The sequence below is a fragment of the Streptomyces sp. NPDC048566 genome (genome assembly GCF_043199735.1).
Lineage (GTDB): Bacteria > Actinomycetota > Actinomycetes > Streptomycetales > Streptomycetaceae > Streptomyces.
This window is the reverse complement of the sequence record NZ_JBICWL010000010.1, coordinates 1-54,255: the sequence shown is the minus strand read 5'-3', so window position 1 is coordinate 54,255 and position 54,255 is coordinate 1. Positions and strand designations below refer to the sequence as shown.

The following is a 54,255-nucleotide window of genomic DNA, read 5'->3' as shown; positions in this document are numbered from 1 at the left end:
CCGCCCTCCGTCCGGTACTGCGCGTACGCCCCCTCGGCGATGCGCAGCCGGTGCCGCGCCAGCCGCAGCGCCTGCGCCGCGGCACGGTCGGGGGCCCGCGTCCCGCCCGGTGAGCCGACCAGCTCGTCCGTGGTCAGCGCGACGAGGGGGCCGACCGCGCGCAGCAACTCGGCGACACCGCGCCGGACTTCGGCGCGGGCTCCGGCGGGCCAGGCGAGGACTCCGCACAGCAGGCCGATCCCGCAGCCCGTCACGACGTCGAGCAGCCGCACCTCGGCGAGCCGCCAGGTGGTCGGGGTGAGCTGGCTGAAGGCGGCCGACACGACCAGGGTGAACAGGCCCTGCGCCCAGGCCGGTCCGGCCACCGGTCCCACCGCGAAGGCCACGAACATGGCAGGCACCAGCACGACCGCGTACACGACGGTCGTGCCGCCCGCGCCGACCAGCAGCGCCCCCGCCGCCAGCGCGCCCAGCAGGGTGCCGACGGCGGCCTTCCGCACGGTCGCCCAGGTGGCGCCCGCGGTCGTGCGCCCGAGGGTCAGGACGGCGAGCAGGACCCAGAAGCCGTGGGCCAGGTCCAGGGTCCCTGCCACCAGTCGGGCCGCTCCGAGGCCCAGGGCCGTCCGGGCGGCGTTCTGGAACAGCACCGAGCGCAGGGTCAGGTTGCCCCGGAGTCGTGCGAGCAGCAGGACGGCGGTGGACGGCCGCGCGTACCAGAACTGCTCGTACGGAAGGCCCGGCGAGGCGCGTCGTCCGGCGAAGGCGATCGCCGCTGCGGTCTGCGCGGTCAGCGCGGAGGCGGAGATGGCGAGGACGTCGGACCGGTGGCGCAGCAGCCGGGGGGAGGGCTCGCGCCGCCCTTCCTCGGTGGCCTGTCCGCGGGTGGCGACGAAGTCGGCCGCCTCCTCTTCGAGGATCTCCGGAGCCGGCACGGCGCGACGGCCCCGCAGGCTCTCCGCCGTGGTGCCGCAGGCGGCGGCGACCGCGCGCAGCAGGGCCGCGCAGTGGGGGTCGTCCCCCCGTCGCGGCACGGGACCGTCGAAGGTGCGGGCCAGATGGTCCAGGACCCGGCGGGTGGCCGATCCGCAGTGGGCCAGGCCGCGGGACGTCCGGTCCGCCCCGGTCGGGCGGGAGGCCGCGGGGAGCTGCGAGAGGCGCAGCGCGCGGCCCTCCGCGCGCAGGCGCCGCGCACGGTCGGGATCGTCTCCGTGACCGCGCGCGGCGGCCAGGGCGGAGGAGGCCGCCAGATCGAGCGCCTGCGCGATCCGGGCGCGGCAGGAGGGGGCGGCGGGCGCCGGCAGGACGAACCGTTCGCACAGGATGAGCAGGAGGCCGCCGGCGAGCAGGCCGCACAGCCGCTGCGGCAGGGTGTCCGGGGCGTACGGAGGGAAGCAGGCGAGCACGTAGAAGAGCAGGAGCCCCGGCACGGTGCTCGCCGGTGCGGGACCGTACGCGGAGCCCAGGGAGACCACGAAGCCGATCACCAGCATTCCGGCCACGGCGGACGCGGTGGTCGCGGCGAGCGCGGTGCCGAGGCAGGCCAGCGCCACCGCGGCCGGCAGGGCGAGCAGGACGGTGCGGGCTCGCCGCCGTCCGCCGCCGGGGACGGGGGAGAGGACGCCGAGGGCGATCGGGGTGAAGAGGGCGTAGACGGCGACCACGGGCCGGTCCAGCGCGTACAGGGCGGGGTAGAAGCCGGCGAGCGAGGCGACGGTGACCCGCGCGGCCTGGCGCGCGGCCCGCACGCGAGCGGGAGGGACGGACCCTTTCGGCATCGACGCTCCTCACCCGGCGCCTCCCCTGGGGCCGTCCCCGCCGTGGCTCCATTGTCGGCCGGGACCGCGGCAGCGGCAGCGCGGCGCCGCGCGGAGGTCGCGTGCCACCGTTCCTCGCCTGCCGCCTGCCGCCTGCCGCCTGCCGCCTGCCGCCTGCCGCCTGCCGCCTGCCGCCTGCCGTCGAGTGAGGCCCGGCGGCCCCGGGCGCGCTGCCGGCCGATCCGTCCACGGACGCACTAGTGCAACCGAAGGGTTGCGCTTGCCTATCCTGTCGTGCAACCCTGGAGTTGCATCTGAAGGTGATATCGAAGGAGTCCCTCATGAGCGAGGACAGGATCGAACGCGAGACCCTGATCGAGGCGTCCCCGGAGCGGGTCTGGTCGCTGGTGGCCCAGCCCGGATTCTGGGTGGCCGACAAGGCGAGCCTGCCGGGCACGGTGGCCGTGGAAGGGGCGTCGCTCGTCCTCAAGAACCCCGAGCACGGCGATTTCCCGGTGCGCGTGGAGAAGGTCGAACCGCCGACGTACCTGGCGTACCGCTGGACCAGCGCCTTCCCCGGGGAGGACCTCCGCGAGGACAACAGCACCCTCGTGGAGTTCACGCTGACGCCCGAGGGCGACGGGACCCGGCTGCGTGTGGTCGAGAGCGGCTTCGCGTCGCTGGCCGGTTCGGAGGAACTGCGCAGCCGGAACGTCGAGGACCACAGCGAGGGCTGGCCCCTGGAACTCGGCGCGCTCAAGGAGCGGGCCGAACAGCCCGCGGCGTGAGCGCGGAGCGACCCGGCGGTGGCGCGGACGTCGACGACGTCCTCGCCGCGCTGGCCGATCCGACGCGTCGTCGACTGCTCGACGTGCTGGCCGGCATGGGGACGGCGACCGCCACCACGCTCGCCGGGCGGCTGCCCGTCTCACGGCAGGCGGTGGTCAAGCACCTCGGCGTCCTGGACGCCGCCGGACTGGTGTCCGGTGTCCGGGTGGGGCGGGAGGTCCGGTACGCGCTGCGTCCCGCGGCGCTGGACGCGACCGCCCGGTGGATGGCCGCGCTCGCCGCGGACTGGGACCGGCGCCTCGCGGACATCAAGCGGGCCGCGGAGGCGCCCGAGGACGGGACGCCGTCCGGACCCGCCTGAGGCCGCGTTCCGGCCGGTCCCGCGTTTCGGCCGGTACCGCTTTCCGGCCGGTCGCGGTGGCGAGGCGGCACCACCCACCGGCCGCTCCCGAAGGGACCGGCGTCCGGCGGGACGTGCGAGACCCGCGGTGCCGGTCCGCCCGCCGCTTCGGTGGCCGGCGCGACACAGGGCGCCGACGCCGCCGACGCCCTGGTTCCGCGGGCGCGCAGGGCGCCCGCGGTCCCGGCGCCGAACGCACGCGGCCGAGGCGTCGGGAAGCGGTGCCGGACACCGCTCGTGCCGTCACCCCGCGCCTGTTCGGGATGCGCTGGGCGGCCCACCGGTTTCGGCTGGGTCACGATGGCGCACGGAGGCGTGGCCCGGACGCGCGCCGGCTCGTTGGGCCGGTCATGACGATGCGGTACCACGAGAGACACGGCGCGCTCGCGGCCCGGCCGCCGGGCGCCGCCTGGCTGGACGACACGGACGGCGGTTGCCGGTGGTGCGGTGAACTGGGCTCCCCGCTCGCCGCCGACGGGGCGGCGGTGGCCGCGGCGGTGCCGACGGAGCCCCGGCCGACCGCGGGCCCGTCCGTGCCCCCGGCGGCGCGAGGTCGCGCCGAGCCGCCGCGCGTGCCGCTCGCTCCGTCGCCCCCCGTGGCGCAGGCGCTGGGGTGGATCGAGCGCACCAGAGTGGTCATGGTGCCGGTGGCCGTCATCACCGTGGTGGCCGCCCTGGCCCTGGTCGCGATGGGCTGATCCCGGACGACCGCCCGCCGCCGCGGGACCGGCGCGCACCCGCCGGCCGACCTCGGCCGCGGGGCCCGAGTGCGCGGGCGGCGAGCCGTGGGCGCGGCTACTTGGAGTCGACGCGGCCCACCGGGTCGGACAGGGTCGCCAGGTCGTCCAGCGCGACCTGCCAGGCGTGGTCCTCCGGGTCGAGTGCGCTGCGGAGATAGGCCGCCGTGAGGTGCGCGACGGCGGCGACGCGTTCGAGGTTCTCGTCCGTGGTCTCGGCGACGTCGTAGCCGGAGACCCCGCCGAGGCCGTGTTCCGCGTCGAACACGGTGAGCAGGGACTTGGGTCCGGGGGACAGGGTGTAGGGGTCGGTGTGCCACGCCGGGCCGGCGACCGTCAGGTGCGTGGAGGCGTCCTTGTCGCCGGCGACCACGAGAGCGGGGGCGCGCATGCCGGAGAAGTCGGTGCTCAGGAAGAACGGGTAGGAGTCCGCGGCGAACGCAGTGAGGGCGTCGCCGCCCCGGCCGGGCGCGGCGAGGAGGACGCCCGCCGTGATCCTCGGGTCGGTGAGATCGACCACGGTGCCGTCCTCCGGGTCCGTGAGCCGGGCGCCGAGCAGCAGGCTCGCCGTGTGGCCCCCCATGGAGTGCCCGGCCACCGCGACCTTCGTCCGGTCCACGCGTCCGCGGAGCGGCGGGACGGCCTCCTCCACCGCGTCGAGCCGGTCCAGGACAAGGCTCATGTCCCGCGCCCGCGAACGCCAGTGCAGCGGCGCTCCGGGCAGGGTCGGGTCCAGGCGCAGCGACCGGGAGCTGAGATGGGTGGGCTGCACGACGACGAAGCCCCGCTCCGCCCAGCGCTGGGCGAGGGGTGCGTAGCCGTTCAGCGAGGAGAGGTGGTGCGAGGCGCCCTGGCCGTGCGAGAGGAGGATGACGGGGAGTCCGGTTCCGGTCAACGGGGCGGACACCCGGAGCTCCAAGTCCACCGCGCGGCCGGGTGCGGGAAGCGTCACCGGGCTCACCGAGAGGACGGCCGGCGACGGTCGGTGGGCGCGGGGCGCGGTGCTGGGGTCGCTCATGGTCCGTGGTTCCTTTCGTGGCCGCCCCCGACGGAGTCGCGGGGGCGGTGGGTGCGGTGCGGGAGGCCGGCGTGCGGCCGTGACAGCGATCCGCGCTCAAGTGGGACGCTGTACCGTTTAATATACGGAACAGCGTCCCGTTTGGTCAACGGCGCGGCACGCGAACCGGGGCCGGTGTCCCTCCGGCGGCCCCGCGGGTCAAGCCCGAGCCGGAACCCGAGCCGGAGGTGCCGGACCCGCGGCACCGGAAGGGAAGGGGCGAGAGGACCCGCGGGGCCGCACGGAGGCCGCGCGGGACGCCTGCCCTCCGCTCCTCGCGCCGCCCCTCCGCTCCTCGCGCCGCCCCTCCGCGCCGCACCCTCGCCGATGTGGCGAGGGCCCGCCGGCCGCGGACGCGAAGGGGTGCCCGGGATCGCCGGTGGCGTCGCCACGACCGTTCGCCGGAAAGGCGATTCACCCTTTCCCGTGCCGGAATCCGTGCCTATCGTGAGGGCATGCGTGACGTACCCGAAGCGCACAGCGGCTGGACGTTCCTGACCAACCACGCCCGTGTGCTCGCCTCGATCGCCGACGACCGCACGACGCGCATCCGCGACATCGCGGCGCGCTGCCGGCTCACCGAGCGGGCGGTGGGGAAGATCATCGCCGACCTCGAACAGGGCGGCTACCTCACACACACCCGGCGCGGACGGTCCAACGAGTACCGGATCGAGGAGGGGACCTCGCTGCGGCACCCCGCGGACCTCGGCCCGACGGTCGGCGAACTCCTCACGCTGATGACCCGGGGACCCGACGGGCACAGCCGTGCGCCGGCCGAGGAGCGGGACGGGCGCGCACATCGACGCTCCGCCCCGCCTCCCGCGGGCGTCTGAACGCGACGGTTCCGCACCCGACTTCACACGTCGGTGGCACGGTCTTGCGATTTCTGGACAAGAGGGAAGCGAACTGGCGCCGGACTCCCGGACCCCTACGGAGGCGACGTTGACGTCCGACACGGACAGGACCCAGTACACGGCACCGCCCGCCGAGACGTCGGCGGACGCGGTGACACGGCTGGAGGGCGAGAACCTCCAGCTCCAGCAGGCGGTGCGCTCCCACGCCGTCGTCGACCAGGCCATCGGGGTCGTCCTCGCCGTCGGGCGGCTGACCCCCGACGAGGGCTGGGACGCCCTGCGGGCCATCTCGCAGAACACCAACGTCAAGCTGCGCCACGTCGCCGAACTCATCGTCGGCTGGGCCCGCACGGGTGAGCTGCCCGCCGAGATCCGAGACGAGCTGGAGCGCCGGCTCGGCCTCGGCGGCACCGGGGGCGAAAGGTAAGGAGCCGGGTAAGAAAACCATCCGGCCCGCCCCCGGTGCTTTGACGAGCGTGCTTCGGGACAGACGCACGGCGTGCTGAAGATACGTCTCGTCGTCCTGCTCGTCCTGCCGACCGCGGCGGCGATCGCCGCCGCGGTCCTCGTCTCGCCCTGGTGCTGGGCGGCGGGCGGCCCGCTGCTGCTGCTCTCCGCGCTGGCCGTCCACGACCTCGTGCAGCGCCGGCACGCGGTGCTGCGGAACTACCCGGTCCTCGGACGTCTCCGCTTCGCACTGGAGGCCCTGCGCCCCGAGCTCCAGCAGTACTTCATCGAGCGGAACTTCGACGGGCGGCCCTTCGACCGCGACACCCGCAGCATCGTCTACGAACGGGCCAAGGGAACCGACGCCGAGGAGCCCTTCGGCACCGAACGCGACCTGTACCGCTCCGGGAGGGAGTACCTCACCCCGTCCATGGCCCCCTGCCCGGTACCCGACGAACCGCCCCGGGTCCGGATCGGCGGACCCCACTGCACGCAGCCGTACGACATGGCGCTCCTCAACGTCTCGGCGATGAGCTTCGGCTCCCTTTCCGCCAACGCCGTGCTCGCGCTCAACACCGGTGCCCGGCTCGGCGGATTCGCGCACGACACCGGAGAGGGCGGCCTGTCCGCGTACCACCTGCGACCCGGCGGGGACCTCGTCTGGGAGATCGGCACCGGCTACTTCGGCTGCCGCACGGACGACGGGGACTTCGACGAGAAGCAGTTCGCCGAGAAGGCGGCCCACGAGCAGGTCAAGTGCGTGTCCCTGAAGATCAGCCAGGGCGCCAAGCCGGGCATCGGCGGTGTCCTGCCCGGCGCCAAGGTGAACGCGGAGATAGCCGAGGTCCGCGGAGTGCCGCAGGGGAAGACGGTGGTCTCGCCGCCGTTCCACCGGGTGTACGACACCCCGCGGGAACTGGTGCGCTTCCTCGCCCGGATGCGCGAACTGGCCGGTGGCAAACCCGTCGGGTTCAAGCTGTGCGTCGGCTCCCGGCGCCAGTTCCTCGCCGTCTGCAAGGCCATGCTCGAAGAGGACGTCACGCCCGACTTCATCATCGTCGACGGGGCCGAGGGCGGAACCGGGGCGGCCCCCCTGGAATTCGCCGACAACGTGGGACTGCCCCTCGACGAGGGGCTGATGGCCGTGCACAACGCCCTCGTCGGCGTCGGCCTGCGCGACCGCGTCACCATCGGGGCGAGCGGCAAGGTCGCCACCGGCAGCGACCTCGTCAAACGCCTGGTGCAGGGCGCCGACTACACCAACGCCGCCCGCGCCATGATGTTCGCGGTGGGCTGTATCCAGGCCCAGCGCTGCCACACCAACACCTGCCCCGTCGGCGTCGCCACCCAGGACGAGCGCCGGGGCCGCGCCGTCGACGTCGGGGACAAGTCCCACCGCGTCCACCGCTACCAGGCGGCGACGGTGCGCAGCGCCCAGCAGATCATGGGGGCGATGGGTGTCGACGCCCCGCGCGACCTGCACCCCCACATGCTGCTCAAGCGGGTCGACCCGCACACCGTCCGCTCCTACGCCGAGCTCTACGAGTGGCTCACTCCCGGACAACTCCTCGCATCGGCACCCGACAGCTGGGCAACCGACTGGCGGGCGGCCCACCCGGACCGCTTCACCCACTGAACGCACCCCCGGCCGACCGGCCGGCCGCATCCGACCGGAGGACATTCCCGTGACACGCACCGTCGCCCAGGTGATCGTCGACGCGCTCGAGGAACTGGGCGTCCGGCACGTCTTCGGGGTCGTCGGAGACGCCCTGAACCCGTTGACCGACGCCATCCGCACCACGGAGGGGGTCGACTGGGTCGGCTGCCGGCACGAGGAGGCCGCGGCGTTCGCCGCGGGCGCCCAGTCGCAGCTCTCCGGCACCCTCGGCGTCTGCATGGGCACCGTCGGGCCGGGCTCGGTCCACCTGCTCAACGGACTCTACGACGCGGCCAAGAGCCGCACGCCCGTCCTCGCCATCTGCGGCCAGGTCCCCCTCGCCGAGATCGGCAGCGACTACTTCCAGGAGGTCGACAACGATCTCCTCTTCCGGGACGTCGCCGTCTACCGGGCCACCGTCACCTCACCCGACCAGATGCCCCGCATGCTCGAATCCGCGGTGCGCGCCGCGTTCAGCCGGGGCGGCGTGGCCGTCCTGACCGTCCCCGGCGACCTCGGCGACCGGGAGGTCGCCGAGGACCGGCCGACCCGCTTCGCCCTCGACCGCGCCGTCACCCGCCCCGACGACCCCGCCCTCGAACGCGCCGCCGACCTGCTCAACAGCGCCTCGAAGGTCACCCTCCTCGTCGGCCGCGGCGCGCGCGAGGCCCGCGCCGAGGTCCTGCGCGCCGCCGAACTGCTCGCCGCCCCCATGGTGCTCACCCTCAAGGCGAAGGAGGGCTTCGAGGACGACAACGCCTACCAGGTCGGCCAGACCGGGCTCATCGGCAACCCCGCCGCCGCCCACGCCCTCGACCACGGCGACGCGCTGCTCATGCTCGGCACCGACTTCCCCTACCGCGACTGGTATCCGAAGGACTGCAAGGTCGTGCAGATCGACGCCCGCGAGGAACACCTGGGGCGGCGCGTCCCAGTGGACGTGGGCCTGGCCGGAGACGTCGGCGCGACCCTGCGCGCCCTGCTGCCGCTGCTCGACGGGTCCGCGGACCGCACCCATCTCGACGACGCCCGCGACCGGTTCACCGGCTGGCAGGAAGGTCAGCGCAAGCTGGCCGAGCCCGGACACGACCGACGCTGGACCGGAAAGCTGCGCGCCGCGCTGGACAACCGCGACCACGAGATCCGCCCCGAGGCGCTCGCCGCGGCCGTCGACACCTTCGCCGACCAGGACGCGGTGTTCACCTCCGACACCGGAATGGCCACCGTCTGGCTCTCCCGCTTCGTCACCATGACCGGCACCCGCCGCCTGATCGGCTCCTACAACCTCGGCTCCATGGCCAACGCCATGCCCCAGGCGCTCGGCGCCCAACTCTGGGCACCCGAACGCCAGATCGTCGCCTTCTGCGGCGACGGCGGACTCGGCATGCTGCTGGGCGACCTCATGACCATCGCGACGTACCGGCTGCCCGTGAAGCTCGTCGTGTTCGACAACCGGCGGCTCGGCATGGTCAAGCTGGAACAGGAACAGGCGGGGCTGCCCGAGTTCGGCACCGAACTCGACAACCCCGACTTCGCGGCGGTGGCCACCGCGCTCGGTCTCACCGGCATCAGGGTCACCGACCCGGCCGACCTGCACGACGGCGTGCGCCGGGCGTTCGCCACCCCCGGACCGGTCGTGCTGGACGTGCTGACCAATCCCGAGGAGGTGGCGGTGCCGGGCAAGCCGACGGTGTCCCAGGGCTGGGGCTTCGCGATCGCCAAGGTCAAGGAGGTCCTGGCGAGCCGGGAGGGCTGAGCGCGCCGGACGTCAGGCGGCGGCGAGCGGCACGCGCAGCGCGCTGCGCCGCTCCCGCCAGGCGGCCAGCAGGTGGGCGGCCAGCCGGTCCTCCAGATGACCGGTGGCCCGCACGCCGAAGGCCACGTCCGGTTCGAGGTCGGGCTCGTCCTCCAGGAGCCCGCCGACCACCTCGTGCCGCACGACCTGTGCGTGCGCGGCGTCCGCCGCGGCGTGCTCGTCGAAGAACCGCCGGGCCGCCCTGCCGGCGCCCATCCGCCGCAGCGCGGCGGCCAGCCGCCGCGACCTGGGCGAGGACGTGGTCTCCACGGCGGCGAAGTGCCCCACCAGCGCACCCCGCAGCGCCCGGTGCAGGCCCAGCAGCGACATCAGGTTCACGGTCGCGAGCGCCTGCGCCGGAGCCGCGTCCAGATAGTGGCCGTACTCGGTGCGCAGACCGAGATCCGCCATGAGGTCGGCGAACAGCCGGGCGTGGACGGCCTCTTCCCGTCCGGCGCCGAACTCGTCGTACTCCACCGCGACCATGGCCGCCTTGGCCCGGCCGTGCAGCCGGGGGACGACCCACACGTGCGGATCGGCCTCCTTGAGGTGGTACAGCGAGCGCAGGGCGGCGTACTCCCGGAACTGCCACAGCTCGCCGTCGCGTTGGAGGTAGTGGCTGACGCCGGTGCCGTCACGGGCCGGCGGCTCCTCCCGGAGGGCGTCGAGCGCGGCGCCGGCGTCGTGGTCGTCGGGCACGTCGATGCGCAGCGCGTGGAGGAAGCGCAGCTCCAGCGACCGGCGCAGGGCCAGCAGCCCCGGGTCCCACTCCCGCTCGTCGTTCACCTCGGCGAAGCCCCGGTAGTGGAGTTCGTACAGCGTGTACAGGGTGAGCTGCAGGTCGTCGCCGTAGGGGTCGGCCTCCTCCAGGCCGTCGGGGGCCGGCAGTGGTGTCCCGTAGCGCAGCGTGGACAGCAGCGGGCGGGACAGCGCGCCGCGCTCGGAGGGCAGCGGGGAACCGCTCATGACGCGCCCCGGTGCCCGCGACGGCGGCGGCCGGTGGCGCACCACGGGCGGATGCGGCGGCGGACGCGGGCCGCGGGCCGGAAGCGGTGCGAGGCGCGGACCGTGCCGTCCTCGCCGACGCCCTCGACGGGTCCTACGACGAGAACCGGCCCGGCGCGGCCCACGGTGACGCGGCGCGGTCGCTCAGGACGGCCGGGCACGGATGGCCACCAGCTCTTCCAGGTCGTCCTCGGAGGCCGGGAACCCCGGGCGGCGGAGCCGGACAGGTCGGCGCTCGGACCGGACGGGGCGTCCGGCGACGCGGGCCTCGGACCCGGCCCGCGTCGCCGCGGTGCCGCGGAGCGCCGAGTGGACCGCCGGGAGCATGCCCCCGATGCGCGGGGCAAGCCCTGCGGTGCCGGTGCACGGCTCGGGTACGCCGGTCGAAACTCTCGCGTCCTCCCGTGCCGGGGCGCGCGGCAGCAGGCGGGTCTCCTCGTGGGGGGCGTATCCGCCGGGAGGCGTCGGGAGGGGGCTGTAGCGGGGTGTTCCCATGACGGCCTCCGGATCGCATGTCGGAGCAAAAGGGGCGAAAAGTATTCCCTGGGGTGGGTGCCCCGCCGGCGCGGACCTGACACGTGCCGCGGTGGCCCGCTTCGCCGGTGCCCGGGGCCGCGGCTGGGCGGGTGCGCCGACCTGGGGCGTCGCGCCGTCCCGCGCCTGTGCGGAATTCCTGTGTGGCGCCGGTACCGCACGCCACACAGGAGTAGCCGACAGGAGGGTGAAGCCGGCTGCACCCATTTTATCGGGGTATGACGGACATGGCTGTTCCGGCAATCCGAGGCACCGCCCGCCGGAGCCCGACATCGTCCGCCGCCAGAGGGGTACTCGGGCCCGACGCCACCGTCACGTCCCGTCCGCGAAGGAGGCGAGAGGGCTGTCGAGACACCGGGTACCGCGACCAGCCACCGCGTCCCGGCGCGCCGGGACGCGCCGGGCGGGCGACGCTGGAAGAGCGGTCCCGGCCGCCCCGAGTCGCGCCGCGACTGCGCCGAACGGGTGGCCGCACACCGGGCGCGCCCGAGTGCGCCCGGCCGGGTGACGGTCCCACCCGGAGCGGGCCGCCCCGAGCCGCACCCCCGAGCCGAAAGGAGAGTGGCCGCCATGGTCACCGTGTCCCTCACCGGAGCCTCCAAAGAAGACGCCGCCGCGGTCTTCGACGTCCTGCGGACGGCATTTCCCGTCGACCGTCCCGACGACGCGCTCCGGGACCAGGCGGGCGGCCACCCGCCCGTGTGGACGGCCGAGTTCGAGCCCACCGACGAGCGCGTCCCCACCGGCCCCACCCCGCTGAGCGGCTCCGTGGCCGCCACGCTGCAAGGCGGTTACGTCGCCGTCGACCGGCTCCGCGAAGCCCTCGGCGGCTCCTTCACCGTGCAGGAGCGCGGCTCGGCCTCCGGCGACCAGGAGAAGGAAGTCGACCTCGAACTGCGGACGAAGGCGTAGCAAGGCGGATACGGCGTACTCGGGTCCGGCGGCCGGGTGCGGGAACCCGAGGCAGAGGCCGCCCCCCGCCGCTCGTACGAAGCCCTGAGCCCCGAGGAGGAGACCGGCATGGTGCAGATCGGCTACACGATGATGACGGAACAGGCGGGGCCGCGTGACCTCGTCGCCCACGTGGTGGGCGCCGAACGCGCCGGGTTCGACTTCTCCGTCACCTCGGACCACTACTTCCCCTGGCTGGAGTCGCAGGGGCACGCCCCGTACGTCTGGAGCGTCCTTGGCGCCGCGGCGCAGGCCACCGAGCGCATCCCGCTGATGACGTACGTGACGTGCCCCACCACCCGCTACCACCCGGCGGTCGTCGCGCAGAAGGCCGCCACCCTGCAACTGCTCTCACAGGGCCGCTTCCGGCTCGGACTGGGATCCGGCGAGAACCTCAACGAGCACGTGGTGGGCGGCGGCTGGCCCTCCGCCCGGGTCCGGCTGGCGAAGCTGGAGGAGGCGGTGCAGATCATCCGCAGGCTCTTCGACGGGGAGAGCGTCCACCATCACGGGCCTCACTTCGACGTCGAGAACGCCCGGCTGTGGGATCTGCCCGATCAGCCTCCGCCGATCGGCGTGGCGGTCTCCGGCGACCGGTCCTGCGCACTCGCCGGGCGGCTGGCCGACGTACTGATCGCCACGGAGCCCAGGCCGGAACTGGTGTCCGCCTTCGAGGCTCACGGAGGCCGGGGCAAGCCCAGGATCGGCCAGCTGCCCGTCTGCTTCGACACCGACCGCGACGCGGCCGTCGCCCGCGCCCACGACCAGTTCCGCTGGTTCGGCAGCGGCTGGCCCGTGAACTCCGAACTGCCCGGGACCACGGCCTTCGCCGCAGGCACCCGGTTCGTCCGGCCCGAGGACGTGGCCGCGTCGATCCCGTGCGGCGACGACGTCGACGCGTTCGTGGACGCCGTCCGGCCCTTCGTCGACGCGGGGTTCACCGAGGTCGCGCTCGTGCAGATCGGCGGGGATCACCAGGTGCCCTATCTGGAGTGGGCCGAGCGGAAGCTGCTGCCGGCCCTGAGGGCCCTGTGAACCGGCGACGCGCACGGCCCGACGGGGTGTGCGCTGGAGGAAGGGGACAGGCCGTCACCGGACGAGGGGAACCGCGATGACCACGCAACGCGCCGCCATCTTCGACGTCGACGGAACGCTGGTCGACACCAACCATCTGCACGTCGTCACCTGGTGGGAGGCATTCCGCCAGGGCGGCCACCGGGTACCCATGGCCGAGATCCACCGGGCGGTCGGACTCGGCGGGGGAGACCTGATCGAGCGCCTGCTCGGGGAGGACCGCGACAAGGGACAGGACGAACAGTTCGTCGCCGCCCACCACGCCCTGTACGCGACGTACCACGACCGGCTGCCGGCCATCGACTCGGCCCGGGACCTGCTGCGCGAACTGGCCGCCCGGGACTGGCGGATCGTCCTCGCCACCTCCGCGAGCGGGGCGGAACTCGCCGCCCTGCGCCGCGCGATCGACGCCGACGACGTCATCCTCGGCGCGGCGAGCGCCGACGACGTGTCCGAGGGCAAGCCGGCGCCCGGGCCCGTCGAGCGGGCCAGGGAACTCGCGGGGGTCGCCGCGGACAACGCGGTGTTCGTCGGCGACACCGTGTGGGACATGCGCGCCGCCGCACGGGACGGCACGACGCCCCTCGCCGTCCTGTCCGGCGGGATTCCCCGCGCCGATCTGGAGGAAGCCGGGGCGCGCGCCGTGTACCGGGACCTCGCCGACCTCCTGGACCGCCTCGACACCAGTGTCTTCGCCGATCGCGCGTGACGGGGGAGTGGTGTTCCGTGGCCGATGCGTGAAGCGTTGCGAACCGGACTCCTGAAGTGCCCGGATCGGGGTACCCGCTCTCCGACCGGGAGCCGGGACCATCCGCGGGTGTACCGGCCGGGCCGAGGACAACGGGCAAGGAGGCGATCGCCGTGGTGAGTGCGCGGCCGCAGGTCCAGGAAACCGACGAACAGCCACGAGAGGCCGGATCGCAGCAGGTCGGTGACCTGGTGCAGCAGGCGTCGTCGCAACTGACCGAGTTGGTCCGGGGCGAACTGCGCCTGGCCCAGGCGGAGATGCAGGAGAAGGGCAGGCGCTACGGCAGGAGCGGCGGGTTGTTCGGCGGGGCCGGCGTGGTCGGCTTCCTCGCTCTGCAGGCCCTCGTGGCGACGGCCGTCGCCGCACTCGCGGTGCCGCTCCCGGTGTGGGCCGCGGCGCTGATCGTGACCGCGGTCCTCGGTGCCGTCGCCGCGGTGCTCGCCCTGAGCGGCAGGAAGCAGGTCCACCGGGCGGCACCGCCCAAACCCGAGCAGGCGATCGAGAACGTCAAGGCCGACGTGGCCGAGATCAGGAGGAGTGCCCACCGATGAGCAAGCCGTCCGACGGCGAACAGACCGCCGCCACCCCCGAGGAACTGCGCGAGCAGGTCGAGCAGACCCGCGTCGAACTCGGGGACACCGTGCAGGCGCTCGCCGACAAGGCCGACGTCAAGGCCCGCGCCAAGGAGAAGGGCGCGCAGGCCAAGGAGAAGGGCCAGGAGGTGGCCGGACAGGCTACGGCCAAGGCGGCCGAACTGAAGGAGAAGGCGGTGCTGGCCGCCCACTCCGTCCAGGACAAGGTTCCGGACCCCGTCAAGGACAAGGCCGCCCAGACCGCCGTCCAGGTCCGCGGCACCGCGGAGAAGGCGGGTCGTGTCTGGGACGAGAAGGCACCCGAGCCGGTGCGCCGGCAGGCCGCCGAGGGCGCGCGCGTGGCACGGGACAACCGCAAGCTCCTGCTGGCGGCGGCCGGAGCGTGCGCGGTCGTCTGGCTGGCGGTCCGGCGCAGGAAGGGGTGACCGGGGCGCCTCACCGTGCCCGGAACGGGATGCACGAGGCGCGCCGGAGGGAAAGACGGGGAGACGAGGGCCGGAGGGCACCGCCACGGCGGCGCCCTCCGGCCCTCGTCGTGCGCGGCAACCGCCGGTTGCGGGCGTTCGACCCGAGCGGCGTACGTGCGCGACGTCGTGTGCCGTGCGCTGCGCCGGACGGCCTCCCGGCCCCGCACCGTGAGGGGCTCACCTTCCAACGCGCGGGTGCGCTCGGGGCCGGTCGGGGTATCCGAAGATCCACGCGCGTCGGGGCGGGGCTCGGCGCGCACGCGGGTCACCGGCCCGCACGCTGGCCACGGGCGAGAGGACGACGATGGAGAGCCGGACGCGGGACGACAGGCAGGGCGACGGGCGCGACGAGTCCGCCCACGAGCGCGCCGACCGGATGTGGGGCGACCTGCTCCAGGAGATCCGGGTCGCGCAGACCGGCGTGCAGATCCTCTTCGGCTTCCTGCTGACCGTGGTGTTCCAGCCGACGTACCGGCAGTTGTCGGATCAGGACCAGACGCTCTACATGGTCACGATCGTCCTCGGGGCCACGGCGACGGGCTCCCTCATCGGACCCGTGGCGTTCCACCGGATCGTCTCCGGGCGCCGCATCAAGCCGCAGGCCGTCCGGTGGGCCGCGCGGCTGACCCTGCTCGGCCTCACCCTGCTGCTCCTGACGATGGTCTCCTCCCTCCTGCTGGTTCTGCGCACGGCCACCCATGACGACGGCTTTGTGCCGTGGATCGTCGCGGGCGTGGCCGCGCTCTACCTCGTGTGGTGGCTGGTGATTCCGGTGGTGCTCCTGCTGAGGAGCGACGCCGACGCCGACGCCGGGGCCGGGGCCGACGGGGACAAGTGACCGCACCCCTCGCGCGAGGGGCTCGGTGCCGCGCGACGCGGATCGGACACCCGCGTACACCTCGGGCCGGGCGAGCGGCGACCGGGCGGGGCGGCGGGGAGCCGCCCCGCCCGGCGGCATCCGGTGGCGGTGGCCGGGGCGAGCGGTCGCGTGCGGGAGGTGTCCCGGTGTCAGCGGTTGCGGATGGCGCTGGTGGTGAAGAAGCCGGTCGCCGCGGCGGCGACGAGGGCACAGACGGACAGGAGCAGGGTTCGGCGCACGGAACGTCCTCTCGGGGTGACACATGGACAGGTACGCTGCACAACGCCGTACCCGCCGTCGAGGATCGCCGCGGGGCCGTACGCCACCCGCATGGACGCCATCACGGGACCCGGCCGGCCCCGGCCGCGCCCGGCCGCGGCTGTAGTGTCCGGTCATGTCCCAGCAGGAGATAGACGCGCTGACCGCCGAGTTCTTCGGGGCCTTCGACAACCGGGGAGGCGCCGGGGCCGATGTCGCCCGGATCCGCCGGCTGGTCGTCCCGGGCGGGCTGATCGTGAAGACGGGGCCCCAGTACACGGCCTACACCGTGGACGAGTTCGTCGTCCCCCGTGAACGGCTCCTCTCCGAGGGCCGGTTGGTCGGTTTCCACGAGTGGGAGACGTCCGAGCGGACCGACATCGCCGGTGACGTCGCCGCGCGGTTCGGCACGTACCGGAAGGCCGGCACGCTCGACGGCGAGCCCTTCGAGGGCGGCGGCACCAAGGCGATCCAGTTCGTCCGCACACCTCAAGGCTGGCGGATCTCCGCGTTCGCCTGGTACGACGCGCCCTGATCCGCGGGGCACGGCCGGCGGGCTCGGGCGGTGCGGGCCGGCCGCCCCGTGCTCGACGGCCGGCCGGCCCGGTCCCGGTGAACCGCCCCGCCGGGTGGCCGGGTTCAGCGGACGCGGGCGACCGCCGCGTAGATGCCGCTTCCCTCGGGCGCCGCCGACGCGTCCGGGCCGACCCACTCCGTCGCCGTCACCAGACCCGGCGCGACGAGGTCCAAGCCGTCGAAGAACCGCTCCACCTCCGCGCGGGTGCGGAAGCCGAGCTTGATGCCTCCCTTGGCGTACTCGGCCGTGACCTGCGCGGACAGCTCCGGGTAGATGTCGGAGGCGGCGTGCGACAGCACCAGGTAGCTGCCCGAGGGCAGAGTGGCGACCAGGTTGCGCACGATGCCGTGCGCGTCCTGCTCGTCGGGGATGAAGTGCATCAGCGCGATCAGGGACATCGCGACGGGGCGGGTGAAGTCCAGGATGTGTCGGGCGTGCTCCACGATCTGCTGCGGCTGCCGCACATCGGCCTGGATGTAGTCGGTGGCCCCCTCGCGGCTGCTGACCAGCAGGGCCTCGGCGTGCCGCAGCACGATCGGGTCGTTGTCGGTGTAGACGACCTTGGCCGTCGGCACCACGCCCTGCACGATCTGGTGGAGGTTCGGCTCGGTGGGGATGCCGGTCCCGATGTCCAGGAACTGGTCGACGCCCTGACGGGCGAGCCAGCCGGACGCCCGGTGCATGAACTGCCGGTTCTGCCGGGCGGCGTCCTTGGCCTCCGGCGGCAGCTTCTCGCCGACCGCCTCGTCCACGGGGTAGTTGTCCTTGCCGCCCAGCAGCCAGTCGTAGACCCGCGCCGGATGCGCCTTGCTGGTGTCGATCGGCGGGAACGGCTGCGGATCGATCGTCATGGAAGCTCCCATCGCGCCGGTGAGCGGGCTGGCCGAGTGTTCGATCATCCTACTCGGGCCTGTCATGTATGCCGTGCGCAGGCGGAGTTGGGCCGCGGGCCGGGCCGTACTGCGTATCGATCGGACGGTCGGGTCGGTGCCGCGGCGGTCCGGGCGGCGGAGCGCGGCTGCCGCTATTCCGGTTCCGCTCCCGGCTCCGTGCGCCGTCCGCGCGGCACGCCCCTTCGGCCGCTCCGGACGCACGACGACAGCGCCGGAGGGACGGGCGCCTTGAGCCGGCGCGGCCCGGCGTGGCCGGTTTTGAATGACGCTTTACATGTCGACTGCAACCAGGGGCAGGCGCACAGGGTCCAAGACAGCAGTGAGGCAGGCAAGCGAACAAGCCGGGGTGGACGTGAAGCGACGCAGCGGAATAGCGACGGCACTGGTCACGGTGGTGGTGCTGGCGGGCACCAGCGCCTGCGGGGGAGGGGCCGCGAAGGCGGGCTCCGGCGACGGGAAGAGCGGCGGCTCCGGGAAACCCTCTGCCAGTGCGAAGCCGTCGCCACCGAAGCCCTCGGGACCGCCGATGCTGCTGGACACGATCATGCCGCAGAGCGGAAGCACGGTCGGTGTCGCGATGCCGATCTCGGTGGTCTTCACGAACCCGGTGGCCCAGAAGGCCCGGGCGGACATCGAGAAGCACATGAAGGTGACGGCGTCCCAGCCGACGGAGGGCGCCTGGCACTGGTTCGGCGACCGGCGCGCCGACTGGCGGCCCAAGGAGTACTGGGCGTCCGGCACCAAGGTGAAGATCGACGCCGATCTCAAGGACGTCGGCAACGGCAACGGCCGCTACGGCGTGCACTCCTACGTGCACGAGTTCACCGTCGGCGACGACGTCCGGGCCGACGTCTCCGCGACCGGCCACACGATGAAGGTCACCAGGAACGGCCACACCGTGCGGACCCTGTCGATCAACGCGGGCAGCACCCAGTACCCCACGTGGAACGGCACGATGGCGGTCATCGACAAGCAGAAGAAGGTCCACATGACCTCGTGCAGCGTCGGCATCAGCTGCACGAAGGGAAGCCCGGACTACTACGACCTGACGCTGCCCTGGGACGTCCACCTCACCCAGTCGGGCACCTACGTCCACTACTCCACGGGCGACCCGAACCCCGGCAGCGGCAGTGCCCGCGGCTCGCACGGCTGCGTCCACCTGTCGATGTCCGACGCCAAGTGGTTCTACGGCCAGGTCAAGCAGGGCGACCCGGTGACCGTCACCGGGTCGCCGCGGGCGAAGGCGCCGGCCGACAACGGCTACGCCTCCTTCAACCTCGGCTGGGACCAGTGGCTGGCGGGCAGCGCGAGCGGAGCCGTCACCGCCGGGTGACGCGCGGCCGGCGGCCCGTCGCCCCGGGCCGTCAGAACAGCATGGCCAGAGCGCCGGGGAGCACGCGGGCGGTGACGGGGAGGACCGCGTCCACCTCCCCGTCGGCGCCGTAGGGCACGGGCCGGTCCGCCTCGACGCGGATCTCCCGGCCCCGCAGGATCACCACTTCGGGCCGGTCCACGTGGGCACCGGTCTTCAGCTCGTTCATCAGGGTGAAGAACAGCCGCCGCGGCGCCTCCCGGATCATGACGACGTCCAGCAGGCCGTCGTCCACCCGTGCCGCCGGCGCGATGATCCGCCCCGAGCCGTAGAACGCGGAGTTCGCCGCCACCACGGTGTATCCGCGGTGCGCGTGCTCCACGCCGTCGACGGTGACCCGGTACGACGCGGGGCGCCACCCCGTCACCGCCCGCAGGCCGCCCGCGTAGTAGGAGGCGGCCCCGCGCAGCAGCCGCGCCTGGTTGGCGTGCCGGTTGGCGAGCGCGTCGACGCCCGCGTACACGCTGCCCAGGACCACGGTGCGGGCGTGGGCCGCCGACTCCACCTCGATGGTGTCGACCCGCCGCGGTGCGGCGTCGAGCAGGACCCGTGCCAGTTCGGCCGGCTCGGTGGGCAGGCCGAGTGCCCGCGCGAAGTCGTTGCCGCGGCCGGCCGGGACCAGGCCGAGCACGGTGCCGGTCCCGCTGAGGGCACCCCCGATGCCGCCGGCGATCCCGTCGCCGCCGACGGCGAGCACCGTCCGGCCGCGTTCTCCGGCGGCGCGGGCGAGTTCGCGTGCGTGGGCCAGGCTGCGGCTGTACTCGGTGTCCAGCCCGGCCCCCGCCTCCCGCAGCAGCCGGGCCACATGGAGCAGGGCCGCGGCCCCGGTGGAGCCGCCCGCAGTGGGATTGACGACCGCGGTGAACTGTCGCATCGATGTGCCTCCGGGCGGTGGTGGGTGAGGAGGAGCGGGGGGCGTGGGGCGGAGCGGGGCCGGGGGCGGTCAGTCCGACGGGAGCAGGATTCCGGGGCTGCAGACGCCGTCGGGGTCCAGCCGCCGCTTGACGGCGCGCAGCGCCTCGATGCCGAGCGGGCCGGCCTCCCGCACGTACGCGGCGCGGTGGTCGGTGCCCACGCCGTGGTGGTGGCTGATCGTGCCGCCCGCCCTGAGCACGGCCTCGTTCGCCGCCCGCTTCGCCGGCGCCCAGTGCGCCACGGCGTCCTCGCCCTGGGCGCTGACGACGGTGAAGTACAGGGACGCGCCGTTCTCGTACACGTGCGAGATGTGGCACATGACCAGCGGCGGGGTGCCGGCCGCCGTGAGCGTCTTGGTCAGCGCGCCGCGGACGGCCGCGTACAGGGCGGGGACGCGGGACCAGAACGTCGCGGTCTCCAGGGTCTCGGCGAAGGCGCCCGCGTCGAGCAGGGCGTCCCGCAGGTAGGGCGCCGAGTACCGGCCGTGGGCCCAGCGTTCGCCCGGTTCGGCCCCCAGGTATGTCCCGCCGGCGGCGCGCAGTACGGCGGCGGCCTGTTCGCGGCGGCAGGCGGTGTCGGCCTCGGTCCCCTCGTATCCGGCGATCGCCGTGCATCCGGCGTCCGCCGGTACCTCGGCCGCGCCGATGGCGTCCGGCTGGGCGAGGCCGACGAAGGTCTCGGTCTCGTCGGACAGGCGCAGCACGGTGGGCCGCGGGCCGTCCTGGGCGAGGCGGCGCAGCGCGGCGGTTCCCTCCTCGAAGGAGGCGAAGCGCCAGCCCTCGTAGACGCGGGTGCGGGGCAGCGGCCTCACCCGCACGGTCACCGCGGTGATCACGCCGAAGGCGCCCTCCGACCCGAGGATCAGCTGCCGCAGGTCGGGGCCGGCCGCCGAGCGGGGTGCGCGGCCCACGTCCAGGGTGCCTTCGGGGGTGGCCACGGTCAGGCCGAGGACCATCTCGTCGAAGCGCCCGTAGCCGGCGGACGCCTGCCCGCTGGAACGGGCCGCCGCGAATCCGCCGATGGTGGCCCACTCGTAGGACTGCGGGAAGTGCCCCAGGGTGAAACCGTGTTCGGCCAGGAGTGCTTCGGCGTCGGGGGCGCGCAGGCCGGGCTGGAGGGTGGCGGTGCGGGAGACGGGGTCGATGTCGGTCAGGCCGTTCATCCGCCGCAGGTCGAGGGCGACGAACGCGCTCCGCTCGGGGGCGAGACCGCCGACGACGGAGGTGCCGCCTCCGAACGGGACGGCGGCGAGGCCGTGTTCGGCGCACACGCGCAGCACGGCGAGCACCTCGTCGTGGCCGCCGGGCAGGACCACCGCCCCCGGGGCGTCCGTGGCGTCGCCCTCGCGGATCTTCAGCAGGTCCGGCGTGGACTTGCCGCGGGTGTGCCGGATGCGGCTCTCCGCGTCGGTGCGCACGTGCTCCTCGCCGCCCACGGCCCGCGCCAGCGCACGCAGCGCGGCGTCCGGCGGGGGGTCGGCGACGGCGATCTCCGCGAGCGGGCGGGTGCCGGTCTCACGCGGCTTGACGCCGAGCAGGTCCCGCAGCAGGCCGGTCACCGCGTCGGGCAGCGGTGCCGCCTCGGCGGGGTCGCCCCAGCCACTCCACAGCATGTCCATGAACGTCGTCCTCATCGGTCGTCATCGGTCGGTCCGCTCCGCGCCGTTTCCCGCCCGGCCGCACCGGGCGTTACACTGTTACACATGGCGCCTATTCGTCACAACCATGTGGACCAGCCGGACAGCGATCCCGTCCTCGACGCCGTGCGCGACTGCGTGCTGGCCGTCGGAGTGCGGCGCACGACCCTCACGGACGTCGCCCGCCGGGCCGGCGTCTCGCGCATGACGCTCTACCGCCGCTGGCCCGACGTACGCTCCCTGGTCGGCGATCTGATGACGCGTGAGTGGATCGACGTGGCGACCGGCGCCATGCCGGAGCCGAGCCCGGACCACGCCACCCGCGCGCTGATCGTGGACGGGCTGGTGGCCGGGGTCGAGGCGTTCCGCGCCCACCCCCTCTTCCGCAAGATCGTCGACGTCGACCCCGAACTCCTCCTGCCCTACGTGCTGGACCGCCGCGGAGCCAGCCAGGAGGCCCTGCTCGCCCTCCTGGCCGAGGCGCTGAAGGAGGGGCACGCCGACGGATCGGTGCGCCGGGCCCCGGTCGAACGGCAGGCGCGCGCGGTGCTGCTGGTCGTCCAGTCCTTCACCCTGTCGCTGCGGACCATGACCGACGAGGACGACCCGGAGCTGACCGGCGCCGCCTTCCTCGGCGAACTGCGCACCCTTCTGGAGAGGACCCTCACGCCATGAGCCACGCGAGCCGCAACTCCCTCCCGGTCGCCGCCGGATCGTCCCTCTCCGCCGCCCGCCGCCGCCGTGAGCTGGCCGAGGCGGCCGGCGGCGGGACGGCCGACGTCCTGGTCGTCGGCCTCGGCGCCACCGGCGCCGGGGTCGCCCTCGACGCCGCCGCCCGCGGCCTGAGCGTCGTCGCCGTCGACGCCCACGATCTCGCCTTCGGCACCTCCCGCTGGAGCTCCAAGCTCATCCACGGCGGCCTGCGCTACCTCGCCTCCGGGCAGTTCGACGTCGCCCACGAGAGCGCGGTCGAGCGCGGGGTGCTGATGGAACGCACCGCCCCCCACCTGGTGCGCGCCCAGCCCTTCGTGCTGCCCCTCACGCCCATGGTGTCGCGGGGCCAGTCGTCCCTGGCCTGGGCCGGGTTCCGTGCCGGCGACGCGCTGCGGCTCGCCGCCCGCACCGCCCGGGCCACGCTGCCGGCACCCCGCCGGCTGTCGTCCGTGGAGGCCCGCCACCTGGCCCCGTCCGTACGCGCGGCGGGACTGCGCGGCGGACTGCTCTCCTGGGACGGGCGGGTCACCGACGACGCCCGGCTCGTCACCGCGATCGCCCGCACGGCGGCCTCCCGCGGCGCACGCGTGCTGACCCGCGTGCGCGCCCTGGAACTCACCGGCTCGGGAGCCCGTGTCCGCGACGAACTCACCGGCGAGCAGGGCGAGATCAGGGCCCGTTGCGTCATCAACGCCTCGGGCGTCTGGGCCGGCGAACTCGTCGAGGGCATCCGCGTCCGCCCCTCACGCGGCACCCATGTCGTCCTGCCCGCAGAGCTGTTCGGGCCGCTCCCGGCGGGGCTGCACATCCCGATCCCCGGGGAGAGCAACCGCTTCGTCCTCGTCCTGCCCCAGGACGACGGCCGGGTGTACGTCGGCCTGACCGACGAACCCGTCGACGGGGACATCCCGGACGTGCCGGAGGTTCCCGAATCCGACATCGGCTTCCTGCTCGACGTCCTCGGATCGGCCCTCGACGTACCCGTCGGCCGGGACGACGTGCTGGGCGCCTTCGCCGGACTGCGCCCCCTGCTCGACGCCGCGCCGACCCGGTCGGGCGAAACGGCCCGCACCTCCGACATCTCCCGGCGGCACGCCGTCCTCACCTCGGACGACGGGGTCGTCACCGTCGTCGGCGGGAAGCTCACCACCTACCGCCGCATGGCGCAGGACGCCGTCGACGCGGCCGTCGCCGCGCGCGGCCTGCGGGCCGGTCCCTCCCCGACCGCCTCCCTGCCCCTGGTCGGCGCGGCGGCCCCGCACCGCCTCCGCGCCCTGGCCGCCCCCGGTGCCCTCGTCCGCCGCCACGGCACCGAGGCCACGGCGGTGCACGCGCTGGGCGACCGCGATCCCGGCCTGAACGAGCCCGTCGTGCCGGGCCACCCCGTCACCCGGGCCGCCCTGGTGTGGGCCGCCCGGCACGAGGGAGCCCTCGACGAGGCGGACCTGCTGGACCGCCGTACCCGCATCGGCCTGGTGCCGCACGACCGGGAGGCGGCCCTCGAGGCGGCCCGCGAGGCGCTGGAGGCGGCGGCACAGCCTGCCTGACCCCGGCTCCGGCGCCCGCGCCGCTCCCGCGGCGGGCCGCCGCCCCCACCGGTGCGGCGGACACCGGTGGATGCCGCCGCCCCGCACCGCCGTCTCCCGGGACGAGCGTGCAGGCAGCGGCCCGGTGGTGCGAGCGGCCCCGGTTGGCGGCACGCCCAGCGCGTGTCGCGGCCGGCACCGGCCGCCCCGGCGGTCGCCGAGCCGAGACTGACCGTATGCGCGAAGAATCCGGACCACCGCCCCCGGCCGACCACCGCGAACGGCAGCGGACGGTGGTGATGGCCACGCTCACCGTCCTGGCGGGCGCGGTCGACGCGGTCAGCTTTCTGACCATGGGTCACGTCTTCACCGCCCTGGCCACGGGCAACGTGCTCTTCCTCGCGTTCGCCGTCGCGGACGAGGGGCAGACCACGGTGGTCCTCACCGCCACGGCGCTGGTCGCCTTCGTCCTCGGGACGGCGGCCGGCGCCCGGGTCACCGCAGGTCTCGTCGCCCGGCGGCGGCACTGGTTCGCCGCGGCCCTCGCCGTCGAGGGCGTCCTGCTGGCCGCCGCCGGGGCGATGGTGCTGTGGCGGCACGGTTCCGGGGCACTCACCCACGATCCCGACGCCCTCGCCATCGCCGTGGTGGCGTTCGCCATGGGGCTGCGGGCCGACACCGCGCTGCGGGCCGCCGTCCCCGGGATGCCGACCCTGCTGGTCCAGATGTCCCTGGTGCGCCTCGTCCACGGCCTGGCCGGCGCCTTTCCCGCGGACCCGCCCCGGGGCATGACCCGCGTGCGTCTCCTCGCGACCGTGCTCGGCATCTTCGTCGGCGGAGCGCTCGGCGCCCTGATCACGCCCTGGGGGACGGGCCGCGCCCTGCTCGCCGTCGCGGCGGCCACTCTGGTCGTCGCGGTGCTCAACGTGGTGCTGGCCCGGGAAGGGCTGCTGGCCGCGGAGTTGGTGGGCTGAGGCGGCCGCCGGTCCGCGGGGGAGCCGGGAGGCGACGCGGATCGGGCCGCTCGGATCGGGCCGCTCGGCCCGGCCGGACCCGCACGGTCCGGCCGGGCCGGAGTCGCGGCGCCGGTCAGCCCAGGGCGAACCTCTGGGCGGCGGAGCCGTTGCAGTCCCAGATCCGCAGCCGGGTGCCGTCGGCCGTGGCGCCGTCGGGGGAGTCGAGGCACCGTCCCGACTGCGGGTTGCGCAGCGATCCGTCTCCCTGCTGCTGCCAGACCTGCCCGCCGGCCGCGTTGCAGTCCCACAGCTCGACCTGGGTGCCGTTGGCCGTGCCGTTGCCGTTGATGTCGAGGCAGCGGCCCAGCGTGTGCAGCCGGCCGTCCGCACTGTGGAACCAGTGCTGGTCGACGGCGTACGACTGGCATCCCCACAGCTGCACGGCCGTGCCGTTGGACCCGTTGTCGTCACCGGCCACGTCGGTGCACGTGCCGCCCGGACCCACGACGGGCGCGCCCGCGTTCACGGTGAACCTCTGGGCGGCGGAGCCGTTGCAGTCCCAGATCCGCAGCCGGGTGCCGTTGGCCGTGGCGCCGTCGGGGGAGTCCAGGCACCGTCCCGACTGCGGGTTGAACAGCGAACCGTCGGCGCGCTGCACCCACTTCTGGCCGCCCACCCCGTTGCAGTCCCACAGTTCGACCCGGGTGCCGTTGGCGGTGCCGTTGCCGACGATGTCCATGCAGCGGCCGATGGTCACCAGCGAGCCGTTGGCGTAGTGGGTCCAGTGCTGGTCCTCGGCGTAGGACTGGCAGTTCCACAGGGCGACGGCCGCCCCGTTCACCCCGGTGTCGTCCGCGGCGACGTCGACGCACTGGCCGCCCGGGCCGGTGATGGTGGCCTGCGGGCCGTTCGGCACGTCGGTCCGGCCCGCGTACCCGACGGACACGATGTTCGCCTGCACGGCGTTCTCGGCCGCGTCGGTCGGGTAGCCCGCGACCATGACGCCCTCGAAGAAGGTGCCCATGTTCCAGTTGCTGTTGTCGCCGCCCGTGCCCAGGATGATCCCGCCCTCCTGGTGCATCGGCCGGTAGCCGCCCCGCGACGGCAGGGCGCCGTCCCACCAGGTGGTGAGGCCGCCGGACTGCGCGTCGCCGCCCTTGAGCGCGTACGTCGTCTGCCCGTTGTTCTTCAGGACGGCCGTCACGTACGCGCTGCCGTTGCCCTTGTTCGCGGTGTTGGAGCCGTTGTCGCCCTGGAACATGCCGTTCTCCAGGTCGGCCTCGACCCAGGGGCCCGAGCCGCTGCACGGCGCGAAGTAGCAGGTGGTGGCGATGGACACGGCGTCCATGTGGCCGTTGCCCGTGTCGGCCGGGGTCGCCTCGGCGTTGCCGTAGTCGAAGCAGCAGGCGGAGCCGACGTGCGTGCCGCTGGCCACCATGTACGCGCCCTCGGCCTGGCCGTTGACGGCGACGCCGGACGCGGCGCCGTGCGAGCGGTAGCCGACGCCGGGGGAGATCCAGATGCCGTACACCTTGTGGCCGCCCGCCGTGACGGACAGCTCGCTCGCGTCCGCCCCGCGGTCCGCCCCCATTCCGGCGGTGCCCGCGGGGCCGGGGAACAGGTCGTTGTGCCGGGAGGTCTGGTCGTAGACCTTCGAGATGCTGCAGGTGGTGGAGGCGCAGAAGGCGTCCTGCTGACCGGCGTTCGCGTAGCCGCCCGCGGACAGCAGCCCGATGTCCCTGGTGGCTCCGTCGGAGGCGCGGGCGACCTGGTACAGCGGGCCGTCGAAGGCGGAGAACAAGGCCCGGGTGGTGCTGTGCGCGGCGACGCACGGGGTGCCCGCACCGGCGTAGATGTCGCAGGGCTGCGATCCGGCCGCCCGGGCGACGCCGGGAAGGCCGACGACCAGGGTGAGCAGGAGACCGAGGGCGGTTGCACCGGACAGGAGGATCCGGCGCAGCCGGGACGCCGGCGAGCTCGCCGGCCGGGGGAAGAGACGCGAGAGGGCAGATCTTGTTCTGCGCATAAGTGCTCCCAGGTGGAGGATGGAGCTACAACTCGCCCTTGGGACAGCTGAGTTCGCGCTGTCCGACGACTGGGTCGGAAGCTACGCGCGCTGGTTGATTGCGTCAATATTTGTTGCTTTTCTTTTTGGTCGACCCTTCTCGGTGTCTGAACCTGTGGTTTTGCGGGTGATCTTCCGCCCTTCTGCCGTCGTCGGGTGACGCGGAGAACGCCCGGCCCCGCGGTCTGCCGGCGTCGTCGCCGCGACGAGATGCCGCCGCCCGATACGCCGTGCCGGGGATGGTGTGATGCCGTGCGCAGAGCGGATGACGCCGTGTGAGGGCGTGCCGAGGCGCGGGGAGATCGCCGTGGTGGTGGCGACGGCGACGGGGCCGGCAGACGACGGCCCCGCGTCGCCCGCGGGGCCGTCGTCTCCGCCGGGGCGCCGCACGAAAAAAGAGTCTCCATCAATCGATTGATAGATGGCGGTCGCCCGCGTAGTCTCCCCGCCATGCCCGAGCACCCGCCCACCGCGCCGCCGCCCGCCGAGGCCAGCCGCGAGCGCATCATCGCCGCCGCCACCGCGCTCTTCGCCGATCACGGATACGACGGCACCTCCACCCGGCGGATCGCCGCGGATGCCGGCCTGAACATGGCCACCGTCGCCTACCACGTCGGAGGCAAGCCCGATCTCTACCGCGAGGTCATGCTCCGCGCCCACCTCGCCGAACAACGCGTGCTGGCGGACGCGCTCACGGCCTTCCGGACGCTGGCGCCCACCGACCCGGTCGCGGCCGTCACCGGACTCCTCGACCGCTACCTCGACTTCTGCCTCGACCAGCCGCACATCCCCGCCCTGTGGATGCGCCGCTGGCTGGCGGACGCCGCCGAGTTCGCCGATCTGGAGGCGTCCTACGCACGGCCGCTCATCGACGCGGTCCGCGACACGGTGGGCGAGGCCCTCGCCCCGCGGCCGGAGGCAGCCGCCCTGCCCGCCGACGTCGAGATGACCGTGTGGACGGTGCTGTGGAGCATCCACGGCTTCTGCCGATCCGTCGTCCGCGCCGAGGTGCCCCGCTTCCGCGCCCACCTGCACGGACTCGTCCTGCGCGGCCTCGGACTCGCCACCCCGGCAACGGGCCCGCGGGACCACGGATGACGACCGCCGCGCTCCCGGAGGTCACCGTCGGCCGGCTGACCCGCCGCCGCCTTCTCGCCTACGGCCTCGGCTCCGTCGGCACGGGCCTGTTCGCCACCGTCCCCGGGCTGCTCCTCCTCTACTTCATGACCGACGCGCTCGCCGTTCCCGCCGGAGTCGCCGGACTGGTGGTCGCGCTGCCCAAGGCGTGGGATGCCCTGTTCAACCCCCTGGTCGGCGCCGCCAGCGACCGCGAGGCGGTCCGCACCGGCGGCAGGACCCGGCTGCTCCTCGCCGGCGCGCTCGCCCTGCCCGCGACGTTCGCGGCCATGTTCCTGGCACCGACGACCGGTGCGGGCGCGGCGATCTGGGTGGCCGTCACCTTCGTCCTCGCCGCCAGCGCCTTCGCCCTCTTCCAGGTGCCCTACGTCGCCCTGCCCACCGAGATGTCGCCCCTCCCCGCGGTACGCACCCGCATCATGGTGTGGCGCATCGTCTTCCTCACCCTCGGCATCCTGGTCGCGGGCGGAGCCGCGCCACTCCTGGTCGACCGCGCGGGCGGCGGCCGGACCGGCTACGCGGTGATGGCGCTGGTCGTGGGCACCGGCATCGGGGCCGTCCTGCTCGTACCCGCGCTCGGGACCCGCTGGGTGCGCTCACGTCCCGGACCCGAGCCCCTCGGCCTCGTCGCGGCCTTCCGCACCGCTCGCGGCAACCGGGCCTTCTTCGCCCTGCTGGCCGCGTTCGTCCTCCAGGCCGCGGCCGTGGCGATCATGCTGGCCGCCGCTCCGTACGTCGCCACCTACCGGCTCGGCGCGTACGGTCTCACCTCGCTCCTCTTCGTCTGCCTGGTCGCGCCGAGCGCCGTCGCCGTACCCCTGTGGGCGAAGGCGGCGGGACGCTGGGGACGACTGCGCTGCCTCACCGTCGCCACCTGCGGCTACGCGCTCGGCGCCACCGCCCTGCTGCCCGCCGCCGGCAGCGGGACCCACGCCGTCGCCGCGACCCTCGCCCTCTGCGCCCTGCTCGGCGTCTGCTACGCCGCCCTCCAGGTCCTGCCGCTCGCCCTGCTGCCCGACACCGTGCACGCCGACCGCGCCCGGACCGGCCGGATCCAGTCCGGCGCGTTCACCGGACTCTGGACCGCCGGGGAGACCTTCGGCCTCGCCGCCGGGCCCGGCGCCTACGCCGTGGCCCTGGCCGCCGGCGGCTTCGTCTCCTCGACCCTGGACCACCCCGTCGCCCAGACCGCCACCGCGCGGACCGGCATCCTGCTCGGCTTCAGCCTGATCCCCGCCGCACTCATGCTGCTCTCCCTGCCCGCCCTGCGCGCCTACGGCCGCCGCCGCGCCCCGCGAGAAACGGAACCCTCCCGATGACGATTCCCCGCCAAGCCCCCACCGGCGAGCGGCCGGCCCACCCCGGCCTGCCCGAGAAGGGCCGCCCCGGCCCCGAACTCCTCGCCGAGCTGGCCGGCCTGACGGCGGCCGACCTCCCCACCCGCGACGGCCACACCACCGCCTATGTCTACGACAGCGGCCGTCCCGAGGTCCGTGACACCGCCGAACAGGCCTACCTGGCGATGCTGGAGGTCAACGGCCTCGACCCGACGGCGTTCCCCAGCATCGTCGCCCTGGAGCGCCAGGTCGTCGGCGCGACGGCCTCCCGCCTCGGCGGCGGCGACGGCACCCCGGGAATCTTCACCAGTGGCGGCACCGAGTCGATCATGCTGGCCGTGAAGGCGGCCCGCGACGCCCGCCCCGACCTCACCGCCCCGGAGATCGTCGTCCCCGTCACCGCGCACGCGGCCTTCCACAAGGCGGGCGCCTATCTGCGGGTCACGGTCCGCAGCGCACCGGTCGACCCCTCGACCTATCGCGCCGACCCCGCGGCCGTCGCCGCCCTGTGCAACGAGAACACCGTCCTCGTCGTCGCCTCGGCCCCCTCCTACGCGCACGGCGTCGTGGACCCGGTCGCCGAGATCGCCGCCGACGCCGCCGCGCGCGGTGTCCCCTGCCACGTCGACGCCTGCGTCGGAGGCTGGCTGCTGCCCTGGCTCGCGGACGCCGGCGCCCCGGTCCCCGCCTTCGACCTGTCCGTCCCCGGCGTCACCTCCCTCTCGTGCGACCTGCACAAGTTCGGCTACGCGCCGAAGGGGGCCTCGGTCCTGCTGTTCCGCGACGAGGCGATGCGTCTGGGCGCCTACTACGCCTGCGCCGAATGGCCGGGCTACACGGTCGTCAACTCCACCGTCCAGAGCAGCAAGGGGGCCGGCCCGCTCGCCGGTGCCTGGGCCACCCTCCAGTCCCTCGGCGCGGACGGCTACCGCGAACTCGGCCGCGCCGCGCTGGCCGCGACCCGCCGGCTGATCGCCGGAGTGGAGGCCATCGACGGCCTGCGCGTCCTCGGGCACCCCGACGCCACCCTCGTGGCGATAGCCACCGACCCGGCCGCCGGGACCCCGCTTGACCTGTTCGCCCTCGCCGACGAGACCCGCGCCCGCGGCTACTTCCTCCAGCCTCAGCTCCGTCTCGACGCGCTGCCCGCCAACCTGCACCTGACCCTGACGGGAGTCAGCGAGCAGGGCGTCGACGGCCTGCTGTCCGTCCTGCGCGACGCGGTCGACGCCGTCCGGCCCCTCGGGCCCCCCGCACCGCCCGCGGACCTCGTCGACCTGCTGCGGCAGACGGACCTCGGCGCGCTGGACAACGCCTCGTTCGCGGCGCTCCTCCCCGCGGCGGGCATCGACCCCACCGGTGACGGGGCGGCCCGCATGGCCCCGGTCAACCGGCTCCTCGACGCCCTCCCGCCGGCCACGCGCGAGGTCGTCGTCACCCGGTTCCTGTCCGCGCTCTACAGCCCCTGGCTGGGCGGCTGAACACGAACACGGCACCGGCCGCGCCGAACCGGGTCGGCGCGGCCGGTGCCGCAGGTGCGGGGGCGACTCGACCGGTCAGCGCACGATGCGCTGCCTCCGCCCGCCGCGGCGGAAGCGCATCGCGGCGTAGCCGAGGGCGGCGAGGAACACGAAGCAGCCGATGACGAGCAGGTAGAAGAGGCCGTGCACGGCGACCCCGATGATGCCCAGGACGACGGCGGCGAGGACCAGGAAGAGGAACAGGCTCATCGGTTCTCCAGGCTGCTGTGACGGTTCAACGGCGGGCGAGTCGACGCTCGCCCTTGATGCCCGGGCTGTAGTCGAGTTCGTAGTGCGCGAAGACCTCGGGCTCGTCCTCGGCCGGCAGCACGCCGTCCGTGCCGATCGAGGGCGCCTTCTTCACGAGGTTCTTGTCGTGGACGACCTTCAGATATCCGGGGCCGACGGTCGCGCCGTCGAGCGGGACGAACACCAGGCGGCGGCGCGTGGGGATGCCCACCGTCACCGTGGCGAAGGACGGATCGTCGGTCGCCGTGTCCACGTAGACGGACTCCAGGACGCCGATCTTGTGGCCGCCCGGGTCCACCACGTCGTGGCCACGCCACTCGCGGATGTCACCTGCCTCGAACATCTGAAACCTCCATAGTCGGAGTACCCCCGATCGTAGGCCTGATGCCCCTGCGCCTCCCCGGTAGTCCTGCCCGGAAGGCGCGGCTGACGTGCGGGTACCGCGCTCGGACCGCGTCGCTCGCGTGCGCGGGCGGTGCGGTCCGCCGCGGCGGGAGTGCGGGAACCACCGCGGCGTCCGTCCGGGTGCGAGAGGCAGCGGGACCTGCGGGCCGGGGTACGGGAAGAGTGCGCCGGGCGGGTCCTTCGGGCGGCCCGCGGGCCCGGCGGGCCGTGGGGTGCCCCGCTCGCTCAGGAAGCGATCACGGCGGCGATCCCGTAGTCGAGTTCCGCGCCGTCGACCAGCACGCCCTCGACCGCGCGGGTACGGGGGTCGATGTCGGCGACGACTCCTTCGCCCGCGTAGCGCGGGTAGCCGGTCGCGCCCGTCTCCCCGGTCGCCTCGACGACCGCCGAACGCACCGCGGACTCCTCGGGAGCGGCACCGCCCCCTGCGGCCAGGTGTTCGGGGACCAGCAGAATCGTGAAGCGCTGCGGTTCGGTCGTCATGTGACGGTATTGAAGTACCTTTCCCGCCGGTCGTGGGAGAGGCGCACGGCGGGCCGCGGACCGAAGTCGGCCGTCCACCGCCTGGCCCAGTCGTCCTCCCCGGCGTGGGGTACGCGTCCCGGCATCCGTCCGCCCGGGGCCCGCCGCGGTACCCGGTCACGTCGCGAGCGCGGGCGCCCGGCCCGCACGCGGGGCGGCGACCCATCACCGCCCGCCGAGGGCCCGCGCGACGGGGTGGACCCGGCACCCCGGTGTCCCGCACGACAGGGCGCGACGCCGGTTCCGCAGGCGCCGGCGCCCGGTCGCCCCGCAGGCCGGGCGTCCTGCCCGAGACGCCGATAGCGTGGGAGACCCGCGGCTGCGGCGTCGTTCCGCCGCGGTCCTCCGGGGTTTTCCCGGTGGCGCGCGACGGCACCCGGCGCGGTGAACGGAGGAGCGATGCCCGCTGAGTCCGGACGTCCCGCCGCCCCGGCGCTGGACCGGACGGCGCATTACCTGCTCACCGCCTCGGCCGGCAGCGTCAACGCGGTCGGGTTCCTGGCCCTCGGCGGGGTGTTCACCAGCGTCATGACGGCCAACCTCGCGTTGCTGGGGCTGGGCCTCGGCAGCGGGCACCCCGGCACGGCCCGGCTCGCCGCACTGGCGATCGTGGCCTACGTGCTGGGTGTCGTGGTCGGCGGGAAGACCGTGCTGGGCCGCGGACGCCGGGGGACCGGTGGCCTGCGCGCGGCCCTCCTCGTCGAGTGCCTTCTGCTCTGGGGCGGATGGATCGTCTGGCTGAGCGCGGGCGGCGCGCCGGAAGGCGCTTCGCGAGCGGTGCTGCTGGCGGCGAGTTCACTGGCGATGGGATGTCAGAACGGTGCCGTACGGGTGGTCACCGGCGGCGCCGAGACGACGGCCTACATGACCGGGGCGATCACCGGTCTGGTGACGCGGACGCTGCGGACCGGGAGGTTCGACCGGCACGTGGGCCTGATCATCGTCCTCATCCCGGCCGGTGCGGCGCTCGGCGGCCTCGCCGTGCGGTGGGCCCGGCTCGGTGCTCCGGCGGTCGCCGCGGCGCTGGTGACGATCGCGTGGGCGGCCGTCGCGCGGGGTGCGGGAACCGGGCACGACGCACCCTGACACCGCCCCGGCGCCGCCCGGGCGCGGTCGTCGGCACTCAACGGGAGTCCAGGATCAGACGAATCCGGAAACCCGGGACGTCGACCTGTGGCGATCGTCTGACGCTGTTTGATCCGGGATGCGCTTCTTTAGCGCTTTCGCGCGCCGGAGGCAACCTTCGATCACCCGAAGGTGTGGTGAAGGACCGCAGATGGAGTGACGATTCCTGAAAGGCGTAGTGTCATATGCCTGTTGCTCACGGCAAGGGGGCAACTCGCAGGCGCAGGGCCAGGGGAGAGGACGGCATCACGAGATGGCGAGCACCGACTGGAGCGACCGAGGGCTGTGCCGGAAGGCCGACCCTGACGAGCTGTTCGTCGAAGGCGCGGCGCAGAACCGTGCCAAAGCGCTGTGCAGTGGCTGTCCCGTACTCACGGAGTGCCTCTCCTACGCGCTCGACCAGCGCATCGAGCACGGCGTGTGGGGCGGCATGACCGAGCGGGAACGCCGGGCGCTGCTGCGCCGCCGGCCCACGGTCACCTCCTGGCGGCACCTTCTGGAGACGGCCCGGGTGGAACACGAGCGGGCCGGCGGACGCGTCGGGGTGGCGGTATCGCGGGCGAGTTGACGCGGCGGCCCGCGTGCCGAGCGGCGCCGCGGACCGCTCGCCGCGAGGACCGTCGCACGGTGAAGCGAGGACGGGGCGCGGGAGACCGGGGCGCGGGAGGCCGGCGGACCTGCCGGGGGCCGCTCCCACGTCAACCGGCCCGACGGGCAGATCGGTTGAGTCCGCGTCCGCGGGCGCGCACGGACCTGGGCGGGGGACTTCCGGACACCACCGGACGCGGCCCCTCCCCGTGGCGGGTGCGGTGGCCCGCCCCGTCATCGGCCACGCCGGGGCGCAGGCGGCGGCGAAGCCCAGTGGGCCCGCGGAGAGGTTCCGTCGGGGGCGGGCCGGGGCCCGGCCCCGCGGGTTCGGTGCGGTGGCCCGGGCAGGGAGCGCGAACTCGTTCGGACGGCGGACGGACGCGTTGCGGCCCGTACGCCCTCCGGCGGCGATCTGAAGGCGGCCGGACGGCGGTGCCGGCGCCCGGCCGGGGCAGGCGCCGACGTGACGCCCCGCGGCCTGTCACGGCGGGACCTGAGGCGAAGCGACCGCATCGCGCCCACACCGCTGTTCCGGGCCTGCGCCGGTCTCCCGTCACCCGAACGGAGCAGCCGGGGGCGAAGGCGTGACCGCTCCGCCCCGAGCGGCGGACGGCACCGGCCGGTCGACGCGTGCCGCCGGGTGCCGAGCGGCCCGGCTGCCCGTACGACTCGCGATGTCAGTGGCGGCTGCCATGGTGGAGGGCATGGACAAGGACGACGAACGCCTGCTGCGCGGCCGGGTGTACGGAGCTGATCACGACGACCCCCGGCAGGGCCCGCAGCGCGGGCGGGACTACGCCGAGCTCGTCGGCGGACCGCTGGACGGCCTCCTGCTCGACATCACCGGCCGGACGCCCGAGGAGATATCCGTCGGAGTGGCGCTGGAGACGGAGCTGGGCCAGTTCGGGCCGGGGGCGCGCGCCCTGTACGACCCGCGCCCCGGCCATCCGATGTTCTTCGACTGGGCGGGCGACGCACCCTGAGCCCCGCGGGCGGCCGGTTCGCCGTACGCCGTCCCGTTTGCAGCGCGCGGGGCACCCCTCTGGTGGGGGCGTTCGCCTCAGATGTGCCAGGCGACGCTGTGGTCCGCCGCGGTCACCGCGGCGAGCACCACGAGATCGGCCACGCCGAGCAGGATGCCCAGGTAGGCCCGGTGGCGATGCAGGGTGCCCCGGTGCAGGGCGACGAGACCGAGGACGACCGCGGTCGGGCCCAGCACTATGTTGAACACCAGCAGGCCGACCAGTCCGAGGACGAACGACGCCACGGCGTAGCTGTAGGGGTCGCGCCGGGACTGCCCGCGGGAAGCCGAGTGGGCGGACTCGCTCATCGTGCCTCCCCGCCGCCGAAGCCGGTGGTCTGCCGGGACGTGGTGCCGCGGTGGCTGCGCAGCCCGTAGAACAGCAGCCAGCAGCCGATGACCGCGGCGGCCACCAGGGTGACCGGCAACGGCAGGTGGGCCGCGGCGCCCACCACAACGCCGAGGAGGAGCAGCGCGGCGACGAGGAACAGCATGGGTCTCCTTCTGTATGCGCGGGGCAACACGGACGGGCGATCACCGGGGCTCCGGGTGCCCGGGCTTCCCCGCGGGAAAACACCTTCGCGGCCGGACGGCCCCGTTCCGGGCGCGGACCCGGCCGGGAAGCGGTGGGTGACCGGCCGGCGGCGCTCCGCCACGGACTCGCCGCCGGGACGCCCGAGGCGCGGTCACGGCGCGTCGCGGCCACGGCAGACGGGTTTATCATGCGAAAAGGGGGGAAATCGACCTGGAGTGCTTCGGACAGAAGGCACGTCCGTGGGAGTGCTCGGCTCCGCCGTGCGGGTGTGTCCCGAGAGTGTCGCGCCGTGCTCTCCCGCGGGGTTCTGTCCCGTCAGCAACCCGCGAGGGAGCTGTCAGCACATGCACACCACGAGCACTCTGAAGCGCCATCCGCACGACGACGCCCCCGACACCGACGCCGCCTTCCAGCGGCTGGCAGATCTCCCGGACGGGCCGGAGCGGCGGGCGCTGCGCGACGAGATCGTGCAGGCATGGATGCCCATGGCGCACCGCATCGCCGTCCGGTACCGCGGACGCGGCGAGACCCTGGAGGACCTCACCCAGGTGGCCGCCCTGGGTCTGGTCAAGGCGGTCGACCGCTACCGCCCCGAACGCGGCCACGCCTTCGAGAGCTACGCGGTGCCGACCATCGCCGGAGAGATCAAGCGGCACTTCCGCGACCACATGTGGGTACTCCACGTTCCGCGACGCGTCCAGGAGGCCCGCAACCGGGTGCGCGTGGCCATCAAGGACCTCACAGCGCAGAACGAGGGGCGTGGGCCGACGCTCGCCGAGCTCGCCGCGTACACCCGGCTGACGGAGGACGAGGTGCGCAGCGGCCTGGAAGCGCTGGAGAGCTACGCCACACTCTCCCTGGACGCCGAACTCACCGCCGGCGACGACGGATACTCCCTCGCGGACGGCCTCGGTGAGGACGACGCGGGGTACGACCTCGTGGTCGACCGCGAAGCGGTGCGGCCGGCCCTCAGCCGGCTGCCCCGACGCGAGCAGACCATCCTCTACCTGCGCTTCTTCCGCGGTATGACGCAGAGTGACATCGCGCGCGAACTCGGTGTCTCCCAGATGCACGTGTCGCGGTTGATCAGCGGCTGCTGCGCCGATCTGCGGGAGCAGATCCTCTCCGACCCGACCTGACCCCGCCCGGACAAGGGACCGGCCGCCCGCCAATGAAGCCGATCGGGCGGCCGGTGGTGGGCTCACTGCCGAACCCTCCCGGGAGCGGCTGGCCAGCAACCCACCACCACCGGACTACCGGGCTGAGCCGCGTCCAAACCCGTTCCGCGCCCCCGATTGCCACGGGACCGCCCGCGGACCGCCGCACCGGGAACGCCGCGCGCCCGCCCGCGGACCCCGCGGGACCACCTTTCCGCCCCGATCGCGCGGACGGTGTTTGCGGGTGGGATGGAGGGGCACTCGGACGTTCGTGCTTCGGACTGGAGGCGCATGCCGAGTGGGGCTCTCCCCGGCGGCTGCGGCCTCGTCCGCGGTTCCGGACCCGCCTCGCCCGGCTCCCCCTACCCGTCGACCGGGCCGTGAGCGCGGATCACTCGCGCACGTCCCGGACTCCCGTGCAGGAGCGAATCCGCGTGAGTACCCACATGAGCACAGCCCGACCGCACCACCAGGTCACCTCCGTTCCGGCGCGCCGTGCCCACGACGACACCCCCGAAGCCGGCGCCCTCTTCGAGCGGCTCGCCGAACTCGACGACGGCCCGCAGCGGGACGCCGTACGCGACGAACTGGTCGCCCTGTGGCTCCCCATGGCCCATCGCATCGCCGGCCGGTTCCGGGACCGGGGCGAGGCCGTCGAGGACCTGCGCCAGGTCGCCGCCCTCGGACTGGTGAAGGCCGTCGACCGGTTCGACCCCTCCCGGGGCGCCTTCGAGAGCTACGCCGTGCCCACCATCACCGGCGAGGTGAAGCGCCACTTCCGGGACCGGATGTGGGCCCTGCGCGTGCCCCGGCGGGTGCAGGAGCTGCGCAACCGTGTACGCGTGGCGCGCCGGGAACTCCTCGAACGCCCCGGCACCCCCGAGCCCACCCCCGCCGACCTCGCCGCGCACACGGGCCTGACCGAGGAGGAGGTCGGCGCCGGCCTCGAAGCGCTCGAAAGCTTCAGCACGCTCTCGCTGGACGCCGAACTGGCCACCGGGGACGACGGCTACAGCCTCGGCGACACCCTGGGGGAGGCCGTTCCCTCGTACGACACCGTGGTCGATCGCGAGGCCGCCAAGAGCGAACTGCGCAGGCTGCCCGAACGGGAGCGGGCCATCCTGTACATGCGGTTCTTCGAGGACATGACGCAGAGCGGCATCGCCGACCGGCTCGGCATCTCCCAGATGCACGTCTCCCGGCTCATCACCCGCAGCTGCGCCCAGGTCCGCAAGGAGGCGCTGGGCCCGTGCTCCCGAAGCCGTTCCACCTCGTGACAGCTCCCCCCACCACCAAGGAGTCCCAGCGATGCTGATGCCCCTCCCCGCCACTCTCCGCCGGCTCGTCGAGGAGTACGAGACCCTTCTGGCCGAGGAGACCCTCGCCGGTGCGTCGGCACCCGGCGCGCGCCTGCGGGACCTCGCGTACACGCTCTGCGTCTCCACGGGAACGCGGGAGGTCGCCGACGCTCTGGACACCGCTCGCGCGTACCTCGCCCGGACCGCCGGCGCATCGTCCCCGGTGCGGCGCGTGGTGGTGGCGGGAGGGGCCGGCCCCGCCGCGCGCCGAGGCACCAACGCACGCGCCACCGAGCCGACCCCTTCCTGATTCCGGGCAGTCGTCGGCGGCCGGCCGGGCCCCCCACGGGCCCCGGCCGGCCGTCGGGCCGGGTGGGGGAGGAGGGTCGCGGTCCTCGACGGGTGGCGGCACCGCCGGTAGGGACACCATGAACCCATGAACGGACCCATGGACGAAAACGACCGCTCCACCGCTCCGGACCGCCGGCGGCCGCCCGGGGTCTCGGACGCCACGGTGGAGGCCCTCGGCGCACTGTCGAAGGCGCTGGAGACCACCGAACGGGCCCGCGGGCACCTGTACGCGTTCCACCAGCTGACCGGTGGCGCCGACTTCGAGCTGGACCGCGTCGTGCGGCTCCTGCGGGAAGCGGGGCACGGCCGGTGGGCCGACCGGGTCGAACACGACCTGGTGGGCCGCAACGTCGTCCCCGGCCACTGGACCTTCCAGCTCGTCGAGGAGTACGACGCCACCTACTACCAGCCGTTCAAGGACACGGAGGCCGGGGCGCGACAGGCGCTCGCCGACGGAGTCGACCACCTCTTCGAGGCGGAGCTGAAGGCGAGACGGCGGACCGGCGGCCACCCGGGCCACCCCGACACCTGAGCCCCGCGGCGTCGACACCGAGCCCCGCGGCGTCACAACCGCCCGCCCCGACCGCTCGGGCAACCGGCCTGCGGACGCCTCGGGAGACCACGTCGCCGCGGTGGTCGCCAGGGCAGCGCGCGGACGACGAGCACGCGGCCGGGCTCGCGTTCCCCGCACGGCTGGGCGCGGCACCCGACCCGGCCGCACGGCACGGCCGGACGCACCGACCTGTCCAAAGCGGCAGGCGGCCGGGGCGAAGGTGCGCGGTGGGCGCCTGTCAGCGGGCACCGCGCCCAGCCGCGGGAAGGGTCAGGCCGACGGCGCCCCGGTGATGTTGACCATCCAGTCGACGCCGAAGCGGTCCGTGCACATGCCGAAGGTGTCCCCCCACATCTGCTTCTCCAGGGGAACGGCCACCGCGCTGTCCTGGGACAGCTTCTCCCAGTAGCCGCTCAGCTCGCCCGCGTCGTCGCCGCTCAGACTGACCGCGAAGTTGTTGCCCGCGCGCCGCTCCATCCCCGGCGGGACATCGGCGCCCATGAGGACGAAGCCGTTCGGAGCCTCCAGCATGCCGTGCATGACCTTGTCGCCGTACCCGGGAGGCGCCTCGGAGCCGAAGGAGCCGAACTCGTGGAGCGTCAGCTCCCCGCCGAAGACGTCCTTGTAGAAGGTCATGGCCTGCCTGGCATCACCGGAGAAGCTGATGTAGGGGTTGAGACGAGAGCCCACAGCAAGATCCTTTCGTGACGGTTCGTCAGAACGGCACCCTAAGGGCTGATCCCTCCTCCACGGCGGACCACCGCGTGCTGCCAAACACGGCGCGGCGCCGCACCGCCACCCGTTCGCGGCGGCACACGACCCGTCCGCACCCTGCCAGGCTCGCGTCGCCCCGGCCCCGCGCGGTTCGCCGGGCACGGGCTCCACTCTCCTGTTGCTGGTGGAAGCTGTGCGCAGAAGAGTGCCGGCGGAGCTACGCCCGCTCCGGTGTCGGCGGCGGGTGCTGTCCGCGCCTCGGCCCGCTCCCCGGCGGGGGTCTACCGGCCGCCGGGGTCCGGCGGCCCGATGCGCGGTGGCTCGACGCGTCGCCGTGGTCGGCGCGTACCCGCGGTTCACCGTGCTGGTCGCCGTTCCCCGGCGCGGGTCCGGTCCCGCGGCCGGGGAGGCCCGATATCGCCCGCCACGGCGCCCCAACTGCCCGCCCGTCGAAGGAGAGGAGAGCAGGTGGTGAGGGGGAGGGGGCCGCGGTCCCTGCCGCGCGCCGCACTCCGGGGCGTCGAGTGATGGTGACCGGTTTGCAGGCAATGCGCGCGCCCTCGCTCCACCCGTGGGACGGTGGAGTCAGGCGTGGCCCGTCGACATCCCCCGAACGACGGGCCACGCCGCCGTCTCCTGGCACTAGCCTGCGAGCATGACCGGCGCTCCGCCTCTTCCCCTGCTCTTCCTCGACGTCGACGGACCCCTCGTCCCGTTCGGCGGGCCGTGGACGTACAGGACGTGGGACCACCCGCTCGTGGCGGAGGAGGCGGGGAGCGCGAACCCGCTGCTCGGCCGGATCGATCCCGCACACGGGCCGCGGCTTGCCGCCCTGCCCTGCGAACCGGTGTGGGCCACCACCTGGTCGGCGGACGCCAACGCCTTCGTGGCCCCGCGGCTCGGGCTACCGGAGCTGGGTGTGGTGGTGTGGCCCGAGGCGTCCGCGTTCGAGGAGGAAGACGTGCGGATGGGCCTCCACTGGAAGACGCGCACCCTCGTCGACCGCGCCGCCGGACGCCCCTTCGTCTGGCTCGACGACGAGATCACCGGCGCCGACCGCGGATGGGTGGCCCGGCATCACCGGGGGCCGGCCCTGCTGCACCGGGTCGACCCGCGGCGAGGTCTTGTCCCGGCGGACTTCGTCACGGTCGGGGACTGGCTGTGCCGGGTGGTGGACGCGCGCCGACGGACGGGGGCGGCGCCGGGAGCGGCCTGACGGTCGGCCGCGCCGCGTCTCGGCCCCGCCCGCGGGCGCGGTGGCTTCCGCGCGAGGGCCGTCGAGCCCCCGAGTGGCACGCCGAGCGGCCGTGGCCCTCGGGCAGCGGCCCGACCGTACCGGGTTCCCGCCGGAGGCCCCAGCGCGTGACGGGCCGCGGCAGCGGGAGAACGTGGGCGGCGCTGGTGGACGGGGGAACGGGGCGGCTGCCGGCAGGCAACCGCCCCGTTCCCCCGCTCCGGTGGCGTCGATCCCGTCGGCTCAGCAGGAGAGATTGGACCCCGGGGCCACGCCGAGGATGGATGTGAACCGCCGGTAGGCGTCCACGCGGCTCTGCACCTGCGCGGGGTTCCTGCCGTCACACTCCAGGGAGCCGTTGATGCTGCGGATCGTCTGGCCGAAACCCGCCCCGTTGACCATCGCGTTGTGCGGCGTCATGGTGCCGGGGCCCGACTGGGTGTTCCAGTACCAGAGGCCCGTCTTCCACGCCACGGCCGCGTCGTTCTGGACGAGCCAGGGGTTGCCCAGCAGGTCGATGCCGAGCGCCTCGCCCGCCGCCTTGTAGTTGAAGTTCCAGCTCAGCTGGATCGGCCCGCGCCCGTAGTAGGCGGACTGGCCCGCCGGGCAGCCGTACCACTGGCTCCAGTCGCAGTACGTCGGGTAGTTGGCGGTGTTCTGCTCCACCACGTAGACCAGGCCGCCCGTCTCGTGGTTGACGTTGGCGAGGAAGGCGGCGGCCTCCTGCCGGCGGACGGTGTCGCTGCCGGTCTTGGCGAAGCCGGGGTACGAACTCAGTGCCGCCTTCAGCCCGTTGTAGGTGTAGAAGGAGTTCCGCCCCGGGAACATCTGGTTGAACTGCGCCTCGCTCACCACGAAGCCCTCGGAGGGGTTGGTCGATCCGCCGTCGCAGGCGTAGGGGTCCCAGAACCAGGTGCTGATGGTGGGGTCGTAGCCCGGGTTGTCGTGCTCGGCGACGTAGGCCTTGCCGTCGGTGTAGCGGACGATGTCGCCGGTGGCGTAGGACTTCCCGGCCACCCAACTCGGATAGCTGGAACACGATGCGGCGGAGGCGTCGGCGGCCGGAAGCAGCACCGGTGCGGCGGTTCCGATCAGCAGGGCGGCCAGCAGGGAGGACACGCGTCGTCGTGACACAGAATCAGTTCCTTTGCGCGGCAGGGCCGCACCGGAAGGCACGGGGCGAGCCGGCCGGCACGCGCCGGCGCAGGCCGGCGCCACGGCTTCCGGTGCGGCCGCGGTGGGGGTGTGTGCTGCCTCACTCAACCGGCTTGGTCTGTACCAGTCAAGGGTGTAGACCAATCGGTCGTGACAACGTTGGCACTGCCGGCCGGCACGGGAGGGTGGCAAGTGGGGCGTGACCTGCGTCACCCCGTTCGGAGGGGGTGAGAGTCCGGGACCGGGTGGCGAGTGAGGGCCCGGGACCGGGCGGGGATGCCGGGCCCTCACGTGTCGCGCTCCCTCGGGGGCGGCAGCGCGACGCTCCTATCAACGACCCCCGCCCCCGATGGATACGAAATGGGTCACACGTCACACCCCTCGGAAAAGGACTCGACGGGAGCCGCCGCTGCCGCCTGTCCATGCGGGCCGGCGCCCGGCAGCCCACCCGCACCCAGGGGCTACCACGCCTTCCCTCCGACGTGGGTGACTCTCCCCATGGGGTGCTTCGCGCCGAGGCTGAGTATGCTCACGGGGTTATCCGTCAGGCAGCGGCGGAATGGTTGCGGGTGGGGGGTTCTTTCGATGATGACGTCGCAGCCCGGGGCTGCCGGCGTGGCTTCTCCCGCGCTGGACCGTGCGGCCGCCTGGGGAGTCGGACAGCCGTCCGTCCTCCTGGTCGAGGACGATGCCGGCGACGCCCTGCTCGTCGAGGAGCTGGTGGCGGACAGCGCCCTCGGTATGCGGCTCCGGTGGGTACGGTCGATGGCCGAGGCCTGCGAGGTACTCGCCTCCGAGGTGCCCGACTGCGTCCTGCTGGACCTGCACCTCCCCGACGCCCAGGGCCTCGAAGCCGTGTCCCGCATCCGCGAGCGCGGCGAGCACGTCGCCATCGTGGTCCTCACCGGTCTCGCCGAGGAAGGCACCGGACTGGCCGCGGTCGCCGCCGGCGCGCAGGACTACCTGGTCAAGGGCCGGGTCGAGCCCGAACTGTTCGGTCGGGCGGTCCGCTACGCGATCCAGCGCAAGCAGGCCGAGCAGGACGCCGTCGCGCTCCAGGCGAGCCAGATGCAGGCACAGGAGAACGCCCGGCTGGAGCGCGGCCTGCTGCCGCGCCCGCTGCTGCGGGGCGACGGCGTGGAAGTCGTCACCCGCTACCGCCCCGGCCGCGCGCACGCCCTGCTGGGCGGTGACTTCTACGACATCGTGCAGAGCGCCGACGGCACCGTGCACGCGATGATCGGTGACGTGTCCGGGCACGGCCCCGACGAGGCCGCGCTCGGGGTGGCGCTGCGCATAGCCTGGCGCACCCTCGTCCTCAGCGGGGTCACCGGAGCCGACCAGGTCGGCAGGCTGGAGGAGATCCTCCTGGCCGAGCGGGCCAAGGCGGGCGTCTTCGCCACCTTGGTGATCCTCTCCATCGAGCCCGGCGAGCGACGTGTGCGGATGGTGCGGGCGGGTCACCCCGGAGCGCTGCTCGCCCGGGCCGACGGCGTCGACTGGGTGGAGGTCCGCGGCGGGCCCGCCCTCGGGATCGTGCCCGGCGGGGCCTGCTGGCCGGTGGAGGAGCTGACGGTCCCCGAGGGGGCCGCGATCGTCCTGTTCACCGACGGCCTGTTCGAAGGGCGCGTCGGGCGCGGTATCGAGCGGTTGGGGGAGGAGGGCCTGCTGGGCGTCGCGCGCGAGCTGTCCGACCTGCCGCCCGCCCCCTTCGTGGACGGGCTGATCGAGCGGGCCGAACTGCTCGCCGAGGAGCAGGGCGGCCTGGCCGACGACGTCGCCGTGCTGTACCTGCGCTGGCGGTGACCGGCATGCGGGCCGCACGCCGGAAGAGAGTGACCGAGGATGGGATGGCGATGATGACCGGCGAGCGGTGGGCCGGACGCCGGCTGACGGTGCAGGGATGGTTCCGGCTGGTGCTCGGCCTGATGGCGCTGCTGGTGCTGGTGGGCGCCGTGATCGGCTCGGCGATGCTCCAGCAGACGGCGACGGTCACCGACCAGATGCTGCGGGACGTCAAACCCGCGCAGACCGACGCGTACCGCCTCCAGGCCTCGCTGGTGAACCAGGAGACCGGGGTCCGCGGATACGCCATCGCCGCCGACCGCCAGTTCCTCGACCCCTACGAGCAGGGCAGGCGGGACGAGGCGAGCGCGGCGGCCCGCATGCGGGCCCTGATCGGGGACCGCCCCGAACTCCTCGCCGACCTCACGGCCATCGAGAAGCGGGCCGAGGAGTGGCGCCGTGCCTACGCCCAGCCGCTCGTGAACCGCGTCACGCCCGGCGAGCCCTTCACCATCGACCGCGCGACCGCGGAGCGCGGCAAGAAGGCCTTCGACCAGATCCGCAAGGCCGCGGCCCGGCAGAACGCGGGCCTGACGGCGGCCGTCGACGACGGCCAGCGGCGGCTCGACCGCTCCCGCCGGGTCCGCGACGCCGTCCTGGTCGGCATGGTCGTCGCGTTCCTGCTGGCCGGTGTGGTGCTGACCCTCCTGGTGCGCTTCCTGGTCGCCCGGCCGCTGGAAGCCCTCCAGACCGCCACCCGCAGGGTCGCGCGCGGCGAGTTCGGCCACGCCATCGCCGGTGGCGGGCCGGTGGACGTGAGGGCGGTGGCCGACGACGTCGAGGGGATGCGGCAGCGGATCGTCTCCGCGCTGGACGCCTCGCAGGAGCAGCGCGACGCCCTGGCCCGGCAGGCGGCGGACCTCGACGCCCAGGCCGTGGAGCTGCGGCGCTCCAACGCCGAACTCGAACAGTTCGCCTACGTCGCCTCGCACGACCTTCAGGAGCCGCTGCGCAAGGTGGCGTCCTTCTGCCAGCTCCTGGAGCGCCGCTACGGCGACCAGCTGGACGACCGGGCCAAGCAGTACATCGACTTCGCGGTCGACGGGGCCAAGCGCATGCAGGTCCTCATCAACGACCTGCTCACCTTCTCCCGGGTGGGCCGGGTCAACGACGCCCGGCTCCCCGTCGACCTCGGCGTCGGCCTCACGAAGGCCCTGGCCAACCTGGAGAGCGCCGTCACGGAGAGCGAGGCGGTCGTCGAACGGCCCGAGGAGCTGCCCGAGATCGTCGGGGACCCGACCCTGCTGGCCATGCTCTGGCAGAACCTGATCGGCAACGCCGTCAAGTTCCGCCGCCCCGACCGGGCACCGCACGTCCGCATCACCTGCGAACGGGATCCGGACGACCTCGATTCCTGGCGGCTGTGCGTCACGGACAACGGGATCGGCATCCCCGGGGAGTTCGAGGAGAAGGTCTTCGTCATCTTCCAGCGGCTGCACAGCCGCGACTCCTACGGTGGCACCGGCATCGGCCTGGCACTGTGCAAGAAGATCGTCGAGTACCACGGCGGGCGCATCTGGCTCGACACGAGCCACACCGATGGCACACGCTTCTGCTTCACCCTGCCGTCCTCCGGGGCGGCCGACGGCACCCACGCGAACTCCGACGACAAGGCCCTGACATGACGACCTCCTCCGGCACGCCCATCGACGTCCTCCTCGTCGAGGACGACCCGGGCGACGAACTGATGACCAGGGAAGCGTTCGAGGACAACAAGATCGGCAACACCCTGCACGTGGTGCGGGACGGCGAGGAGGCGCTGGACTTCCTCTACCGGCGCGGCGCCCACACCGACGCGCCCCAGCCCGACCTGATCCTGCTCGACCTGAACCTGCCCAAGTACGACGGCCGCCAGGTGCTGGAGGAGATCAAGTCCGATCCCGCGCTGTCGCACATCCCGGTCGTGGTGCTCACCACCTCGGCGGCGGAGGAGGACATCCTGCGCAGCTACAAGCTGCACGCGAACGCCTACGTCACCAAGCCCGTCGACCTGGACCAGTTCATCGCCGCGGTCCGCCAGATCGACGACTTCTTCGTGCAGGTGGTCCGGCTGCCGCGGCACAACGGCTGACGCGGGGGCCACGGGCGTGCGCGGGGCGGGACGGCCCGCCGCCCCGGACACGCCATCGGTGACGAGCCGGCCCCGCCGACCGGATCCGACGCGGGAACCGTGACCGTCACGGCGCGCCCGGAGGCCGCGGGGCCGATCGCGGTACCACACGGTCCGCTCGGCGCCCCGCCGTCGCATCGGGACACCTCGGGACGAACCGTCGGCGTGTCCGCATCCGGCCGGCCCCCCGGTGCGGAAAAGGTGCTCAGTGGACCATCACGCGACGGGCGGCGACGACCGCGCCGGCCCGGCCGCGTGGCTATCCCGCACCCAGGAGGCACCGATGCAGGCCACCGCGACGATCGGGGTGGACTCGGCGCGACAGCCGCACGAGCCGCCGAGCACCGAGGGGACCCGCACGCCGGCCGATGCCCGCGAGGCCGCCCCCGAATGGCGTGAACTCGGCCTGTCCGCGATGTCGGCGCTGCTCGTCGTCTCCCTGAGCCATGCCGGACGCCACTCCTTCCGGGCGGTCTGCCAGTGGCCGCGCTGGCACCCCCTCAACGAACGCGCCCTCGCGGTGACGCACCACCCGCTGCTCCTCGTCGAGTCCACCCGGCAGCTCGCCGCGCTCGCACAGGCGAGGTGCCTGCCCGCCGCGGAGTCGCCGCCGCGGTTGCGGCCCGTGTCGGTCGCCCTCGGAACGGACCCGCGCACCCGCCCGGTGGAGACCGGCGCCGCCACCGAGGTCGCGGTGCGGGTCACCATGAGCGACGTCTCGGTCGCCTCCGGCGCGCTGACCGGCTACCGGATCACCGCCGAGTACTTCCACGCGGACCGGCGCTTCGGGGTCTGCGCGATGGTCTTCGCCGCGGCCCAGCCGCCGGCCGTGGACGCGGGCACGGGGTCGTTCGCGGGCCTGCTGCATCCCGCTCCCGCCGCGGTGGGGGCGGCGGCGGAGCCGGACGTCCTGGTGGCGCGGGCGCCGCAGGGCAGGCTGCTGATCGTTCCCCGCGACGGCGCGCACCCCGTCCTGCTTCCCGGCGGCCCTGCCGAACTGCCCCTGCACGCGGTACTGGAAGCCGGCCGGCAGGCGACCCTGCTGTATCAGGGCCGCCCTCCGTCGGCGGTGGTCGGGCTCGCCGTCCGGTCCGCCGGTGCGGTGCCGGGCCGGGGCGCCGCGGTCGACGTGGTACCGGAGGAGAACGGGGCCCGGTTCGTCGTCCTCGACGCGGGCCGCGCCGTGGCCTCGGGGACGGTGACACTGGCCGGACCGTGACCGGGTGCCCGGCCTCGGACCGTCGGGCGCGGCAGCGGTCCGCCCTGCCCGCCGATCACGTCCCGTCGCCGGTCCGGCCCGGCGATACGCCGTCTGGCTGGACGACACCGTCCGGCCCGATGGTGTATCGCCGCAGTCGGTAGAGGGCCCCAGGGCGACGGCGGGAACGCGGCCTGGCCGCGAGCAGCTCCGAGGCGGAGCCGAACCGGTCAGGGGCGCAGGCCCGCGCGCCGGAGCGTCAGGGTGGACAGAGCGTCGATGACCTCGGGGTCCCCGCGGCGCCAGGCATCGGCCAGACCACCCGGCGGAACGGCGACGGCGGCGAGCGGTCGCTGCGGTCCGGTCAGAGCGCGCAGCGCCAGCAGGTCCGCGCCGCCCGGCGCGTCGAGAAGGCGGCGGGTCGTGGCGGTCCGCCGAATCCACCGCAGCCGCGGCACGAGCCACAGCACCAGGATGGCCGCTGTGGGCAGGACGATCAGCGCGACCGTGGTGAGGGTGGCGACGTGCCCCACCGTGTCCTGGAGCGAGCGTCCCGCGTCGGAGAGACTGGTGCCCGCGTCGGCCGCGGACCGCAGCGGCTTGCGCAGCGAGTCACCCACGAACGGGACCTTCGACGCCGCGTCGCCCGCGTCGTCGAGACTCGACGCGAGGCTGTCACCCGCGCTCTCCGCCTGACGGCCGGGCTCCGCCAGCGTCAGGATGGCGTCCCGCACGACCAGGGCGAACTTCACCGTTATGGCGATCAGGAGCAGAGCGATCAGGTCCGCCACCATTTGACGGCTCCGGCGCGCTGGGGTCTGGGCGTAGAGACGCATGGACGTACTCCTGTTCCGACTTCCGACGAGGACATCGATGGGGGCCGGTTCGGCCCGGTGCGCGGCGGGCCCGCCCATGGACACGCGGGCCGGGCGCGGCGCTGCGGTGACGGGCGGGGTGACGCGCGCCTGACAATATGCGCCGGGCGCCGGGGACGCGGGGATACGCGCGGACGAACCGTGGCGGGTGCACCCGCTCCGCCCCCGCGCACCCGCTCCGCACGTTGCGACATCGACGTCGCCGGGGAAGGTCCCGTGCGTTCGGTGTGCCGCATCCGCGCGTTGCGGCCCGGTCCGGTGCGAGCCGCCCGTCTCCGGCCCGGGGCGCCCCCGAGCCGGAACCCGGGCCGTCACGGACGCTGCGGGGGCGGGGCGATGCCCCGGTGGGCTGAGCTGCTCTCACGCTGATGTTCCGCCGCTTCCCGCCCGGTCCGGTGCGCCTGTCGGGGAGAGTGTGCCCGGTCGCGGGCCCCGTACCCGTCACGCATCCAGGGTCCGGCGCGCCCTGGCACCGGACCGCGCTCACGCGCTCCGCAGCGCCCCCTGCGGGTCGGCGACGGGGCGGTGCACGGACCGAGGCGCGTGAGTGACGGCTCGACCCGCCGTGCCTGAAGACGCCCCGGCGGCCGACCAGGACGCTCCGGCGGCAGGGCAGAGGGACGCGCGGCACGCCCTGCGATACCGGGATGCGGAAAATGTCGCTTAGGTGCGTGTTTGATCCCCCGGATCAGGTCTACGCGTTCTGTATGGCCCATGCGACACGAGAGACGGAACGCACGTACGCCCCGGCCGCCGACGAAATGCCGTGGCCGGCCGAACTGGCCGGCGTGGGCACCGTCGCCGCCGTCGAGCGGTGCGACGTGCAGGAACGGGACGCGGTCTACCACGACACCGATGACCTGCGCCTGGCCCACAGCCGCGCGTCGCTGCGGCGGCGGACCGGCGGCACCGACCCGGGCTGGCGGCTGACACTGCCGTCGGAGGGCGACAGCCGGGGGGAGATCCGTGCCCCGCTGTCTTCGCAGGAGGTGCCGGACGACCTGCGCGACCTGGTCCTCTCCCGTACCCGCGGCGCGCCGCTGCGTCCGGTGGTCCGTGTTCACTCGATCCACCGCCCGTACCACCTGCTCGACACCGCGGGCCACGTGCTCGCCGAACTCGGCGTGGACGACGTGGTGGCCGAGGCGCTGCCCGGCGGTGGCGAGACGACCTGGCGGGAACTGGAGGTCGAGCTGGCCGAGGGCGGCGACCCCGCGCTGCTGGACGCGGTCGAGGAGGTGCTGCGCGGACACGGTGTGGACCGGGCGCCGCACCCGTCCGCGGTGGACCGCGCACTGCGCCAGACCACGACGCCGCCGTCCGGCACACCGCAGGCACGCGACGCTGCCCCTCCCGGATCGGCCGGCGACCACGTGCTCGCCCACGTGGAGCGGCTGACCCGGACCCTGCGGGACCTGGATCCGGCGGTCCGCCGCGACCTCCCCGACGCCGTCCACCGGATGCGCACCACGGCACGCCGCCTGCGGGGCTGCCTGCGGTCCTACCGCTCCGTCCTCGACCGGAAGGCGACCGGACCCGTCCGGCGCGACCTCAAATGGCTCGCCAACGAACTCGGGGAGGAGCGCGACCACGAGGTGCTGCGGGACCGGCTGACGAGCGCACTGGCCGAACTGCCCGGCGAACTCGTCCTCGGCCCGGTCGCGGCCCGGCTGCGGACCTGGGACGTCGCACAGGGCGCGCACGCCCGTCGCCGTACCCTCGACACGCTCGCCTCGCCCCGCTATCTGCGCCTGCTGGAGAACCTCGCGACCCTCACGCGGACCCCGCCGCTGCGCGCCACGGCGCGCCGGGCACCTGACACGGTGCTCAGGAAGGCGCTCCGCAAGGATCTCCGCCGGCTCGCCGCTCGGATGGAGCCGGCCCTGGACATGGCGCCCGGCCCGGAACGCGACACCGCCATCCACGACGCGCGCAAAGCCGCCAAGGGCCTGCGCTACGCCGCCGAGGCGGCCCGTCCCGCCCTCGGCAAGCCGGCCGCGCGACTGGGCAGGCGTGCCAAGACCGTCCAACAGGTGAGCGGCGCACAGCGCGACGGTGTGCTGGCCTGCGCGGTGCTGCGTGATCTGGCGATCGCGGCACACGGAGCCGGCGAGTCCGGCTTCACCTGGGGCCTCCTCCACGGCCAGGAGCGGGCGGCGGCCGGCGCCTTGGCGCGCCGTCTTCCGGAGACGTGGGCCGAGGTGCGCGCGGGCGCACCGTCCGCCATGCCGCGCAAGCGAGGGGGCCGCACCGACGGCTGAGCGTGGCGCCGCACGGGTGCTTGGCCTCCGTCGGCGGCGGCCGCTCGCGCCGCATCGCCGCATCGCCGCATCGCCGCGCCGCCGCGCCGCCGCGCCGCGCGCATCGTCGGTGCCGTGGGCCGGCGCCCCCGGCCCACACCGCCCGCCGCCTGCGACGACGGGCCGGCGACCCGGCGAGCGGACGAGGCACACCCGGAGGGGTACTCCCCGATCTCGCGGGTACCCGCTTGCCGCGGCGGGTCGGTCACGGCACGCCGGAGCGGTGTGTCGATGGGTGGGAGAGGGTTGTGCGTCTTCGAGACTCGGCTCGGGCGGTGGCGTCGCGCTGTACGGCAGACGTGCTCGACGGCCGGTACCGACTCGACGGTCTCCTCGGATCGGGCGGTGCCGCCGACGTCTACCGGGGTTTCGACCTGCGGCTGGAGCGGCCCGTGGCGGTCAAGATGTTCCGCTCCGGCACCGGCTTCGACGTCGCGGCCGAACCCCACGGCGAGGCGGTGATCCTGGCTCGCCTGCACCACCCGGGCCTCGTCACCGCCTACGACGCCGGACAGCACGGAGAACGCGCCTTCCTGGTCATGCAGCTGATCGACGGCAGCACACTGAAGCACCGGATCGCCGAGGGCCCGCTGCCGCTCCGGGAGACCGCCGTCCTGGGCTCCGGCCTGGCGAACGCGCTCGGGCACGCGCACGACGCGAACATCGTCCACCGGGACGTCAAGCCGTCCAACATCCTCCTCGACGACGCCCGGCGCCCCTACCTCACCGACTTCGGCATCTCCCGGCTCCTCGACACCACGACCCACACCGTCACCGGCACCCTCACCGGCACGGCCGCCTACCTCGCGCCCGAGCAGGTCCTCGGACAGCCGGTCGGCCGTCCCGCCGACGTCTACGCGCTCGGCCTGGTGCTCCTCGAATGCCTCACCGGCCGACTGGAGTACGACGGCACTCCCCTGGAAGCCGCCATCGCCCGACTGCACCGCGGACCCGTCTTCCCGGAGCACCTGCCGCCGGAACTGGCCGACACCGTGCGGGCCATGACGGCCCTGGACGAGAACGACCGTCCCACGGCGCGCGACTGCGCTCGCGCGCTGTCGGACGCGGCCGACGTCTGTAGCCCGGAGTCCGTCCCGGCTCCGCTCCCGCTGCCGTCCCCCCGGCCCACGGGTGGCGCCGCCGCCGTCAGGGAGCACACCCATCAGGCCCCGCGCCCCGGGAACGGGCAGCCCGCCGCCGCTTCGTCCGCCGCTGCGCGGGGGGCGCGCCGCCGCCCCCTGGCCGTGGGAGCCGGTGTCGCGCTCGCCGCGGTCATGGCCACCGGGCTGGCGATCTCCCACGACGCCTCGTCGCACGGATACGACCCGAGCCGCGCCCGGACCAGCAGCAGCCACCCGGACGCCGCCCGGAAGAAGGACACGGCGGCCTCGACGGCGAGGGCACGCGGCGACGGCCGGCCCACCCCCGGGCGAAGCGCCGCTCCCGCCTCACGTGACACGGACAACGCTTCGGACAGCGGCGGGGCGGCACCCTCGTCCTCCACCGCGCCGGACCCCGCACGCGCACCCGGGCCGGCACCCCACGAGGACGCGAAGAAGAAGGCGCCGCCGCACCACCCGTCCGGCAAGGCGAAGAAGCCGGCCAAGGCGGAGAAGGCGCCCAAGGCGCCGAAGGGCAGGAAGGCGTAGCCCGGCGAAACTGCTGAAACGATTCCGCACTCGGTAGTCACGACGCCGTCCGCCTCGACACGGGTGGGTGCGCGCGGGTCTGCGGGCGGTGCGGCGATGGCCTGGATCCACCTCCCGTGCGCGGCGACGTGAGCCACCACTCGGCCCGCCCTCTGAGCCCCGCGCACGGTTCAGCGGGGCCCGGGGCGGCGGGGCGGACTCGGGTCGGGCCCCGGCCGCGGGCTACGCGCGGCCTGGGGGCTTCCGCCGTTGGCGGCGCCCGGCGGCTCGGCCGTGATCCCGCCGCCCCGCAGGGCGTGTGTGCCCTGTGTCGCCTGACGCCGTCGGGATCGGGACAGGTCGGCGGAGCGCGGCTCCCGTCACGGACCGTTCGCCGACCATCGGCGCGCGAGTCGTTCGGCCGGGGCCGAGGCGGTGGCGGCTCGGCAGAGGCCGAGCCACCCCAGGGCGAACAGCCAGCCGCCGACGACGTCGGTCGACCAGTGCACGCCCAGGTAGACGCGGGTGAGGCCGACCAGGACCGCCCAGCAGGCGACGGCCACCACCAGGACCCTGCCACCGGACGGTCTGCGGGCGCGGAGCGCGATGACGAGCAGTCCGGCGGCGACGGCGGACGTCGTGGTGTGCCCGGAGGGGAAGGCCCAGCCCGAGGCGCTCGTCTCCCAGAACATGCCCGGTGGCCGGGGCCGTGCGACGAGGGTCATCAGCCCGGCGCGCAGGGCCTGGCCCAGGGCCAGGCAGGCCACGCAGAGCAGGACCGCGTACCAGCGCCGCCGCCGGGTGCGACCCGCCAGAAGGCCGGCCGACACCGCGAGGAGGTACGGGAAGACGCCCGTTCCCGTCGCGGTGATCCCGCGGCCTACCGCCACGGCGACGGTCGGCCGGTGGTGGACCGACCACGACAGCAGCCCGGCGTCGGTGAACAGCGGGGCGCCCCGGTGCACGAGGACGACCGCCGTCAGTGCTCCGAGAGCGGTCCAGGCGCCCAGCCACCACAGGCCCGCCGACGCGGCGAGACGGCTCCGGCTCACGTCGCCACCGGCCGCGGACGGCCCGCTGCGGGCCTCGTGGTCCGGACCGGCGGCCGTCGGCGCGGGCGGTGGGGGGAGAGGGGTGGCGTGACCGGTGCGGCGGCCACGGGGAGTCGCGGGCGGCCCGTGGCGTCGGCGCAGGCCGATGCGTTGGGCGGCGTACCGGCGGGGCAGGGGGTCATCCGCGGGACTCACCGCCCCTGGACGCCCGGTGCGACCGGTAGATCTCGGACGCCAGGGGGATCAGCGAGAGCAGGACGATCACGGCGATCATCGGCAGCAGGTAGCGGTCGACGTCGGGGACGGACGAGCCGAGGGCGTACCCCGCGAGGACGAGGCCCGCGCACCACAGGATTCCTCCGGCCGCCTGCCAGACACTGAAGGTCCGCACCGGCACTCCGAGGGCACCGGCCATCGGGTTCAGCACCGTGCGCACCACGGGCACGAAGCGGGCGAGCACGATCGCCTTCGCGTGGCCGTACCGGTCGAGGAGGTCGCGGGCACGGTCGGCGCCCTGGTGAAGGCGGTCCGAACGGGTGCGCTCCAGCAGGGCGCCGCCGGCTCTCCGTCCCAGCAGGTAGCCGCACTGGGACCCCGCGAGCGCTCCCGCCACCGCCGCCACGAGAAGCGGGACGAGCGACAGCCGCAGCCCGTGGTCCGTGGTGCCGGTGCACAGCAGTCCCGCGGTGAAGAGCAGGGAGTCGCCGGGGAGGAAGAAGCCGATCAGCAGCCCGGTCTCGGCGAACAGGACCACTCCCACGCCCACCACGCCGAACGCGGAGAGCAGGGACTGCGCGTCGAGCACGTTGACGGCGAGCTGGGAGGCCGGGTCCATCATGTGCGGGAGCCCTTCGTTGCGCGTCGTCCGGTGGTCCGTGGAGACACGGCACCGACCGAAGACTACAGATCTGTAGTCGGTCTACCGAACTGTAGACGACTCGCCGGAGTCGGAGGTTCCCGTGACTACCGCGACGCGCAGGCCGGGGGTCGGGAGGAGCCGCGCGGGCGTGACGTGCTGACGCGGCGGAGTGGGGCGGCCCAGGACGCCTGAGCGGGGCCTGCCGCGGCCGGGCGGCGAGCCCGGCCGGATCGTACCGGCGCTGCGGCGGATCCGAGGGCGGTGCGGAGGCGGCTGCCGCATTCCCAGGCGGTCCGCTCAGCCCGGCGGTATCTCGCCCTGGGCGATCTCGACGCCGTGGTGGACCGAGACGGCGCCGGCCAGGGCCGAGATGCCGGCCAGTCCGGTCACCATCGCGAGGAACAGCAGGGCGGGGGCCAGCCGCCGGGCGGGCGCCTGGGTCAGGAGTGCCTTGACGCGCGCGGGGACCGGTCCGCCGACGGCGCCCGCCGCCAGGGCGGAGGGGGCGGTGTGGGCGCGGGTGGTCGCCAGTGCCGCGTGGCCCACGGCCTTGGCCGTCAGGGTTCTGTCGCCGGTGCTGCGCGCCGCGGCCTCGTCGGCCGCGCGTTCGGCGGCGAAGGCCACCTGGCGGCCGACGGCGGCGAGCGCGGGATGGCACCAGCCGGCCACCTGTGCGACGGCCAGGAAGAGGTGGTGCCGACCGGAGAGGTGCGCCCGTTCGTGGGCGAGCAGGACCGTGGGGGGGCCCCCGGGGGGGGGCCGCCGCCCCCCCCCGGGGGCCCCCCGCCGCCCCCCCCCGCGCCCGCCCCCCGGCCCCCCGGGGGCGGCCGGGGGGGGGGGGGGGGCGCACCAGC

54 protein-coding genes (1 of these 54 only partly in view) are annotated in these 54,255 nt (G+C 74.3%); 35 read left to right on the top strand and 19 right to left on the bottom strand.

Annotated features, from left to right (window positions below):
* Positions 1–1,775, bottom strand: partial view of an FUSC family protein gene (locus ACGFS9_RS17645; RefSeq protein ID WP_393254134.1) — the 5' portion only. Its footprint begins 433 nt before the window's first position; the window shows 1,775 of its 2,208 coding nt (coding positions 1–1,775); its start codon is at positions 1,773–1,775; its stop codon lies off the left edge, out of view.
* A gap of 320 nt (positions 1,776–2,095) precedes the next feature.
* Here ACGFS9_RS17645 and ACGFS9_RS17640 point away from each other — a divergent pair, with 320 nt between their 5' ends.
* The 3 genes from ACGFS9_RS17640 (at position 2,096) to ACGFS9_RS17630 (ending at position 3,641) form a co-directional block, all read left to right on the top strand.
* A complete protein-coding gene (locus tag ACGFS9_RS17640; protein WP_393254133.1) occupies positions 2,096–2,542 on the top strand; it encodes an SRPBCC domain-containing protein in 447 nt (148 codons plus the stop codon).
* Positions 2,539–2,904, top strand: a complete 366-nt coding sequence (locus tag ACGFS9_RS17635; protein WP_393254131.1) for an ArsR/SmtB family transcription factor — start codon at positions 2,539–2,541, stop codon at positions 2,902–2,904. Before ACGFS9_RS17640 ends, ACGFS9_RS17635 begins: the two co-directional genes overlap by 4 nt.
* Positions 2,905–3,293: 389 nt before the next feature.
* Positions 3,294–3,641, top strand: a complete 348-nt coding sequence (locus tag ACGFS9_RS17630) for a hypothetical protein (protein WP_393254129.1) — start codon at positions 3,294–3,296, stop codon at positions 3,639–3,641.
* 97 nt (positions 3,642–3,738) lie between these two features.
* Here the strand turns inward: ACGFS9_RS17630 and ACGFS9_RS17625 are convergent, their stop codons facing one another.
* Complete coding sequence (locus ACGFS9_RS17625) at positions 3,739–4,698, bottom strand: alpha/beta hydrolase family protein (protein ID WP_393254128.1); 960 nt, start codon at positions 4,696–4,698, stop codon at positions 3,739–3,741.
* Positions 4,699–5,192: 494 nt separating this feature from the next.
* Between ACGFS9_RS17625 and ACGFS9_RS17620 the strand changes: the two genes are divergently transcribed.
* The 4 genes from ACGFS9_RS17620 to ACGFS9_RS17605 all read left to right on the top strand — a co-directional run bounded on the left by ACGFS9_RS17620 (position 5,193) and on the right by ACGFS9_RS17605 (position 9,451).
* Entirely contained in the window at positions 5,193–5,570 is a 378-nt protein-coding gene (locus ACGFS9_RS17620; RefSeq protein ID WP_393254126.1) for an ArsR family transcriptional regulator, read from the top strand.
* 109 nt (positions 5,571–5,679) lie between these two features.
* Entirely contained in the window at positions 5,680–6,018 is a 339-nt protein-coding gene (locus ACGFS9_RS17615; RefSeq protein ID WP_393254124.1) for an ANTAR domain-containing protein, read from the top strand.
* A gap of 72 nt (positions 6,019–6,090) precedes the next feature.
* A complete protein-coding gene (locus tag ACGFS9_RS17610) occupies positions 6,091–7,674 on the top strand; it encodes an FMN-binding glutamate synthase family protein (protein WP_393254122.1) in 1,584 nt (527 codons plus the stop codon).
* 49 nt (positions 7,675–7,723) lie between these two features.
* Positions 7,724–9,451: a thiamine pyrophosphate-dependent enzyme gene (locus ACGFS9_RS17605; RefSeq protein ID WP_393254120.1), complete on the top strand. Its 1,728-nt coding sequence runs from the start codon at positions 7,724–7,726 to the stop codon at positions 9,449–9,451.
* Between the two features lie 12 nt (positions 9,452–9,463).
* Here ACGFS9_RS17605 and ACGFS9_RS17600 read toward each other — a convergent pair whose 3' ends face one another.
* Complete coding sequence (locus tag ACGFS9_RS17600) at positions 9,464–10,456, bottom strand: iron-containing redox enzyme family protein (protein ID WP_393254119.1); 993 nt, start codon at positions 10,454–10,456, stop codon at positions 9,464–9,466.
* A 1,143-nt stretch (positions 10,457–11,599) separates the two neighbouring features.
* On the opposite strand from ACGFS9_RS17600, the gene ACGFS9_RS17595 reads away from it, so the two are divergent.
* From ACGFS9_RS17595 to ACGFS9_RS17565, 7 genes are all read left to right on the top strand, one after another.
* The gene (locus ACGFS9_RS17595; protein ID WP_393254118.1) at positions 11,600–11,941 is read left to right on the top strand and encodes a hypothetical protein; all 342 of its coding nucleotides are present in this window, start codon (positions 11,600–11,602) and stop codon (positions 11,939–11,941) included.
* Between the two features lie 108 nt (positions 11,942–12,049).
* Entirely contained in the window at positions 12,050–13,015 is a 966-nt protein-coding gene (locus ACGFS9_RS17590; RefSeq protein ID WP_393254117.1) for an LLM class F420-dependent oxidoreductase, read from the top strand.
* 76 nt (positions 13,016–13,091) lie between these two features.
* Positions 13,092–13,763: an HAD family hydrolase gene (locus tag ACGFS9_RS17585; RefSeq protein ID WP_393254115.1), complete on the top strand. Its 672-nt coding sequence runs from the start codon at positions 13,092–13,094 to the stop codon at positions 13,761–13,763.
* Positions 13,764–13,918: 155 nt separating this feature from the next.
* Entirely contained in the window at positions 13,919–14,353 is a 435-nt protein-coding gene (locus tag ACGFS9_RS17580) for a phage holin family protein (RefSeq protein WP_393254113.1), read from the top strand.
* The gene (locus tag ACGFS9_RS17575; protein ID WP_393254112.1) at positions 14,350–14,820 is read left to right on the top strand and encodes a DUF3618 domain-containing protein; all 471 of its coding nucleotides are present in this window, start codon (positions 14,350–14,352) and stop codon (positions 14,818–14,820) included. Before ACGFS9_RS17580 ends, ACGFS9_RS17575 begins: the two co-directional genes overlap by 4 nt.
* A gap of 346 nt (positions 14,821–15,166) precedes the next feature.
* Positions 15,167–15,700 (top strand): DUF6328 family protein, encoded by a 534-nt coding sequence (locus ACGFS9_RS17570; RefSeq protein ID WP_393254110.1) that lies wholly within the window; start codon positions 15,167–15,169, stop codon positions 15,698–15,700.
* A 415-nt stretch (positions 15,701–16,115) separates the two neighbouring features.
* Positions 16,116–16,514: a DUF4440 domain-containing protein gene (locus ACGFS9_RS17565; protein ID WP_393254108.1), complete on the top strand. Its 399-nt coding sequence runs from the start codon at positions 16,116–16,118 to the stop codon at positions 16,512–16,514.
* Positions 16,515–16,618: 104 nt separating this feature from the next.
* Here ACGFS9_RS17565 and ACGFS9_RS17560 read toward each other — a convergent pair whose 3' ends face one another.
* Positions 16,619–17,407, bottom strand: a complete 789-nt coding sequence (locus ACGFS9_RS17560) for an SAM-dependent methyltransferase (RefSeq protein WP_393254106.1) — start codon at positions 17,405–17,407, stop codon at positions 16,619–16,621.
* Between the two features lie 312 nt (positions 17,408–17,719).
* Positions 17,720–17,995: a hypothetical protein gene (locus ACGFS9_RS17555; RefSeq protein WP_393254104.1), complete on the bottom strand. Its 276-nt coding sequence runs from the start codon at positions 17,993–17,995 to the stop codon at positions 17,720–17,722.
* On the opposite strand from ACGFS9_RS17555, the gene ACGFS9_RS17550 reads away from it, so the two are divergent.
* Positions 17,976–18,782, top strand: coding sequence for an Ig-like domain-containing protein (locus ACGFS9_RS17550; protein WP_393254103.1), 807 nt, complete (start codon positions 17,976–17,978; stop codon positions 18,780–18,782). The genes ACGFS9_RS17555 and ACGFS9_RS17550 overlap by 20 nt on opposite strands.
* Positions 18,783–18,813: 31 nt before the next feature.
* On the opposite strand, the gene ACGFS9_RS17545 is transcribed toward ACGFS9_RS17550, so the two are convergent.
* Positions 18,814–19,695, bottom strand: coding sequence for a YegS/Rv2252/BmrU family lipid kinase (locus ACGFS9_RS17545; protein WP_393254102.1), 882 nt, complete (start codon positions 19,693–19,695; stop codon positions 18,814–18,816).
* 69 nt (positions 19,696–19,764) lie between these two features.
* A complete protein-coding gene (locus ACGFS9_RS17540; RefSeq protein ID WP_393254371.1) occupies positions 19,765–21,354 on the bottom strand; it encodes an FAD-binding oxidoreductase in 1,590 nt (529 codons plus the stop codon).
* Between the two features lie 84 nt (positions 21,355–21,438).
* On the opposite strand from ACGFS9_RS17540, the gene ACGFS9_RS17535 reads away from it, so the two are divergent.
* The 3 genes from ACGFS9_RS17535 (at position 21,439) to ACGFS9_RS17525 (ending at position 24,586) form a co-directional block, all read left to right on the top strand.
* Complete coding sequence (locus ACGFS9_RS17535) at positions 21,439–22,047, top strand: TetR/AcrR family transcriptional regulator (protein ID WP_393254100.1); 609 nt, start codon at positions 21,439–21,441, stop codon at positions 22,045–22,047.
* Positions 22,044–23,633: an FAD-dependent oxidoreductase gene (locus ACGFS9_RS17530; RefSeq protein WP_393254099.1), complete on the top strand. Its 1,590-nt coding sequence runs from the start codon at positions 22,044–22,046 to the stop codon at positions 23,631–23,633. The genes ACGFS9_RS17535 and ACGFS9_RS17530 overlap by 4 nt, the downstream gene beginning before the upstream one ends.
* Before the next feature lie 215 nt (positions 23,634–23,848).
* On the top strand, positions 23,849–24,586 hold the full coding sequence (locus ACGFS9_RS17525) for a YoaK family protein (protein WP_393254098.1): 738 nt from the start codon (positions 23,849–23,851) through the stop codon (positions 24,584–24,586).
* A gap of 115 nt (positions 24,587–24,701) precedes the next feature.
* On the opposite strand, the gene ACGFS9_RS17520 is transcribed toward ACGFS9_RS17525, so the two are convergent.
* Positions 24,702–26,594, bottom strand: a complete 1,893-nt coding sequence (locus ACGFS9_RS17520) for an arabinofuranosidase catalytic domain-containing protein (protein WP_393254097.1) — start codon at positions 26,592–26,594, stop codon at positions 24,702–24,704.
* 489 nt (positions 26,595–27,083) lie between these two features.
* Between ACGFS9_RS17520 and ACGFS9_RS17515 the strand changes: the two genes are divergently transcribed.
* From ACGFS9_RS17515 to ACGFS9_RS17505, 3 genes are read left to right on the top strand one after another with little or no spacing between them, the layout of a single operon-like run.
* Positions 27,084–27,731, top strand: a complete 648-nt coding sequence (locus ACGFS9_RS17515) for a TetR/AcrR family transcriptional regulator (protein ID WP_393254096.1) — start codon at positions 27,084–27,086, stop codon at positions 27,729–27,731.
* Entirely contained in the window at positions 27,728–29,089 is a 1,362-nt protein-coding gene (locus ACGFS9_RS17510) for an MFS transporter (protein WP_393254094.1), read from the top strand. The genes ACGFS9_RS17515 and ACGFS9_RS17510 overlap by 4 nt, the downstream gene beginning before the upstream one ends.
* The gene (locus ACGFS9_RS17505; protein WP_393254092.1) at positions 29,086–30,588 is read left to right on the top strand and encodes a pyridoxal phosphate-dependent decarboxylase family protein; all 1,503 of its coding nucleotides are present in this window, start codon (positions 29,086–29,088) and stop codon (positions 30,586–30,588) included. Before ACGFS9_RS17510 ends, ACGFS9_RS17505 begins: the two co-directional genes overlap by 4 nt.
* 75 nt (positions 30,589–30,663) lie before the next feature.
* Here the strand turns inward: ACGFS9_RS17505 and ACGFS9_RS17500 are convergent, their stop codons facing one another.
* The 3 genes from ACGFS9_RS17500 to ACGFS9_RS17490 all read right to left on the bottom strand — a co-directional run bounded on the left by ACGFS9_RS17500 (position 30,664) and on the right by ACGFS9_RS17490 (position 31,764).
* Positions 30,664–30,837 carry a hypothetical protein gene (locus tag ACGFS9_RS17500; RefSeq protein WP_393254091.1) on the bottom strand — a complete coding sequence of 58 codons (174 nt, stop codon included), beginning with the start codon at positions 30,835–30,837 and terminating at the stop codon, positions 30,664–30,666.
* A gap of 25 nt (positions 30,838–30,862) precedes the next feature.
* Positions 30,863–31,219 (bottom strand): PRC-barrel domain-containing protein, encoded by a 357-nt coding sequence (locus ACGFS9_RS17495; RefSeq protein WP_393254089.1) that lies wholly within the window; start codon positions 31,217–31,219, stop codon positions 30,863–30,865.
* 287 nt (positions 31,220–31,506) lie between these two features.
* A complete protein-coding gene (locus tag ACGFS9_RS17490) occupies positions 31,507–31,764 on the bottom strand; it encodes a hypothetical protein (protein ID WP_393254088.1) in 258 nt (85 codons plus the stop codon).
* A gap of 438 nt (positions 31,765–32,202) precedes the next feature.
* On the opposite strand from ACGFS9_RS17490, the gene ACGFS9_RS17485 reads away from it, so the two are divergent.
* The 3 genes from ACGFS9_RS17485 to ACGFS9_RS17475 all read left to right on the top strand — a co-directional run bounded on the left by ACGFS9_RS17485 (position 32,203) and on the right by ACGFS9_RS17475 (position 34,499).
* Positions 32,203–32,889 (top strand): YoaK family protein, encoded by a 687-nt coding sequence (locus ACGFS9_RS17485; RefSeq protein ID WP_393254086.1) that lies wholly within the window; start codon positions 32,203–32,205, stop codon positions 32,887–32,889.
* A gap of 292 nt (positions 32,890–33,181) precedes the next feature.
* Complete coding sequence (locus ACGFS9_RS17480) at positions 33,182–33,496, top strand: WhiB family transcriptional regulator (RefSeq protein ID WP_393254085.1); 315 nt, start codon at positions 33,182–33,184, stop codon at positions 33,494–33,496.
* A gap of 724 nt (positions 33,497–34,220) precedes the next feature.
* The gene (locus tag ACGFS9_RS17475; RefSeq protein WP_393254370.1) at positions 34,221–34,499 is read left to right on the top strand and encodes a hypothetical protein; all 279 of its coding nucleotides are present in this window, start codon (positions 34,221–34,223) and stop codon (positions 34,497–34,499) included.
* 77 nt (positions 34,500–34,576) lie between these two features.
* Here the strand turns inward: ACGFS9_RS17475 and ACGFS9_RS17470 are convergent, their stop codons facing one another.
* Together ACGFS9_RS17470 and ACGFS9_RS17465 are read right to left on the bottom strand one after the other, a co-directional pair.
* Positions 34,577–34,846 carry a DUF4190 domain-containing protein gene (locus tag ACGFS9_RS17470; RefSeq protein WP_393254083.1) on the bottom strand — a complete coding sequence of 90 codons (270 nt, stop codon included), beginning with the start codon at positions 34,844–34,846 and terminating at the stop codon, positions 34,577–34,579.
* Positions 34,843–35,031: a hypothetical protein gene (locus tag ACGFS9_RS17465; protein ID WP_393254082.1), complete on the bottom strand. Its 189-nt coding sequence runs from the start codon at positions 35,029–35,031 to the stop codon at positions 34,843–34,845. Before ACGFS9_RS17465 ends, ACGFS9_RS17470 begins: the two co-directional genes overlap by 4 nt.
* A 385-nt stretch (positions 35,032–35,416) precedes the next feature.
* Here ACGFS9_RS17465 and ACGFS9_RS17460 point away from each other — a divergent pair, with 385 nt between their 5' ends.
* From ACGFS9_RS17460 to ACGFS9_RS17445, 4 genes are all read left to right on the top strand, one after another.
* Positions 35,417–36,211 carry a SigB/SigF/SigG family RNA polymerase sigma factor gene (locus ACGFS9_RS17460; protein WP_393254080.1) on the top strand — a complete coding sequence of 265 codons (795 nt, stop codon included), beginning with the start codon at positions 35,417–35,419 and terminating at the stop codon, positions 36,209–36,211.
* Positions 36,212–36,675: 464 nt separating this feature from the next.
* Positions 36,676–37,506 carry a SigB/SigF/SigG family RNA polymerase sigma factor gene (locus tag ACGFS9_RS17455; RefSeq protein ID WP_393254078.1) on the top strand — a complete coding sequence of 277 codons (831 nt, stop codon included), beginning with the start codon at positions 36,676–36,678 and terminating at the stop codon, positions 37,504–37,506.
* Between the two features lie 31 nt (positions 37,507–37,537).
* Positions 37,538–37,837 (top strand): DUF5133 domain-containing protein, encoded by a 300-nt coding sequence (locus ACGFS9_RS17450; protein ID WP_393254077.1) that lies wholly within the window; start codon positions 37,538–37,540, stop codon positions 37,835–37,837.
* A gap of 126 nt (positions 37,838–37,963) precedes the next feature.
* Positions 37,964–38,410, top strand: a complete 447-nt coding sequence (locus tag ACGFS9_RS17445; protein WP_393254075.1) for a hypothetical protein — start codon at positions 37,964–37,966, stop codon at positions 38,408–38,410.
* Positions 38,411–38,701: 291 nt separating this feature from the next.
* Here ACGFS9_RS17445 and ACGFS9_RS17440 read toward each other — a convergent pair whose 3' ends face one another.
* Positions 38,702–39,121, bottom strand: coding sequence for a VOC family protein (locus tag ACGFS9_RS17440; RefSeq protein ID WP_393254074.1), 420 nt, complete (start codon positions 39,119–39,121; stop codon positions 38,702–38,704).
* Between the two features lie 679 nt (positions 39,122–39,800).
* On the opposite strand from ACGFS9_RS17440, the gene ACGFS9_RS17435 reads away from it, so the two are divergent.
* Complete coding sequence (locus ACGFS9_RS17435; RefSeq protein WP_393254072.1) at positions 39,801–40,361, top strand: hypothetical protein; 561 nt, start codon at positions 39,801–39,803, stop codon at positions 40,359–40,361.
* A 261-nt stretch (positions 40,362–40,622) separates the two neighbouring features.
* On the opposite strand, the gene ACGFS9_RS17430 is transcribed toward ACGFS9_RS17435, so the two are convergent.
* Entirely contained in the window at positions 40,623–41,513 is an 891-nt protein-coding gene (locus ACGFS9_RS17430; RefSeq protein WP_393254070.1) for a glycoside hydrolase family 19 protein, read from the bottom strand.
* A gap of 609 nt (positions 41,514–42,122) precedes the next feature.
* On the opposite strand from ACGFS9_RS17430, the gene ACGFS9_RS17425 reads away from it, so the two are divergent.
* The 4 genes from ACGFS9_RS17425 to ACGFS9_RS17410 all read left to right on the top strand — a co-directional run bounded on the left by ACGFS9_RS17425 (position 42,123) and on the right by ACGFS9_RS17410 (position 46,708).
* The gene (locus tag ACGFS9_RS17425; protein ID WP_393254368.1) at positions 42,123–43,340 is read left to right on the top strand and encodes a PP2C family protein-serine/threonine phosphatase; all 1,218 of its coding nucleotides are present in this window, start codon (positions 42,123–42,125) and stop codon (positions 43,338–43,340) included.
* A 53-nt stretch (positions 43,341–43,393) separates the two neighbouring features.
* Complete coding sequence (locus ACGFS9_RS17420) at positions 43,394–45,004, top strand: CHASE3 domain-containing protein (RefSeq protein ID WP_393254366.1); 1,611 nt, start codon at positions 43,394–43,396, stop codon at positions 45,002–45,004.
* Positions 45,001–45,450 (top strand): response regulator, encoded by a 450-nt coding sequence (locus ACGFS9_RS17415; RefSeq protein ID WP_393254068.1) that lies wholly within the window; start codon positions 45,001–45,003, stop codon positions 45,448–45,450. Before ACGFS9_RS17420 ends, ACGFS9_RS17415 begins: the two co-directional genes overlap by 4 nt.
* Positions 45,451–45,697: 247 nt before the next feature.
* Positions 45,698–46,708, top strand: coding sequence for a hypothetical protein (locus ACGFS9_RS17410; protein ID WP_393254067.1), 1,011 nt, complete (start codon positions 45,698–45,700; stop codon positions 46,706–46,708).
* Between the two features lie 209 nt (positions 46,709–46,917).
* On the opposite strand, the gene ACGFS9_RS17405 is transcribed toward ACGFS9_RS17410, so the two are convergent.
* Positions 46,918–47,523 carry a hypothetical protein gene (locus ACGFS9_RS17405; RefSeq protein WP_393254065.1) on the bottom strand — a complete coding sequence of 202 codons (606 nt, stop codon included), beginning with the start codon at positions 47,521–47,523 and terminating at the stop codon, positions 46,918–46,920.
* Between the two features lie 746 nt (positions 47,524–48,269).
* Here ACGFS9_RS17405 and ACGFS9_RS17400 point away from each other — a divergent pair.
* Together ACGFS9_RS17400 and ACGFS9_RS17395 are read left to right on the top strand one after the other, a co-directional pair.
* A complete protein-coding gene (locus ACGFS9_RS17400; RefSeq protein ID WP_393254064.1) occupies positions 48,270–49,823 on the top strand; it encodes a CHAD domain-containing protein in 1,554 nt (517 codons plus the stop codon).
* Positions 49,824–50,137: 314 nt separating this feature from the next.
* The gene (locus ACGFS9_RS17395) at positions 50,138–51,511 is read left to right on the top strand and encodes a protein kinase (protein WP_393254062.1); all 1,374 of its coding nucleotides are present in this window, start codon (positions 50,138–50,140) and stop codon (positions 51,509–51,511) included.
* 359 nt (positions 51,512–51,870) lie between these two features.
* Here the strand turns inward: ACGFS9_RS17395 and ACGFS9_RS17390 are convergent, their stop codons facing one another.
* From ACGFS9_RS17390 to ACGFS9_RS17380, 3 genes are all read right to left on the bottom strand, one after another.
* Positions 51,871–52,542 (bottom strand): phosphatase PAP2 family protein, encoded by a 672-nt coding sequence (locus ACGFS9_RS17390; protein WP_393254060.1) that lies wholly within the window; start codon positions 52,540–52,542, stop codon positions 51,871–51,873.
* A gap of 178 nt (positions 52,543–52,720) precedes the next feature.
* Complete coding sequence (locus ACGFS9_RS17385) at positions 52,721–53,380, bottom strand: DedA family protein (protein ID WP_393254058.1); 660 nt, start codon at positions 53,378–53,380, stop codon at positions 52,721–52,723.
* Between the two features lie 318 nt (positions 53,381–53,698).
* Entirely contained in the window at positions 53,699–54,070 is a 372-nt protein-coding gene (locus ACGFS9_RS17380; RefSeq protein WP_393254057.1) for a hypothetical protein, read from the bottom strand.
* Positions 54,071–54,255: the final 185 nt, after the last annotated feature.

Excerpts from the sequence above, each read along its gene's own strand:
- ACGFS9_RS17530 (WP_393254099.1), top strand. The coding sequence starts at position 22,044 with ATGAGCCACGCGAGCCGCAACTCCCTCCCGGTCGCCGCCGGATCGTCC.
- ACGFS9_RS17420 (WP_393254366.1), top strand. The coding sequence starts at position 43,394 with ATGACCGGCGAGCGGTGGGCCGGACGCCGGCTGACGGTGCAGGGATGG.
- ACGFS9_RS17405 (WP_393254065.1), bottom strand. The coding sequence starts at position 47,523 with ATGCGTCTCTACGCCCAGACCCCAGCGCGCCGGAGCCGTCAAATGGTG.
- ACGFS9_RS17400 (WP_393254064.1), top strand. The coding sequence starts at position 48,270 with ATGGCCCATGCGACACGAGAGACGGAACGCACGTACGCCCCGGCCGCC.
- ACGFS9_RS17500 (WP_393254091.1), bottom strand. The coding sequence starts at position 30,837 with ATGAGCCTGTTCCTCTTCCTGGTCCTCGCCGCCGTCGTCCTGGGCATC.
- ACGFS9_RS17385 (WP_393254058.1), bottom strand. The coding sequence starts at position 53,380 with ATGATGGACCCGGCCTCCCAGCTCGCCGTCAACGTGCTCGACGCGCAG.
- ACGFS9_RS17510 (WP_393254094.1), top strand. The coding sequence starts at position 27,728 with ATGACGACCGCCGCGCTCCCGGAGGTCACCGTCGGCCGGCTGACCCGC.
- ACGFS9_RS17540 (WP_393254371.1), bottom strand. The coding sequence starts at position 21,354 with ATGGACATGCTGTGGAGTGGCTGGGGCGACCCCGCCGAGGCGGCACCG.
- ACGFS9_RS17475 (WP_393254370.1), top strand. The coding sequence starts at position 34,221 with ATGGACAAGGACGACGAACGCCTGCTGCGCGGCCGGGTGTACGGAGCT.
- ACGFS9_RS17520 (WP_393254097.1), bottom strand. The coding sequence starts at position 26,594 with ATGCGCAGAACAAGATCTGCCCTCTCGCGTCTCTTCCCCCGGCCGGCG.
- ACGFS9_RS17545 (WP_393254102.1), bottom strand. The coding sequence starts at position 19,695 with ATGCGACAGTTCACCGCGGTCGTCAATCCCACTGCGGGCGGCTCCACC.
- ACGFS9_RS17535 (WP_393254100.1), top strand. The coding sequence starts at position 21,439 with ATGGCGCCTATTCGTCACAACCATGTGGACCAGCCGGACAGCGATCCC.
- ACGFS9_RS17630 (WP_393254129.1), top strand. The coding sequence starts at position 3,294 with ATGACGATGCGGTACCACGAGAGACACGGCGCGCTCGCGGCCCGGCCG.
- ACGFS9_RS17415 (WP_393254068.1), top strand. The coding sequence starts at position 45,001 with ATGACGACCTCCTCCGGCACGCCCATCGACGTCCTCCTCGTCGAGGAC.
- ACGFS9_RS17495 (WP_393254089.1), bottom strand. The coding sequence starts at position 31,219 with ATGTTCGAGGCAGGTGACATCCGCGAGTGGCGTGGCCACGACGTGGTG.
- ACGFS9_RS17640 (WP_393254133.1), top strand. The coding sequence starts at position 2,096 with ATGAGCGAGGACAGGATCGAACGCGAGACCCTGATCGAGGCGTCCCCG.
- ACGFS9_RS17590 (WP_393254117.1), top strand. The coding sequence starts at position 12,050 with ATGGTGCAGATCGGCTACACGATGATGACGGAACAGGCGGGGCCGCGT.
- ACGFS9_RS17490 (WP_393254088.1), bottom strand. The coding sequence starts at position 31,764 with ATGACGACCGAACCGCAGCGCTTCACGATTCTGCTGGTCCCCGAACAC.
- ACGFS9_RS17470 (WP_393254083.1), bottom strand. The coding sequence starts at position 34,846 with ATGAGCGAGTCCGCCCACTCGGCTTCCCGCGGGCAGTCCCGGCGCGAC.
- ACGFS9_RS17450 (WP_393254077.1), top strand. The coding sequence starts at position 37,538 with ATGCTGATGCCCCTCCCCGCCACTCTCCGCCGGCTCGTCGAGGAGTAC.
- ACGFS9_RS17455 (WP_393254078.1), top strand. The coding sequence starts at position 36,676 with ATGAGCACAGCCCGACCGCACCACCAGGTCACCTCCGTTCCGGCGCGC.
- ACGFS9_RS17480 (WP_393254085.1), top strand. The coding sequence starts at position 33,182 with ATGGCGAGCACCGACTGGAGCGACCGAGGGCTGTGCCGGAAGGCCGAC.
- ACGFS9_RS17435 (WP_393254072.1), top strand. The coding sequence starts at position 39,801 with ATGACCGGCGCTCCGCCTCTTCCCCTGCTCTTCCTCGACGTCGACGGA.
- ACGFS9_RS17625 (WP_393254128.1), bottom strand. The coding sequence starts at position 4,698 with ATGAGCGACCCCAGCACCGCGCCCCGCGCCCACCGACCGTCGCCGGCC.
- ACGFS9_RS17445 (WP_393254075.1), top strand. The coding sequence starts at position 37,964 with ATGAACGGACCCATGGACGAAAACGACCGCTCCACCGCTCCGGACCGC.
- ACGFS9_RS17460 (WP_393254080.1), top strand. The coding sequence starts at position 35,417 with ATGCACACCACGAGCACTCTGAAGCGCCATCCGCACGACGACGCCCCC.
- ACGFS9_RS17515 (WP_393254096.1), top strand. The coding sequence starts at position 27,084 with ATGCCCGAGCACCCGCCCACCGCGCCGCCGCCCGCCGAGGCCAGCCGC.
- ACGFS9_RS17525 (WP_393254098.1), top strand. The coding sequence starts at position 23,849 with ATGCGCGAAGAATCCGGACCACCGCCCCCGGCCGACCACCGCGAACGG.
- ACGFS9_RS17570 (WP_393254110.1), top strand. The coding sequence starts at position 15,167 with ATGGAGAGCCGGACGCGGGACGACAGGCAGGGCGACGGGCGCGACGAG.
- ACGFS9_RS17565 (WP_393254108.1), top strand. The coding sequence starts at position 16,116 with ATGTCCCAGCAGGAGATAGACGCGCTGACCGCCGAGTTCTTCGGGGCC.
- ACGFS9_RS17600 (WP_393254119.1), bottom strand. The coding sequence starts at position 10,456 with ATGAGCGGTTCCCCGCTGCCCTCCGAGCGCGGCGCGCTGTCCCGCCCG.
- ACGFS9_RS17555 (WP_393254104.1), bottom strand. The coding sequence starts at position 17,995 with ATGATCGTGTCCAGCAGCATCGGCGGTCCCGAGGGCTTCGGTGGCGAC.
- ACGFS9_RS17550 (WP_393254103.1), top strand. The coding sequence starts at position 17,976 with ATGCTGCTGGACACGATCATGCCGCAGAGCGGAAGCACGGTCGGTGTC.
- ACGFS9_RS17425 (WP_393254368.1), top strand. The coding sequence starts at position 42,123 with ATGACGTCGCAGCCCGGGGCTGCCGGCGTGGCTTCTCCCGCGCTGGAC.
- ACGFS9_RS17575 (WP_393254112.1), top strand. The coding sequence starts at position 14,350 with ATGAGCAAGCCGTCCGACGGCGAACAGACCGCCGCCACCCCCGAGGAA.
- ACGFS9_RS17620 (WP_393254126.1), top strand. The coding sequence starts at position 5,193 with ATGCGTGACGTACCCGAAGCGCACAGCGGCTGGACGTTCCTGACCAAC.
- ACGFS9_RS17595 (WP_393254118.1), top strand. The coding sequence starts at position 11,600 with ATGGTCACCGTGTCCCTCACCGGAGCCTCCAAAGAAGACGCCGCCGCG.
- ACGFS9_RS17560 (WP_393254106.1), bottom strand. The coding sequence starts at position 17,407 with ATGACGATCGATCCGCAGCCGTTCCCGCCGATCGACACCAGCAAGGCG.
- ACGFS9_RS17505 (WP_393254092.1), top strand. The coding sequence starts at position 29,086 with ATGACGATTCCCCGCCAAGCCCCCACCGGCGAGCGGCCGGCCCACCCC.
- ACGFS9_RS17585 (WP_393254115.1), top strand. The coding sequence starts at position 13,092 with ATGACCACGCAACGCGCCGCCATCTTCGACGTCGACGGAACGCTGGTC.
- ACGFS9_RS17485 (WP_393254086.1), top strand. The coding sequence starts at position 32,203 with ATGCCCGCTGAGTCCGGACGTCCCGCCGCCCCGGCGCTGGACCGGACG.
- ACGFS9_RS17465 (WP_393254082.1), bottom strand. The coding sequence starts at position 35,031 with ATGCTGTTCCTCGTCGCCGCGCTGCTCCTCCTCGGCGTTGTGGTGGGC.